This is a genomic window from Mycobacterium sp. E2497 (assembly GCF_001668695.1).
Classification (GTDB): domain Bacteria; phylum Actinomycetota; class Actinomycetes; order Mycobacteriales; family Mycobacteriaceae; genus Mycobacterium.
Window position 1 is genome coordinate 1 of record NZ_LZKD01000028.1, and the last position, 57,519, is coordinate 57,519.

The following is a 57,519-nucleotide window of genomic DNA, read 5'->3' on the forward strand; positions in this document are numbered from 1 at the left end:
CCAGCCGCCCGGATTGCCCGGGACACCGTCGCGGCCCCAGCTGCGAAGCGCCTCGGCGCAGGCCTCCTGGACGGCGTCCTCGGCGAGGGTGAGGTCGCCGGACCACCGCGCGAGCGCGGCGACGGCGGGCCCCCATTCCCGCCGGAAAACGCCGTCCAGGTCGGCCATCGCGGGAGCTTTAGAGTCCCGAGACCCCGGCCAGCTGCCGCACCTGCACGGTCGACGCGGGGATCATCGAGGCCAGCTTGACGGCCTCGTCCCGGTCGGTGGCGGCCAGGAAGTAGATCCCGGTGGCGATCTCGGCGCCTTCCGCGTACGGCCCGTCGGTGATGAGGGCCTCACCGTCGCGCACCCGCACGGTCGTGGCGGTGGAGCGGTCGTGCAGAGCGGCCCCGCCGATGATGTGATCGCCCGCGGCCGCGTGCAGATCGGCGTGCTTGGCCGCCACGGCCTCCCACTCGGGGGTGCCCGGGGTGTGCGCCGACGCGGGTGGTTCGAGCAGCAGCGCCAGCCAGTCGTTCCCGGTGAGCTTGCGGGACGGTTCGATCGAGTGCACCACCGGCCACACCTCCACCGCCCCGAACCCCGCGACCGGGATGTCGCGGGCCAGCGCCAGCGCCTCGTCCAGATTCTCCGCTTCGAACACGTAGTAGCCGCAGGCGATCTCGGCCGACTCGGCGAACGGGCCGTCGGTGGTGATCGGCGCGTCGGGGCCGCCGGTGATGACCGTTGCGGCGGGTGTCAGCGCGTCACCGGCCCGGATCGCCGCGCCGGCTTTGGCATGGAAGCTCTCGAACGCGGCCATCGCGGCGGCCGCATCGTCGGGCGTGCGGTCTTGCTCCTTGCTGATCAACAACGCGAAGTACTGCATCTGTCGTCACCTCCGGGTAGCGAGCGAAACCGGCTGTTTCACTCTCTACCTCTTTGACGAACGGCGCGCGAGGGATCCGACAACGCGGACCCGGTCAGGACCGAACTACTTGGCCGCTCCCGGCTTCAGGTAGGTCACCAGGCTGACGTCGAGCATCTCGTCGGTGAAGTAGTGCTCACAGCCGCGCAGATACTTCACGTAGCGGTTGTAGACCTCTTCGGAGGTGACCTCGATGGCCCTGTCTTTGTTGGCCTCCAGGTTGTCGCCCCAGATGTGCAGCGTCTTGATGTAGTGCGGACGTAGCGAAAGGGGTTCGGGCACAACGAAACCCGCCTTCTCGCCGTGGTCGACCATCATCTGGGTGGACGGCAGGCGGCCGCCCGGGAAGATCTCGGTGACGATGAACTTGATGAACCGGGCCGTCTCGAACGTCAGCTTCTTCCCGCGGGCCGCCATCTCCAAGGGGTGGTAGCTCACGCTGCTCTGGACGGTCATCCGGCCGTCGTCGGGCATGATGTCGAACGTCCGCTTGAAGAAGTCGTCGTAGTTCTCGTGCCCGAAGTGCTCGAAGGCCTCTATCGACACGATCCGGTCGACCGGTTCGCTGAAGTCCTCCCAGTTCTGCAACCGCACCTCACACGAGCGGTTGGTGTCGATCGAGGCCAACACCTGCTCGCAGCGGGCGTGCTGGTTCTTGGACAGCGTCAGGCCGATCACATTGACGTCGAACCGCTCGACGGCGCGCTTCATCGTGGTCCCCCAGCCGCAGCCGATGTCCAGCAGCGTCATGCCGGGCTGGAGGTCCAGTTTGTCGAGGTTCAGGTCGATCTTGGCGTATTGCGCCTCTTCCAGCGTCATATCCTCACGCTCGAAGTAGGCGCAGCTGTAGATCCGGGTGGGGTCCTGGAACAGGGCGAAAAAGTCGTCGGATACGTCGTAGTGCGCCTGGATGTCCTCGGGAGCCGTCCGGATCTTCGTCGGGCTAGCCGCTTGATCAGCCATTTTCGTCCTGTTCTGCTCCGATGGAGTTCGCTGCCGATTACCCACGCACTGCTCGGCGGGTTTGACGTGCAACGATACCCAACTTGTCCAGCCCGACCCGTATGAGGCGCGGTCACTATTTGGTGAGGGTGTACTGCGCCACGTTCGAGATGCCCTTGCGGAACAGGTCCGCGCAGCCGGTCAGGTAGCGCATGAAGCGGTCGTAGACCTCTTGGGACTGGACGGCGACGGCGCGTTCGCGATTGGCCTCCAGATTGGCCGCCCACATGTCGAGGGTGCGCGCGTAGTGCGGCTGCAGATATTGAATCTGCTCGACCGAGAAACCGCTGGCTTGCGCATTGTCGACGATGTCGGGTTCGCCGCACATCTGCCCGCCGGGAAAGATCTCCTTGCCGAGAAAGTGGAAGAAACGCAGATCCGACATGGTGATCTGGACGCCGCGGTTCTTCCACTCCGACTGCGGGTAGGTGAAGATGCTGTGCATCAGCATTCGGCTGTCATCGGGCAGGGTCTTGTAGGCCCAATCCCAGAACGCCGGCCAGCGTTCCTTCTTGAACGCGTCGAAGGCCTCGAAGCTCATGATCCGGTCGACCTGCTCGTCGAACTCCTCCCAGCCCTGCAACCGGGCCTCGACCCGGCGCTTCGTAGGGATCGCGGCCAACCGCTCCTTGGTGCGCGCGTAGTGGTTGCGGCTAAGCGTGATGCCGATGACGTTCACGTCGTATTGCTCGACCGCCCGGACCACCGCCCCGCCCCAGCCGCAGCCGACGTCCAGCACCGTCATTCCCGGCTCGAGATCGAGCTTGCCCAGCGCCAGATCGAGCTTGGCGAGCTGCGCCTCTTCCAGCGTCATGTCGTCGTTCTTGAAGTAGGCGCAGGTGTAAACCATGTTGGGGTCGAGGAACAGCGCGAAGAAGTCGTCTGAAATGTCGTAGGTTGCCTGCGACTCTTCGTAATACGGCTTCAGCTTGGCCATTGGTGGACCCACCTCCTTTGACAACCGTACAACCCTGCGAGCTGGACTGAGACCGCAGGGGAAGCGTTTCTTCCGAGTGTTTTTTGCTCAGTTCGCTTCGGCGAAGTTGCTCGTCAGCACACCGATCACCTGGTCCCACAACTGTTGTGGCAGATCATGTCCCATCCCGTCGAATAAAACCAATCGAGCGCCGTCGATGGCCCGGGCCACCGCGCGGCCGCCGAAGGGCCGCATCAGCTTGTCCGCCCGGCCGTGGATGACCACGGTGGGGGCGGCGGTCCGGCGGTTGTACCGACGCAGGCTGCCGCTGCCCAGCACGGCGCCGAAATGCCTCGCGACGCCCTGCGGGTAGTAGTTGCGGTCGTAGCCCTCCGCGGCCTCGGCGCGGGCCTGCTCTTCGGGCACCCGGTAGCGCGGGCTGCCGATGATGTTGCCGACACGCACCGCGTTGTCGATGATCACCTCGCGCGGCGAACCCGGCGGCGGGCCCTTCAGGAGCGCCAGCAACGCGCGCGGGGCCGGCGGCGGCAGGAAAGCCGAATTGTTGCTGGAGAAGATGACGGCCAGCGTTTTCGTCCGGTGGCGGAACCGTCCGGCGAAGATCTGGGCGATCATGCCGCCCATCGACGCGCCCACGATGTGCGCGTCCGCGATGCCGAGATGATCCAGCACGGCCGCGGCGTCGTCGGCCATGTCCTCGAGCGTGTACGCCGCTGGGCTGGGCAGACCCAGCCAGGAGCGCACCAACCGGGTCACCAGCGGCTGCCCCGAGCTGCGGTGCTGGGTCTTGCTCGACAGGCCGACGTCGCGGTTGTCGTAGCGGATGACGCGCAGCCCGTGGCCGACCAACTGTTCGCAGAACGCCGTGCGCCACAGCAGCAGCTGGGCGCCCAGCCCCATGATGAGCAGCACGGGCGGGTGATCGATGTCGCCCATGTCCTCGTAGTAGAGCTTGAGGTCGCCGGAGATGGCGTTGCCGGTGCGAACCTGCATCAGACCTCGATGTCGGATTCGTACTCGCGGCTGACCTCGACCATGAAGTTGGCGAAGTAGCCGGTCAGTTGCGGGTCGGACATCATCTGCCATTTGGGGGCGAGCAATTTCATGTACCGCTCGACGTAGAGGAACTGCTTGCCGATCAGCACCAGCTCGCGGGGCAGCTTGACGTCGTAGGCGTCGGCCAGGGCCGACAGCTGCCGCCCGATGTCGGCGTAGGACATGTCGCCCAGCGTCTGCATGGTCAGCGGCGTGGCGAAGCGCTCCAGGTCCTGGGCGGCCTGGGCCTCGGGCTTCACGGTGCCCACGGCGCCCATCAGCACCACGATCTTGCCCGCCGCGGCGTGGTCCTTCTTGACCAGCAGCGCGTACACCAGCTCGCGCAGCAGCCAGCGGGTGCGCGGGTCGATGCGGCCCATGATCCCGAAGTCGAAGAACACGATGCGGCCCTGATCGTCGACATAGAGGTTGCCGGCGTGCAGGTCGCCGTGGAAGAGCCCGTGCCGCAGCCCGCCCTCGAACAGCGAGAACAGCAGCGCCTTGACGAGCTCGGTGCCGTCGAAGCCGGCCTTGCGGATGGCGGCGACGTCGTCGATGCGGATGCCGTGCACCCGTTCCATCGTCAGCACCCGGTCGCTGGTGAAGTCCCAGAACACCTGCGGCACCCGGATGTTGCGGCCCAGTGGGGAGGCGTGCAGGTGCGACACCCAGGCCTCCATCGACTGCGCCTCGAGCCGGAAGTTCAGCTCCTCGGCCAGGTTGTCGGAGAAGTCCGCGACCACGTCCTGCGCCGAGAGCCGGCGACCCAGCTTGGCCAGCTCGACGGCCTGGGCGAAGCGCTTGAGGATCTGCAGGTCGGCGGCCACCCGGCGGCGGATGCCCGGGCGCTGAATCTTGACGACCACCTCTTCACCGGTGTGCAGGGTCGCGTAGTGCACCTGGGCGATGGACGCCGACGCGAACGGCTCCTCTTCCCACTTGGCGAACAGCTCGGCCGGGTCGCCGCCGAGCTCCTCGACGAAGAGCTTGTGCACCTCGTCGGTGTCGGCGGGTGGCACCCGGTCGAGCAGGCCGCGGAACTCGCGGGACAGCGATTCGCCGAACGCCCCGGGGCTCGAGGCGATGATCTGCCCGAATTTCACGTACGTCGGGCCGAGGTCGGCGAAGGTCTGCGGGAGCTGCTTGATCACCTTCTGCTGCCACGGGCCCCGGCCCGGCAGCTTGGTGACGACACGAGCGGCGGTGCGGGTGACCTGCCAACCGGTGACGGCCACCCGGGCCGCCTCGACCGGCAGCGGCACCCGGTCCAGCCGGGCCACCTCTCGATGCTTGGCGGAGCTCATCTAAAGCAGTCTGCCAAATCTGGGGTGTCAAGTCCCAACTCGCTGTGGCCGCGGTCACCGGCGACTGAAGACCGCCGAGTGTGCATCCACGGCGAAAAATCGGGCCGGATTTCGCCCTGAATGCACGTTGGGGGTCGGTTCGGCGGTCAGGATCTCGCCCCCGGGCTCCAGGGCTGCACCCAGCCCTCGATCGCCCAGCCCTCGAGCCCCGCGATCAGCTCGTACATGGTGGCGCCGTCGATGGTTTCGCGGATGATGTCGGCGTGCCCGGCGTGCCGGGCCAGCTCGTTGATGACGTGCAGGATCACCCAGCGCACCGACCAGGCCTCCTGATCCTTGGGAAACCAGGGGATGTCCTTCGGCACCGGCACCGCGGCGTCGAGGTCCGCGGTCTCGGCCAGCCGCAGCGTCGTCGCGTTCTGTTCGGCTAACGCCCGCAGCAGCCCGTCCAGCGTCTCGTCGGGCCGCATCACGTGCTGGTCCGCGAACTCCTTGGTGATCTGCTCGAACGGCCGGGGGTCCTTCGGCGGGGCGCCCGGCGCGGCCGCGACCCGCGCCATCCAGCTGCGCTGCATGCCGGTGGCGTGCTTGACCAGGCCGCCGATCGACAGGGCGCTGACCGACGGAGCGGACCGCGCCTGTTCGTCGGTGAGGCCGTAGCTGACGGCGAAGTAGGCACTCTGGTGAAACTGCAGGAATTCGCGCAGTGCGCTACGTTCGTCGGCCACGGGCCGGGCAAGAGCGGGCATTCTCGGATATTAGGTCCCCCGCGCCGTAAAGTGCGGGCATGCAGCTGGTTTCGGCGGACTCGACGCAGCTTTTCGTCGGGCCGCCGGACGCGCCGTTGCAGGTCGCCCGCGTCGTCGTCGCCGGAGCGTGCGAGCCGACGCCGGTCCGCGTCGAAGGGGACGGTCTGCGCGGGGAGGCGGTCGCCGGGTGCGGCGAGGACGTCGTCGAGGAGGTCGTCGAGATCCCCGTCCGGGTGGACCACCCGGTCGTCGGGCAGCGGCGCGCGGCGCGGGTGCTGGCCGCCGGCGCCGCCGAGCCGTTCGAGTTCGTCGTGGCCGAGCCTGGCTGGACCATGTTCATGGTCAGCCACTTCCACTACGACCCGGTCTGGTGGAACACCCAGGGCGCCTACACCAGCGAATGGACCGAGGACCCGCCGGGCCGCGCCCGGCAGACCAACGGGTTCGAGCTGGTGCACGCGCACCTGGAAATGGCGCGTCGCGAACCCGAGTACAAGTTCGTGCTGGCCGAGGTCGACTACCTCAAGCCCTACTGGGACACCCGCCCGGAGGACCGCGCCGACCTGCGCCGCTTCATCGCGCAGGGCCGCGTCGAGGTGATGGGCGGCACCTACAACGAACCCAACACCAACCTGACCAGCCCGGAAACGACGATTCGAAACCTGGTGCACGGCATGGGTTTCCAGCGTGACGTGCTGGGCGCCGACCCGGCCACCGCCTGGCAGCTGGACGTGTTCGGCCACGACCCGCAGTTCCCCGGGCTGGCCGCCGACGCCGGGCTGACGTCGAGCTCGTGGGCCCGCGGCCCGCACCACCAGTGGGGCCCGGCCCTGAGCGGGGACGTCGAGCGGATGCAGTTCAGCAGCGAGTTCGAGTGGATCTCGCCGTCGGGCCGCGGCCTGCTCACCCACTACATGCCCGCGCACTACTCGGCGGGCTGGTGGATGGACTCGTCCACCTCGCTGGCGGAGGCCGAGGACGCCACCCTCGCGCTGTTCGATCAGCTCAAGAAGGTCGCGCTGACGCGCAACGTGCTGCTGCCCGTCGGCACCGACTACACGCCGCCGAACAAGTGGGTCACCGCCATCCACCGCGACTGGGCCTCGCGCTACACCTGGCCGCGCTTCGTGTGCGCGCTGCCACGGGAGTTCTTCGCGGCCGTGCGCGCCGAACTGGCCGAGGGCGGCCGGACGCCGTCGCCGCAGACCCGCGACATGAACCCGATCTACACCGGCAAGGACGTGTCCTACATCGACACCAAACAGGCCAACCGGGCCGCGGAGAACGCGGTGCTTCAGGCCGAGCGGTTCGCCGTGTTCGCCGGGCTGCTGGCCGGCGCCGAGTACCCGCAGGCGGCGCTGGCCAAGGCGTGGGTGCAGCTGGCCTACGGCGCGCACCACGACGGGATCACCGGCTCGGAGTCCGACCAGGTCTACCTAGACCTGCTGACCGGCTGGCGCGACGCGTGGGAGCTGGGCCGCGCGACCCGCGACGCCGCACTGGCGCTGCTGTCCGGCGCGGTCGGCGGCGACGTCGTCGTGTGGAACCCGCTTGCGCAGCGGCGCACCGACATCGTCACCGCCCGGCTCGACCCGCCGCTGAGCGCGGGCGTCCGGGTGCTGGACGCGGACGGGACCCAGCTGCCCGCACACGTCGAGCACGGCGGCCGGTCGGTGACCTGGTTGGCGCGCGAGGTGCCGTCGTTGGGCTGGCGGGCCTACCGCCTGGTGCCCGGCGCCGAATTGGCCGGCTGGGAACCGCTGCCCGGCTCGGCGATCGCCAACGAGCATTACCGCGTCGAGGTCGACCCCCAGCGTGGCGGGGGAGTCGCGTCCCTGCTGCAGGACGGCCGCGAGCTGATCGCCGACGGCCGGGTGGGCAACGAGCTGGCCGTCTACGAGGAATACGCGGCGCACCCGACGCAGGCCGAGGGCCCGTGGCACCTGCTGCCCAAGGGGCCGGTGGTGTGCTCGTCGGCCTTCCCGGCCCGGGCGCGGGCCTACCACGGCCCGCTCGGGCAGCGGCTGGTCGTCACCGGGCGAATCGGCGCGCTGCTGCGCTACACCCAAACCCTGACCCTGTGGCGCGGCGTCCCACGGGTGGACTGCCGCACCACCATCGACGAATTCACCGGGGCTGACCGCCTCGTGCGGCTGCGGTGGCCGTGCCCGGTGCCGGGCGCCATGCCGGTCAGCGAGGTCGGCGACGCCGTCATCGGGCGGGGTTTCGCGCTGCTGCACCCGCCCGGCGGGGGGCCCGAGTCGGTGGACACCGCCCAGCATCCGTGGACGCTGGACAACCCGGCCTACGGCTGGTTCGGCCTCTCGTCGGCGGCGCGGGTCCGGGTGGGTTCGCCTGACGGCCAAGCCGTGCGGGCGGTCTCGGTGGCCGAGGTGGTGGCGCCGGACGAGGCGGTGTCGGCGCCGCTGGCCCGAGGGCTGATGGTCGCGCTGGTCCGGGCCGGGGTGACGGCGACATGCAGTGGCGCGGACAAGCCGCGCTACGGCCACCTCGAGGTCGATTCGAACCTGCCCGACGTGCGCATCGCGCTGGGCGGGCCCGCCCGAAACGCCTTCACCCGGGCCGTGCTGGCAGCCGCCGACGGGGCGTACGGCGAGGAACTCGACCGCCAATTGGCGGCGACCGGCCGGGCCAGGGTTTGGGTGCCGGCCGCGACCCCGTTGGCCGCGGTGTGGGTGCCCGGCGCGGACCTGCGCGCGGTGCGGGCCCTGCCGGTGCTGGTGATCGCCGGCCGCGACGACGACAGCCTGGCCGCCGCGATCGCGTCGGTGGCCGAGGACCTGGGTGACGCGGAGGTGGTCGTGACCCAGCGGCCGCCGGCGGGCGGCGACGAACACGAGGACCGCATCGTCGCGCTCCTCAACCGCGGGGTGCCCAGCTTCGCCGTCGACACCGAGGGCACCCTGCACACCGCGTTGCTGCGGTCCTGCACCGGTTGGCCGTCGGGCATCTGGATCGACGAACCGCGCCGCACGGCCCCGGACGGCTCGAACTTCCAGCTCCAGCACTGGACCCACGTTTTCGACTACGCGCTGATCGCGGGCGCGGGCGACTGGCGGCGCGCCGACGTCCCCGCCCGCAGCGCGCAGTTCTCCCACCCGCTGCTCGCGTGTGTGTGCGGGCGTGCGGCGGGCGCGTTGCCCCCGTCCGGGTCGCTGTTGCGCGTCGAGCCCGAAGGTGGTGTGCAGCTGGCGGCCCTCAAGGCGGCCGGCAACCCGCTCGCGGCGGGCAGCGCCCGTCCGGTCGACCCGCGCGCGGTGGCGCTGCGCCTGGTGGAAACGACGGGGGCCGGGGCCGACGTGGTGATCGGCTCCGACGTCGCCGAGGTCAGCGGATTCCGCGACGCCGATCTCCTCGAAACCCCGCGCGACGGCCGCCGCCCGCTCGACCTGCACGGCTATCGGGTGGCCACGGTGCTGGCGCGGTTCGAGGCGCCCCGGGCGGTGACGGCGGCCGGCGCGCCAGCCACGCACGCCGAAGCCGCCCAGCCGCTCTACGCGCGCTACTGGCTGCACAACCGGGGACCCGCGCCGCTCGGCGGGCTGCCGGCCGTCGCCCATCTGCACCCCACGCGGGCCGCCGCCGAACCGGGCGAGGAGGTCGCCCTGCGGCTCACCGCGGCCAGCGACTGCAGCGATGCCGCCCTGACCGCAACGGTGACGCTGGTGTGCCCGGACGGCTGGTCGGCGAAGCCCGACGAGCTGCCCGCCACGCTGCGCGGCGGCGACTACCGCGAGGCCGACGTGGCGGTGTCGGTGCCCGCAACCGCCCGGCCCGGCCTGTACCCGGTCCGCGCCCAGCTTCGCCTCGCCGGGGCGGAGGTCCCGGCCCCATGGCGGCAGGTGGTCGAGGACGTGTGCGTCATCGAGGTCGGCGCGCCCGCCGGCGCGGAGCCGTTCTATCTCCTCGAAGGCCCGGGCGACGTCGAGGTGACCGCCGGCGATACGGCGGCGCTGACCCTCCGGGTCGCCAGCCACGCCGGGGCGGACCTGGCGCTGGAAGCGCACCTGATCAGTCCGTGGGGGACGTGGGAATGGCTGGGTCCCGCCGCGGTGGGCGCGGTGCTGCCCGCCCACGGCGCCGCGGACCTCGGCTTCGACGTGCGCCCTCCGGCCTGGCTGGAGCCCGGCCAGTGGTGGGCGCTGATCCGGGTCGGCTGCGCCGGCCGGCTGCTCTACTCCCCGGCCGTGCGGGTGACCGTGACATGAGCGTGGTCGCGACGGTTGCCGGGGTCCCGGTCGGTGTCGACGAGGTCGACGCCGCCGAGGCGCGGCTGCGCGGCGGGCCCGGCGCGACCGCGTTGCCGCCCGGCGGCACCGGGGAGGGGCGTCAACTCCGGCGCTGGCTGACCCAACTGATCGTCACCGAGCGGGTGGTCGCCGCCGAGGCCGACGCGCGCGGCCTGACGGGGCGGGGCGCGCCCGGCGAGGCCGAACTGCTGCCCGACGCGACGGCCCGCCTGGAGCTGGGCAGCGTCGCCGCGGCGGTGCTGGCCGATCCCCGCGCGCGGGCGCTGTTTGCCGACGTGACCGCCGCGGTGTGCGTCACCGACGAGGAGGTGGCCGCCTATCACGCCCGCAACCCGCTGCGCTTCGCCGAGCCGCGCCGCGACCGGCACGGCTGGCGCGCCCCGGCGCCGGTCGGGCCGCCGCTGGACGACGTGCGGCCGGCGATCGCCGACCATCTGCGGGGCGCCGCGCGCCGACGTGCCTTCCGCGTCTGGCTGGACGCGCGGCGGGCCGAGCTGGTGTGCCTCGCCCCGGGCTACGAGCATCCCGGCGACCCCCGCCAACCCGACAACGTCCATCGCCACTGATGACCGCGCTCACCCTCTGCCTGGACATCGGCGGCACCAAGATCGCCGCCGGCCTCGCCGACCCCGACGGCGTGCTGGTGCACACCGTTGTCCGGCCCACGCCGAGCCGTGGTGCGGCCGAGCAGGTCTGGGCGGCGGTCGACGCGACGATCGCCGACGCGCTGCGGGCGGCCGACGGCGCGGTCGGCGCCGTCGGCATCGGCTCGGCCGGCCCCATCGACCTGCACGGCGGAACCGTCAGCCCCATCAACATCGGAGGGTGGCAGGGCTTCCCGCTGCGCGACCGGGTGGCGGCCGCGGTGCCGGGCGTGCCCGTGCGGCTGGCCGGCGACGGCCTGTGCATGGCGCTGGGGGAGCACTGGCGCGGTGCGGGTCGCGGCGCGGCCTTCCTGCTGGGCATGGTGGTGTCCACCGGGGTGGGCGGCGGGCTGGTGCTCGGCGGCGTCCCCTACACCGGCCGCACCGGCAACGCGGGCCACGTCGGGCACGTGGTGGTGGAGGACGGTGGTCCGCCCTGCGTGTGCGGCGGCCGCGGCTGCGTCGAGGCCATCGCGTCGGGACCGTCGATGGTGCGCTGGGCGCGGGCCAACGGTTGGGCGGCGCCGCCGCCCGGCGGCGCCCGTGACCTGGCCGCCGCCGCGGCAGGCGGGGAGCCGGTGGCGCAACGGGCGTTTCGCCGGGGGGCCACCGCGTTGGCGGCGATGATCGCCTCGGTCGGCGCCGTCTGCGACATCGACGTGGTCGTCATCGGGGGAGGCGTGGCCAACTCCGGGCGCCTGCTCTTCGACCCGTTGCGGGAGAAACTGGCCGAGTACGCCAGGCTGGACTTTCTGGCCGGTCTGCGGGTGCTGCCCGCCGAACTGGGCGGCGACGCGGGGCTGGTCGGCGCCGCCCGGCTGGCGAGCCTCGGCTGACCACCCCGACGCCCGCCGTTTTGGTCGAACGGGTCTAGCCGGGCTATCCTGGTGGCCGATCCACCGAAGACCGTCGGTCACCGAGAAATCGGTTGAAGGTCCGGGAGCATCCCGGCGGCCCACGCAGGAGGACGAGGCAGCAGCGCCGGCACGCGCCGGCGTCTTCTTCACGCCCCGGCCGTATCCTGCGCCGGGGCGTACTTCGTTTCCAGCCGTTCCTTCGGTGATCGCAGACGACACGTCGCATGGCTTTCACTTCAGGAGGTACGCATGGCCAGGGCTGACAAAGCCACCGCCGTTGCAGACATCGCCGAGCAGTTCAGGGAGGCGACCGCGACCCTGATCACCGAGTATCGCGGTCTGACCGTGGCCAACCTGGCCGAGCTGCGCCGGTCGCTCAGCGGGTCGGCCACCTACTCGGTGGCCAAGAACACGCTGATCAAGCGGGCGGCGTCCGAGGCGGGCGTGGAAGGCCTCGACGAGCTGTTCGCCGGGCCCACCGCCATCGCGTTCGTCACCGGGGAGCCGGTCGACGCCGCCAAGGCCATCAAGACCTTCGCCAAGGACAACAAGGCGCTGGTCATCAAGGGCGGCTACATGGACGGCCGCGCGCTGACGGTCGCCGAGGTCGAGCGCATCGCCGACCTGGAGTCGCGCGAGGTGCTGCTGGCCAAGCTGGCCGGCGCGATGAAGGGCAACCTCGCCAAGGCGGCCGGCCTGTTCAACGCCCCCGCCTCGCAGATCGCCCGCCTCGCCGCGGCCCTGCAGGAAAAGAAGGCCGCAGAAGGCCCCGCGGCCGCCGCGGAACCGGCAGCCGCGGCGGAGCCCGCCGCGGAAGCCGCCCCAGAACCAGCTTCGGAAACACCCACCGAGGCCCCGGAAACCCCGGCCGAAGCCGAATAACCCCCAACCGCCGAAATTAGGAAGGACCCACACACCATGGCGAAAATGTCCACCGACGACCTGCTCGACGCCTTCAAGGAAATGACCCTCTTGGAGCTCTCCGACTTCGTCAAGAAGTTCGAGGAGACCTTCGAGGTCACCGCGGCCGCTCCGGTCGCCGTCGCCGCGGCCGCCCCGGCCGCCGGTGGCGCGCCCGCCGAGGCCGCCGAGGAGCAGTCCGAGTTCGACGTCATCCTCGAGGCCGCCGGCGAAAAGAAGATCGGCGTCATCAAGGTCGTCCGCGAGATCGTGTCCGGCCTGGGCCTCAAGGAGGCCAAGGACCTGGTCGACGGCGCGCCCAAGCCGCTGCTGGAGAAGGTCGCCAAGGAGGCCGCCGAGGAGGCCAAGGCCAAGCTGGAGGCCGCCGGCGCCACCGTCACCGTCAAGTAGTTCATTTCGCGAAGACCCCCGGAACCGCCCAGGGCAGGTTCCGGGGGTCTTCGTGTGCTCAGCCCGCGTGCGCCGCCGAGCGCTGCGAGTGGGCAACCCGCTCGGGTGAATCCCCCAAAGCAACAAGAAATTTCGATTCCATCGAGCCGAGCACCTGTGCGACGGCAGCGCCGTCGTCGCCGTAGTGCCCGGCCAGTTCCAGCATCACGAACCCGTGCACCAGCGCCCAGAACTGGGCGGCCGTGGCCACCAGGGTCCGGTCGTCTGCGCCCGAGCACACGGTGATTCGTCCCGCCTGTACGGACCGCTGCACCGCGCGCACCACGTGCGCGAAGCTGGGGATGTGCTGCTCGATCTCGGCGACCGTCAGGGTCAAGATGTTGCCCGCGGGTGCGTTGATGCCGTGCGCGCTGGTGCTGCCGAACATCAGTCGGTACATGTGGGGGCGCTCGATGGCGTATCGCCGATAGGCCGCGGCGGTGGCGAACAGATCGGCCACCGGGTCGTCGGTCCGGGGGACCGACAGCGCGGCGTCGAACTGCCGCAGGCCCTCCTGGGCGACCTCGGCGATCAGGCCCCGCATCCCGCCGAAATGGGTGTACACCGCCATCGTCGAGGTCCCGGCCGCGCCGGCCACCCTTCGGGTCTGCAGCGCGTCGGGCCCCTGCTCGTCGAGCAGGCCGACGGCGGCGTGCACCATCTCGTCACGAACGCTGCGCTGAGTCTGCGAAGTCATCCTTGTCATCTTCTCATCGGGGGCGTAGGTTGCCAATAACACCGAAATAACAATGTTATAGGAGCTCAGCGATGACCTCTGCGCAGACCACCCGGTCCCGGAATCCGTATCTCGAGGGTTTCCTGGCGCCGGTGGGCGCCGAGGTGACCGCGACCGATCTGGAGGTCACCGGCCAGATCCCGCAGCACCTCGACGGGCGCTATCTGCGCAACGGCCCCAACCCCGTCGCGGAGGTCGATCCCGCCACCTATCACTGGTTCTCCGGCGACGGAATGGTGCACGGGGTGGCGCTGCGCGACGGGAAGGCCTGCTGGTACCGCAACCGCTGGGTGCGCACCGCGCGGGTATGCGATGTGCTGGGGGAGCCGGCACTCACCGGGCTGGACCCGCGGGCCGGAATGCTGTCGGTTGGCCCCAACACCAATGTGCTGATGCACGCCGGACAAACGCTGGCACTGGTCGAGGGGGGCGGCGCGAACTACCGGCTTACCGACGAGCTGGACACCCTCGGGACATGCGACTTCGATGGCACTCTGTTCGGTGGCTACACCGCCCATCCGCACGCCGATCCCCGCACCGGTGAATTGCACGCGGTGTCTTATGCGTTCACCCGCGGGCGGACGGTGCAGTACTCCGTGATCGACACCCACGGACGAGCGCGGCGAACCGTCGACATCGAGGTGAGCGGGTCGCCGATGATGCACGACTTCTCCCTGACCGACAAATACGTGGTGATCTACGACCTGCCGGTGACGTTTGACCCGATCCAGATCGCTCCGGTTAACGTGCCCCGCCCGCTCAGTGCGGCGGCGCGGCTGGTGGCGCAATCGGTGCTTGGCCGCGTCCGGATCCCCAGCCCGCTCGCGACGATGATGAACAGCAATCGGCAGCCGATCAACCGGATGCCCTACCGCTGGGATGCGAACTACCCGGCGCGCATCGGGGTCATGCCGCGCGAGGGCTGCGGGAGCAACGCGGGCAAAGATGCCATCCGCTGGTTCGATATCGAACCCTGCTACGTCTACCACCCGCTCAACGCCTATTCCGAGGTGCGTGGCGGGACCGAGGTTTTGGTGCTCGACGTGGTGCGCTATTCGCGGATGTTCGATCGGGACCTGCGCGGTCCCGGCGACAGCCGGCCAACGCTGGACCGCTGGACCGTCAACCTGGCGACCGGTGCGGTGAGCAGCGAGCGCCGCGACGATCGGCCGCAGGAGTTTCCCCGCATCAACGAGGCCCTGCTGGGTGGGCGGCACCGGTTCGGCTACGCCGTCGGCGTGGACGGTGGGTATCTCTCCGGTGGGGCATCCGAGATGTCGACCGCGCTGTACAAGCACGACTACGCCACCGGATCCAGCGCGGTCGCGCCGCTGGACCCCGACCTTTTGCTCGGCGAGATGTCTTTCGTGCCCAACCCCGGCTCCCAGAAAGGACGCGCCGAGGACGACGGCATCCTGATGGGCTACGGGTATCACCGCGGCCGCGACGAAGGCCAGCTGGTGTTGCTGGACGCCGCGACGCTCGAGTCGGTGGCTACCGTGCACCTGCCGCAGCGGGTGCCGATGGGCTTCCATGGGAACTGGGCGCCCGCTGGCTAACGCGCGTTGAATAGGACACCCGTCGCCGGCGGCGGCGGGATCTCAGGTCAGCCAATTTTTGCCGGCTGTGCCGCGCAACCCTGATGCCGCGTAGCAAGCGTGCGCTACAGTGACTCATGCCACATAAAAGGGCAGGTGGCGGGCTTGAGCGTCGACGGAAGGATCTCCCATGGGTGTCGCTATTGAGGTGAACGGCCTCACGAAGTCCTTCGGATCCTCCAGGATTTGGGAAGACGTGACGCTGGAGATCCCCGCCGGGGAGGTCAGCGTCCTGCTGGGGCCGTCGGGTACCGGCAAATCGGTGTTCCTGAAGTCCCTGATCGGCCTGCTGCGGCCGGAGCGCGGCTCGGTCGTCATCGACGGCACCGACATCCTGCAGTGCTCGGCCAAGGAGCTCTACGAGATCCGCACTCTGTTCGGCGTGATGTTCCAGGACGGCGCGCTGTTCGGTTCGATGAACCTTTTCGACAACGCCGCCTTCCCCCTGCGCGAGCACACCAAGAAGAAGGAAGGCGAGATCCGTGACATCGTCATGGAGAAGCTGACGATGGTCGGCCTGGGGGGCGACGAGAAGAAGTTCCCCGGCGAGATCTCCGGCGGTATGCGCAAGCGCGCCAGCCTGGCCCGCGCCCTGGTGATGGACCCGCAGATCATCCTCTGCGACGAGCCCGACTCGGGTCTGGACCCGGTTCGTACCGCCTACCTGAGCCAGCTCATCCTCGACATCAACGCCCAAATCGACGCCACCGTCCTGATCGTCACGCACAACATCAACATCGCCCGCACCGTGCCGGACAACATGGGCATGCTCTTCCGGCGCAAGCTGGTCATGTTCGGCCCGCGCGAGGTGCTGCTGACCAGTGACGAGCCGGTTGTGCGGCAGTTCCTCAACGGCCGCCGCATCGGGCCGATCGGCATGTCCGAGGAAAAGGACGAGTCGACCATGGCCGAAGAGCAGGCCGCCCTCGAAGCCGGCCAGCACGCCGGCGGTGTCGAGGAGATCGAAGGGGTGCCGCCGCAGATCGTCGCGTCGCCCGGGATGCCGGAGCGCAAGGCCGTCGCCCGCCGCCAGGCGCGAGTGCGCGAGATTCTGCACACCCTGCCGCAGAAGGCACAGGCCGCGATCATCGACGACATGGAGGGTACCCACAAGTACCGGGCGCACGAGGTCGGCGACTAGACGACCGGCCCGAGGTTTCGCGATAACTTCGCGTAACTCGGCGGCCCGCCCTCTTGACGACGGGCCGTAAACGGGCCAGTCTGTTGGGCAGCATGTATCCAGTGGAAAGTCGAGATGCCAGCCAGCGCCGATGTCCCTGGATTGCCTGTGCTGGGCAGTTGAGGAATGCGCCGTCCTACGCTATTGTTGGACGTTGCGCTGGCTACCTCCTGCCCACCTCACCCGCCACTTGACACTGTGGTCTAAGCCTGAGCCCCCTCTAGCGGCTTAGTTCTTTAGTTGTGCGCGTGAGAATCGGACAGATCGTTCGCCGGCCTAACCGACACAATTCGCGGCGAACAGACCGGGTCCCGGTTTTCGTGAGTCGCACGAGGTGCTGGAAGGATGCATCTTGGCTGATTCTCGCCAGAGCAAAACGGATCGCCCACAAAGTTCCTCTAATGGAAGTTCCTTAAACGGCTCCGTGCCCGGAGCGCCCAACCGAGTGTCGTTCGCCAAGCTCCGCGAACCGCTCGAGGTTCCCGGCCTGCTCGATGTGCAGATCGATTCGTTCGAGTGGTTGATCGGCTCGCCGCGTTGGCGTGCGGCCGCCGCCGAGCGCGGCGAGCCCACCCCGGTCGGCGGCCTCGAAGAGGTGCTGTACGAGCTCTCGCCGATCGAGGACTTCTCGGGCTCGATGTCGCTGTCGTTCTCCGACCCCCGCTTCGACGAGGTCAAGGCGCCGGTCGAGGAGTGCAAAGACAAGGACATGACGTACGCGGCCCCGTTGTTCGTCACGGCCGAGTTCATCAACAACAACACCGGCGAGATCAAGAGCCAGACGGTGTTCATGGGTGACTTCCCGATGATGACGGAGAAGGGCACCTTCATCATCAACGGCACCGAGCGTGTGGTCGTCAGCCAGCTGGTGCGCTCGCCCGGCGTGTACTTCGACGAGAGCATCGACAAGTCGACCGAGAAGCTGCTGCACAGCGTCAAGGTGATCCCCAGCCGCGGCGCGTGGCTGGAGTTCGACGTCGACAAGCGCGACACCGTCGGCGTGCGCATCGACCGCAAGCGCCGCCAGCCGGTCACCGTGCTGCTCAAGGCGCTCGGCTGGACCAACGAGCAGATCCACGAGCGGTTCGGCTTCTCCGAGATCATGATGGGGACGCTGGAGAAGGACAACACGGCCGGCACCGACGAGGCCCTGCTGGACATCTACCGCAAGCTGCGCCCGGGCGAACCGCCGACCAAGGAGTCCGCGCAGACGCTGCTGGAGAACCTGTTCTTCAAGGAGAAGCGCTACGACCTGGCCCGCGTGGGCCGGTACAAGGTCAACAAGAAGCTGGGCCTCAACGCAGGCGAGCCGATCACGTCGTCGACCTTGACCGAGGAAGACGTCGTCGCCACCATCGAGTACCTGGTGCGCCTGCACCACGCCCGTACGGATGGCCAGCCCGCTGTCATGACCGTCCCCGGCGGCGTCGAGGTGCCGGTGGAGACCGACGACATCGACCACTTCGGCAATCGCCGCCTGCGCACCGTCGGCGAGTTGATCCAGAACCAGATCCGGGTCGGCATGTCCCGGATGGAGCGGGTGGTCCGCGAGCGGATGACCACCCAGGACGTCGAGGCCATCACGCCGCAGACGCTGATCAACATCCGCCCGGTGGTCGCCGCGATCAAGGAGTTCTTCGGCACCAGCCAGCTCTCGCAGTTCATGGACCAGAACAACCCGCTGTCGGGTCTGACCCACAAGCGCCGCCTGTCGGCGCTGGGTCCCGGCGGTCTGTCCCGTGAGCGCGCGGGCCTGGAGGTCCGCGACGTGCACCCGTCGCACTACGGCCGGATGTGCCCGATCGAGACCCCCGAGGGTCCCAACATCGGTCTGATCGGCTCGCTGTCGGTGTACGCGCGGGTCAACCCGTTCGGGTTCATCGAGACGCCCTACCGCAAGGTGGTCGACGGTGTGGTCACCGACGAGATCCACTACCTGACCGCCGACGAGGAGGACCGCCACGTCGTGGCGCAGGCCAACTCGCCGATCGACGGGAACGGCCGGTTCGTCGAGCCGCGCGTCCTGGTCCGCCGCAAGGCGGGCGAGGTCGAGTACGTGCCGTCGTCGGAGGTGGACTACATGGACGTCTCGCCGCGCCAGATGGTGTCGGTGGCGACCGCGATGATCCCGTTCCTCGAGCACGACGACGCCAACCGTGCCCTGATGGGCGCCAACATGCAGCGTCAGGCGGTTCCGCTGGTGCGCAGCGAGGCGCCGCTGGTGGGCACCGGGATGGAGCTCCGCGCGGCGATCGACGCCGGCGACGTGGTGGTCGCCGACAAGGCCGGGGTGATCGAGGAGGTGTCCGCCGACTACATCACCGTGATGGCCGACGACGGCACCCGGCACACCTACCGGATGCGCAAGTTCGAGCGCTCCAACCACGGCACCTGCGCGAACCAGTCGCCGATCGTGGACGCCGGTGACCGGGTCGAGGCCGGCCAGGTGATCGCCGACGGTCCGTGCACCGAAAACGGTGAGATGGCCCTGGGCAAGAACCTGCTCGTGGCGATCATGCCGTGGGAGGGCCACAACTACGAGGACGCGATCATCCTCTCCAACCGCCTGGTTGAGGAGGACGTGCTCACCTCGATCCACATCGAGGAGCACGAGATCGACGCCCGCGACACCAAGCTGGGTGCCGAGGAGATCACGCGGGACATCCCGAACGTCTCCGACGAGGTGCTCGCCGACCTCGACGAGCGCGGCATCGTCCGCATCGGCGCCGAGGTCCGCGACGGCGACATCCTGGTCGGCAAGGTCACCCCGAAGGGTGAGACCGAGCTGACCCCGGAGGAGCGGCTGCTGCGGGCGATCTTCGGTGAGAAGGCCCGCGAGGTCCGCGACACCTCACTGAAGGTGCCGCACGGCGAGTCCGGCAAGGTCATCGGCATCCGGGTGTTCTCCCGCGAGGACGACGACGAGCTGCCGGCCGGTGTCAACGAGCTGGTCCGCGTGTACGTGGCCCAGAAGCGGAAGATCTCCGACGGCGACAAGCTCGCCGGCCGGCACGGGAACAAGGGTGTGATCGGCAAGATCCTGCCGGCCGAGGACATGCCGTTCCTGCCGGACGGGACCCCGGTGGACATCATCCTGAACACCCACGGTGTACCCCGACGGATGAACATCGGCCAGATCCTGGAGACGCACCTCGGTTGGGTCGCCAAGTCCGGCTGGAACATCGACGGTTCACCCGAGTGGGCGGCCAACCTGCCCGCGGATCTGCTGCACGCGCAGCCGAACCAGATCGTGTCGACGCCGGTGTTCGACGGCGCCAAGGAGGAGGAGCTGCAGGGCATGCTGTCGTGCACGCTGCCCAACCGCGACGGCGAGGTCATGGTCGACGGCGACGGCAAGGCGGTGCTCTTCGACGGCCGCAGCGGTGAACCGTTCCCGTATCCGGTGACGGTCGGCTACATGTACATCATGAAGCTGCACCACCTGGTGGACGACAAGATCCACGCCCGCTCCACCGGCCCGTACTCGATGATCACCCAGCAGCCGCTGGGTGGTAAGGCGCAGTTCGGTGGCCAGCGGTTCGGTGAGATGGAGTGCTGGGCCATGCAGGCCTACGGCGCCGCGTACACGCTGCAGGAGCTGTTGACCATCAAGTCCGACGACACGGTCGGCCGGGTCAAGGTGTACGAGGCGATCGTCAAGGGCGAGAACATCCCGGAGCCGGGCATCCCCGAGTCGTTCAAGGTGCTGCTCAAGGAGCTGCAGTCGCTGTGCCTGAACGTCGAGGTGCTCTCCTCGGACGGCGCAGCGATCGAGCTGCGCGAGGGCGAGGACGAGGACCTGGAGCGGGCCGCGGCCAACCTGGGAATCAACCTGTCCCGCAACGAATCCGCCTCCGTCGAGGATCTCGCTTAATTCAGTTAGTTACTAAACCCGCAAGGGGAAAGGAAGTTACGTGCTCGACGTCAACTTCTTCGATGAACTCCGTATCGGCCTGGCCACCGCGGAGGACATCAGGCAATGGTCTTACGGCGAGGTCAAGAAGCCGGAGACGATCAACTACCGCACGCTGAAGCCGGAGAAGGACGGCCTGTTCTGCGAGAAGATCTTCGGACCCACTCGCGACTGGGAGTGCTACTGCGGCAAGTACAAGCGCGTCCGCTTCAAGGGCATCATCTGTGAGCGCTGCGGCGTCGAGGTGACCCGCGCCAAGGTGCGCCGGGAGCGGATGGGCCACATCGAGCTCGCTGCGCCCGTCACGCACATCTGGTACTTCAAGGGTGTGCCGAGCCGGCTCGGTTACCTGCTCGACCTGGCCCCGAAGGATCTCGAGAAGATCATCTACTTCGCGGCGTACGTCATCACGTCGGTCGACGACGAGATGCGGCACAACGAGCTGTCCACGCTCGAGGCCGAGATGATGGTGGAGCGCAAGGCCGTCGAGGACCAGCGCGACGCCGATCTGGAGGCCCGCGCGCAGAAGCTGGAGGCCGATCTGGCCGAGATGGCGGCCGAGGGCGCCAAGGCCGACGCCCGCCGCAAGGTCCGCGACGGCGGCGAGCGGGAGATGCGCCAGCTCCGTGACCGGGCCCAGCGTGAGCTGGACCGGCTGGAGGACATCTGGAGCACCTTCACCAAGCTGGCCCCCAAGCAGCTGATCGTCGACGAGAACCTCTACCGCGAGCTCGTCGACCGCTATGGCGAGTACTTCACCGGCGCCATGGGCGCGGAGTCGATCCAGAAGCTCATCGAGAACTTCGACATCGACGCCGAGGCCGACTCGCTGCGTGACGTCATCCGAAACGGCAAGGGGCAGAAGAAGCTTCGCGCGCTGAAGCGGTTGAAGGTGGTCGCCGCCTTCCAGCAGTCGGGCAACTCGCCGATGGGCATGGTGCTCGACGCCGTCCCGGTGATCCCGCCGGAACTGCGTCCGATGGTGCAGCTCGACGGTGGCCGGTTCGCCACTTCCGACCTGAACGACCTGTACCGCCGGGTGATCAACCGCAACAACCGCCTCAAGAGGCTGATCGACCTCGGTGCGCCCGAGATCATCGTCAACAACGAGAAGCGGATGCTGCAGGAGTCCGTGGACGCGCTGTTCGACAACGGCCGCCGCGGCCGCCCGGTCACCGGGCCGGGTAACCGTCCGCTGAAGTCGCTGTCGGATCTGCTCAAGGGCAAGCAGGGCCGGTTCCGCCAGAACCTGCTCGGTAAGCGCGTCGACTACTCGGGCCGTTCGGTCATCGTGGTCGGCCCGCAGCTCAAGCTGCACCAGTGCGGCCTGCCCAAGCTGATGGCGCTCGAGCTGTTCAAGCCCTTCGTGATGAAGCGGCTCGTCGACCTCAACCACGCGCAGAACATCAAGAGCGCCAAGCGCATGGTGGAGCGGCAGCGCGCCCAGGTGTGGGACGTCCTCGAAGAGGTCATCGCCGAGCACCCGGTGCTGCTGAACCGCGCACCCACCCTGCACCGGCTGGGCATCCAGGCCTTCGAGCCGATGCTGGTGGAGGGCAAGGCGATTCAGCTGCACCCGCTGGTGTGTGAGGCGTTCAACGCCGACTTCGACGGTGACCAGATGGCCGTGCACCTGCCGCTCTCCGCGGAGGCGCAGGCCGAGGCCCGCATCCTGATGTTGTCTTCCAACAACATCCTGTCGCCCGCGTCCGGGCGTCCGCTGGCCATGCCGCGATTGGACATGGTGACGGGGCTGTACTTCCTGACCACCGAGGTCGCCGGCGACAAGGGCGAGTACGCGCCCGCCGCCAAGGACACCCCGGAGGTCGGCGTGTACTCCTCGCCGGCCGAGGCGATCATGGCCGCCGACCGCGGCGTGCTGTCGGTGCGGGCCAAGATCAAGGTGCGGCTGACGCAGCTGCGTCCGCCCGCCGAGATCGAGGCCGAGCTGTTCGGTGCCAACGGCTGGCAGCCCGGCGATGCCTGGATGGCCGACACCACCCTGGGCCGGGTGCTGTTCAACGAGTTGCTGCCGCACGGCTACCCGTTCGTGAACAAGCAGATGCACAAGAAGGTGCAGGCCGCCATCATCAACGACCTGGCCGAGCGCTACCCGATGATCGTGGTCGCGCAGACCGTCGACAAGCTCAAGGACGCCGGCTTCTACTGGGCCACCCGCAGCGGTGTCACCGTGTCGATGGCCGACGTCCTGGTCCCCCCGCGCAAGAAGGAGATCCTCGACCACTACGAGGAGCGGGCGGAAAAGGTCGAAAAGCAGTTCCAGCGCGGCGCTTTGAACCACGACGAGCGCAACGAGGCACTGGTGGAGATCTGGAAGGAGGCCACCGACGAGGTCGGTCAGGCGCTCCGCGAGCACTACCCGGCCGACAACCCGATCATCACGATCGTCGACTCGGGTGCCACGGGTAACTTCACTCAGACCCGAACGCTGGCCGGCATGAAGGGCCTGGTGACCAACCCGAAGGGTGAGTTCATCCCGCGCCCGGTCAAGTCATCGTTCCGCGAGGGCCTGACCGTGCTGGAGTACTTCATCAACACCCACGGCGCGCGAAAGGGCTTGGCGGACACCGCGTTGCGTACCGCCGACTCGGGTTACCTGACCCGTCGTCTGGTGGACGTGAGCCAGGACGTCATCGTCCGCGAGCACGACTGCGAGACCGAGCGTGGCATCCTCGTCGAGCTGGCCGAGCGTCAGCCCGACGGCACCCTGATCCGCGACCCGTACATCGAAACCTCGGCGTACGCGCGGACTTTGGGCGCCGACGCGGTCGACGAGGCCGGGAACGTCGTCGTCGCACGCGGCGAGGACCTCGGTGACCCGGAGATCGACGCGCTGCTGGCCGCGGGCATCACCCAGGTCAAGGTGCGCTCGGTGCTGACCTGCACGACGGGCACCGGCGTGTGCGCCACCTGCTACGGGCGGTCCATGGCCACCGGAAAGCTGGTCGACATCGGCGAGGCCGTCGGTATCGTCGCGGCCCAGTCCATCGGTGAGCCCGGCACGCAGCTGACCATGCGTACCTTCCACCAGGGTGGTGTCGGTGAGGACATCACCGGCGGTCTGCCCCGCGTGCAGGAGCTGTTCGAGGCCCGCGTCCCGCGCGGCAAGGCCCCGATCGCCGACCTCACCGGGCGGGTGCAGCTGGAGGAGGGCGAGCGCTTCTACAAGATCACCATCATTCCCGACGACGGGAGCGAGGAGGTCGTGTACGACAAGCTCTCCAAGCGGCAGCGTCTGCGGGTGTTCAAGCACGAGGACGGTTCCGAGCGGGTGCTGTCCGACGGCGACCACGTCGAGGTGGGCCAGCAGCTGATGGAGGGCTCGGCCGACCCGCACGAGGTGCTGCGCGTGCAGGGCCCCCGCGAGGTGCAGATCCACCTGGTCCGCGAGGTCCAGGAGGTCTACCGCGCCCAGGGTGTGTCGATCCACGACAAGCACATCGAGGTGATCGTCCGCCAGATGCTGCGCCGCGTCACCATCATCGACTCGGGCGCGACGGAGTTCCTGCCCGGTTCGCTGATCGACCGTGCGGAGTTCGAGGCGGAGAACCGTCGGGTGGTGGCCGAGGGCGGCGAGCCCGCCGCCGGCCGTCCGGTGCTGATGGGTATCACGAAGGCGTCGCTGGCCACCGATTCGTGGCTCTCGGCGGCGTCGTTCCAGGAGACCACGCGAGTCCTGACCGATGCGGCGATCAACTGCCGCAGCGACAAGCTCAACGGTCTGAAAGAGAACGTGATCATCGGAAAGCTGATCCCGGCTGGTACCGGCATCAACCGGTACCGCAACATCCAGGTGCAGCCGACCGAGGAGGCCCGGGCCGCCGCGTACACGATCCCGTCCTACGAGGATCAGTACTACAGCCCGGACTTCGGCCAGGCCACCGGCGCCGCGGTGCCGCTGGACGACTACGGCTACTCCGACTACCGGTAGTTCGACGACGATGCGGCGAGGGACTCGCCGCTGAGGAGTCGGACAATTGGACCTAGTTCGACGACGATGCGGCGAGGTAACTCGCCGCTGAGGAGTCGGACAATCGGCGGTAGTCCGCACGCTAGTTCGACAAGAAAAAGAGCCCCCGCCCAGTGCGGGGGCTCTTTTCTTGTTCGCTCGTCAGCGCAAGCGGCCAACGGCGATGAGTTCGGCCAGCAGCCCGGGTCTACCTGTCGACCGTCGAAGATCTCAGGAGGACCGCGTGGCCCAACTGCTCAGAGTCCAGAATTTCATGTTGTCGCGCGATGGGTTCGGCGCCGGGCTCAACCAGTGCTTCGAACGCCCATTCGGCGACGCCGACCAAGGCGCCATGTTCGCGTGGGTCGGCGCGACCGCGAGTTGGGTAGGCCGCAGCGAGCCCGGCGGAAGCCGCGGCCTCGACGACTACTTCACCCGCGACTTCACCAACAACATCGGCGCGGAGATCATGGGCCGCAACAAGTTCAGCCCATACCGCGGCCCTTGGCAGAACCACCCGGATTGGCAGGGGTGGTGGGGTGACGAGCCACCGTTCCATACCCCGGTGTTCGTCATGACGCACCATGCCCGCGCGCCGTTGACACTGTCGGACACCACGTTCCACTTCGTCTCCGGCGATCCGGCGGGCGTCCTGGATCAGGCGAAGGCGGCCGCCTTCGGCAAGGACGTCCGGCTCGGCGGTGGCGCGAGCACCGTGCGCCAATTTCTCGACGCTGGCCTCGTCGACGCTCTCCACGTCGCGGTCGCGGAGGTGGAGATCGGGGCTGGATCGCGCCTCTGGGAGTCCCCGGAAGAGCTCGAGGACCGGTTCCACCACGAGGTCGTACCCAGCGCCAGCGGGGTCACCCATCACTTGTTCTGGCGGCGATGACGGCCGCACTCCAACTACACTGGCCGCGTGCTCATCGGTTCACACGTCAGCAATGACGACCCGCTGGCCGCCGCGGAGGCGGACGGCGCCGACGTCGTGCAGTTCTTCCTCGGCAACCCGCAGAGCTGGAAGAAGCCGAAGCCCCGCGAAGACGCCGAGGCGCTCAAGGCGTCGAGCGTGCCGCTCTATGTCCACGCGCCCTACCTCATCAACGTGGCGTCGGCGAACAACCGCATCCGGATCCCGTCGCGCAAGATCCTGCAGGACACCTGCGACGCCGCGGCGGAGATCGACGCGACGGCGGTGATCGTGCACGGCGGCCACGCCGACGACGACGACATGGAGGCCGGCTTCGAGCGGTGGGTCAAAGCGCTGGACTACCTGGAAACCGACGTGCCGGTGTACCTGGAGAACACCGCGGGCGGCGACCACGCGATGGCCCGCTACTTCGACACCATCGGCAGGCTCTGGGATCACATCGGCGACAAGGGAATCGGGTTCTGCCTGGACACCTGCCATGCGTGGGCGGCGGGTGAGCAATTGATCGACGCGGTGGACCGGATCAAGGCGCTGACCGGGCGCATCGACCTGGTGCACTGCAACGACTCGAGGGACGCGGCGGGCTCGGGTGCCGACCGGCACGCGAACTTCGGCACCGGCCAGATCGACCCCGAGCTGCTGGCCGCGGTCGTCAAGGCGGCCGACGCGCCGGTCATCTGCGAGACCGCCGACGAGGGCCGCAAGGACGACATCGCGTTCCTGCGGGAAAAGACAAGCGGCTGAGTCACGGCCGTGCTCGGTCGGCTCGCCACCCTCCTCGGGGTCGTCTTGCTCGTCGCGGGCTGTGCGCCGACACTGCCGTCGGGCTTCGTGACCGGCACCAGTTTGCACCACCTCGAGGTCGGCGGACACGATCGCAGCTATCGGCTCTACAAGCCGGTGGCAACACCGGATTCGGTGCCGCTTGTCGTCGTGCTGCACGGCTATTCCGGTAGCGCCAGGCAGGTCGAAAGGGATTACGGCTGGGACGAACTGGCCGATGCGGGCAGGTTCGTCGTCGCCTACCCCGACGGGCTCGACCGGGCCTGGAACGTCGACGGGGAATCGTGCTGCGGCCGGCCCGGACGGGAAAACGTCGACGACGTCGCCTTCATCGCCGCGGCGGTGGCCGACGTCGCCAAGAACGTCCGCACGGATCCCGCCAGGGTCTACGTCACCGGAATGAGCAACGGCGGCATCATGTCCTACACGCTGGCGTGCACCACCGACATCTTCGCCGCCATCGGCCCGGTGGCCGGCACGCAACTGAACGGGTGCCCGGACCCGCGCCCGATATCGGTCATGCACATCCATGGCACGGCGGACCGGTTGGTGCCCTACGGTGGCGGGCAGGGTTTCAGCGTCATCAACGGCCCGCCGGTTCCCAGCGTGAATGCGTTCTGGCGCAACGTGGACCGGTGTGCGAACCCGGCCAGCACGACCGACGGTCCGGTCACCACGTCGACGGCGGAATGCGCCGGCAACCGTGGCGTCACGCTGATCACGATCGACCAGGGCGGCCACGAATGGCCGCCGTTCGCCAGCCAGGCGCTGTGGGCGTTCTTCCGAGCGCACGCCCGCTGACGCACCAGCATTACACGTCTTGTGCGACTGTCGGAAAAATGTAACATGAGGGGCATGTCGGATACGCATGTCGTCACCAACCAGGTCCCCCCGCTGGAAAACCACAACCCCGCGACATCCGCGGTGCTCGTGGAGGCCCTGATCCGCGAGGGCGGGCAGTGGGGCGTGGAAGAGGTGAACGAGGTCGGCGCGATCGCGGGCGGCCGCGAGGCCCTGCGGTGGGGTGAACTCGCCGACCGCAACCGGCCGATCCTGCACACGCACGACAAGTACGGCCACCGCATCGACGAGGTCGAGTACGACCCGGCCTACCACGAGTTGATGCGCACGGCGATCGCCAACGGCATTCACGCCGCCCCGTGGGCGGACGACCGCCCGGGCGCGCATGTGGTGCGCGCCGCGAAGATGTCGGTCTGGAACGTCGAGCCCGGCCACACCTGCCCGATCTCGATGACCTACGCCGTCGTCCCCGCGCTGCGCTACCAGCCCGAACTGGCGGCGGTCTACGAGCCCCTGCTCACCAGCCGCGAATACGATCCCGAACTCAAGCTCGCCACCACCAAGCGCGGTATCACCGCCGGCATGTCGATGACCGAGAAGCAGGGCGGGTCCGACGTGCGCGCCGGCACCACGCAGGCGACCCCGAACGGGGACGGCAGCTACCGCCTGACCGGACACAAGTGGTTCACCTCGGCGCCGATGTGCGACATCTTCCTGGTCCTCGCCCAAGCGCCGGGTGGACTGTCCTGCTTCCTGCTGCCGCGGATACTGCCCGACGGCACCCGCAACCGGATGTTCCTGCAGCGGCTCAAGGACAAGCTCGGCAACCACGCCAACGCGTCCAGTGAAGTCGAATACGACGGCGCCGTCGCGTGGCTGGTGGGCGAGGAGGGCCGCGGCGTGCCCACCATCATCGAGATGGTCAACCTCACCCGGCTGGACTGCACCCTGGGCAGCGCCACCAGCATGCGCACCGGACTGACCCGGGCCATCCACCACGCCCAGCACCGAAAGGCGTTCGGCGCCTACCTGATCGACCAGCCGCTGATGCGCAACGTGCTGGCGGACCTGGCCGTCGAGGCCGAGGCCGCCACCATCGTCGCGATGCGGATGGCCGGCGCCACCGACAGGGCGCTGCGCGGCGACGACCGGGAGGCCCTGTTGCGCCGCATCGGTTTGGCCGCCAGCAAGTACTGGGTGTGCAAGCGGGCCACCCCGCACGCCGCCGAGGCGCTGGAATGCCTGGGCGGCAACGGCTACGTCGAGGACTCGGGCATGCCGCGGCTGTTCCGTGAGGCGCCGCTGATGGGCATCTGGGAGGGCTCGGGCAACGTCAGCGCGCTGGACACGTTGCGCGCCATGGCAACTCGGCCCGAATGCGTCGAGGTGCTGTTCGACGAGCTGGCCGAAGGCGCGGGCGCCGACCCGCGACTGGGCGCGCACGTCGAACGCCTGCGCCGCGACCTGACCGACCTGGACACCATCGCGCTGCGGGCCCGCAAGGTCGCCGAGGACATCTGCCTGGCGCTGCAGGGATCGCTCTTGGTGCGCCACGGCCACCCTGCCGTCGCCGAGGCCTTCTTGACCACCCGGCTCGACGGGCAGTGGGGCGGCGCCTACGGGACCATGCCCGTCGGCCTGGATCTGGCCCCGATCCTCGAGCGGGCGCTGGTCAAGGGCTGAGCCGCAAGATGACCCACGCGATCAGGCCGGTCGACTTCGACAACCTGAAGACGATGACCTATGAGGTCACCGATCGGGTTGCCCGGATCACCTTCAACCGACCGGAGAAGGGCAACGCGATCGTCGCGGACACCCCGCTGGAGCTCTCGGCGCTGGTGGAGCGCGCCGACCTGGACCCCGATGTGCACGTGATCCTGGTCTCGGGCCGCGGCGAGGGGTTCTGTGCGGGCTTCGACCTGTCCGCCTACGCCGACCGCACCGGTTCGGCCGGCGGTACGGGTGCCTATCGGGGCACCGTCCTGGACGGAAAAGCCCAGGCGGTCAACCACTTACCGAATCAGCCCTGGGATCCGATGATCGACTACCAGATGATGAGCCGGTTCGTACGCGGTTTCTCCAGCCTGATGCACGCCGACAAACCGACGGTGGTCAAGATCCACGGCTACTGCGTGGCCGGCGGCACCGACATCGCGCTGCACGCCGACCAGGAGGTGGTCGCCGCCGACGCCAAGATCGGCTACCCGCCCACGCGGGTGTGGGGCGTCCCCGCGGCCGGGTTGTGGGCGCACCGGCTCGGCGACCAGCGCGCCAAGCGCCTGCTGTTCACCGGCGACTGCATCACCGGCGCCCAGGCCGCCGAATGGGGTCTGGCGGTCGAGGCGCCGGACCCGGCCGACCTCGACGAGCGCACCGAGCGGCTGGTGGAACGGATCGCCGCCGTGCCCGTCAACCAGCTGATCATGGTCAAGCTCGCGCTCAATTCGGCTCTGCTGCAACAGGGCGTGGCCACCAGCAGGATGGTCAGCACCGTGTTCGACGGGGTCGCCCGGCACACGCCGGAAGGCCACGCCTTCGTCGCCGACGCCACCGAGCACGGCTTCCGCGACGCGGTCCGGCATCGCGACGAGCCCTTCGGTGACTACGGCCGCCGGGCGTCGCAGGTATAGCCATGCCCACCATGACGGCCCGGTCGGTGGTGCTCAGCGTGCTGCTGGGGGCCCACCCGGCGTGCGCCAGCGCGAGTGAATTGGTCAGGCTCACTTCCGACTTCGGCATCAAGGAGACCGCGCTGCGGGTGGCGCTGACGCGCATGGCCGGGGCCGGCGACCTGATCCGCTCCGCCGACGGCTACCGGCTCTCGGACCGCCTGCTGGCCCGCCAGCGGCGGCAGGACGACGCCATCGACCCCCGGGTCCGACCCTGGCGCGGGGAGTGGGTCACGCTCATCGTGACCAGCGTGGGCAACGACGCGCGTACCCGGGCCGCGCTGCGGAACACTCTGCACGGCGAGCGTTTCGGTGAGTTGCGCGAAGGTGTCTGGATGCGCCCCGACAACCTGGAGCTCGACCTTCACCCCGAGATCGACGCGCGGGTCCGGGTCCTGCGGGCCCGCGACGACGACCCGACGGGGCTGGCCGCCCAGCTGTGGGACCTGCCCGCCTGGGCGCGGGCCGGTCAGGAGTTGCTCGACGAGATGGCCGCCGCGCCGGACATTCCGGGCCGTTTCGTGGTGGCGGCGGCCACGGTGCGACACCTGCTCACCGACCCGGTCCTGCCCGACGAACTGCTGCCCGTTGACTGGCCCGGGGCCCGGCTGCGTGCGGCGTACCACGACTTCGCCACCGAGCTGCTCGAGCGGCGCGAACCACTATTTGCGGAGGCACAATGAGCGATCCCGTGCGTATCGAGCGCAACGGCCCGGTGACGACGGTCATCTTGAACCGGCCGGCGGCGCGCAACGCGGTCAATGGTCCCACCGCGGCCGCGCTGTACGCGGCGTTCGACGAATTCGACCGCGACGACACCGCGTCGGTCGCGGTGTTGTGGGGCGACGGTGGAACCTTCTGCGCCGGAGCCGATTTGAAGGCCTTCAGCACCCCCGAGGCCAACGCCGTGCACCGGACGGGCCCGGGCCCGATGGGGCCGACCCGGATGGTGTTGTCCAAACCCGTGATCGCCGCGGTGAGCGGCTACGCCGTCGCCGGGGGCCTGGAGCTGGCCATCTGGTGCGACCTGCGGGTGGCCGAGGAGGATGCGGTGTTCGGGGTGTTCTGCCGGCGGTGGGGGGTGCCGCTGATCGACGGCGGCACCGTGCGGTTGCCGCGGTTGATCGGGCACAGCCGCGCGATGGACATGATCCTCACCGGCCGCGGTGTCAAGGCCGACGAAGCGCTCGCGATGGGGTTGGCCAACCGCGTGGTGCCCACCGGCCGGGCGCGGCAGGCGGCCGAGGAGCTGGCCGCGCAGCTGGCCGCGCTGCCGCAGCAGTGCCTGCGATCGGACCGGCTCTCGGCGCTACACCAGTGGGGCGCAACGGAATCCGAGGCGATCGACTTCGAATTCGCCAGCATCTCCCGCGTCGCCGCCGAGGCCAACGAGGGTGCGGGGCGGTTCGCCGCGGGTGCCGGCCGGCACGGCGCGCCCGCCGGTTAGGCAACCCGTCCGCTCCCGACGTTACGGCGCGAGCCGCACCCTGCCGGGCGGCATGGGGGGCGGCTCCGGACCGGCGCCACCACCGCCGGGAGGGATCCCCGGCTGGGGGGCACCGGGCTCCTGTTGCGGTCCCGGTGGCGCCTGCTGGGCCGGCAGCGGTTGCTGCGGTGGAGACGGGGTCGTGGCGGGCCGGGGTGGCGTCATGATCTGGGCCGTCGGCGGCGGCGGTGGCGGAAGCTGCGGTGGGTCCGGCTGGCCGGTTTCTCCCGACGGGAACGGTCCCGACACCAGGCCGATCGGGTGGAATGCGGCGGTGTGCGCGCCCGCATCGCTCCCCTGCGGCGGTTCGCTCGAGCCGGGCAAGGGATTCGCCATGGACTGCAGGGAAGCAATCTTCGGTTGATTGTTCGGACAGTAGGCCTCGACCGAGGCGGAGATGAATCGGGCGACGGTGCGCATGACGCGGTCGGGAGGGTATGGGCCGCCGGCCGAGTTGGCATTGAACGCCCGTTGCTTCATGTCATCGACCACGCCGCTGGCCGGCATTCCGCCATCGAGTTGGCGGCAAATCCGATGGGCCGTGGCGATGAGGCTCGGCACGTTCTCGAGAGCAGGGATGCCCTTCTGGTCGAGCAGCGCCACAAACTGGTCGTCGGGATTGGGGTCGGCCGCCGCCGCGGGAAGCGTCACGGCGCCGGTCAGTACCACGAAGGCCGTAACCAGCGCGCCGGTGCGGTTGGTGGTACTGGGGAACATGGCTGGAGTCCGTTCTGCTGGGACGATCATATGCCCCGGATACTCCCGCAGCACCCCGGCGAAAACCGATGCCGGCGAACGACTACCGCTCAGCTGCCCTTGGTGATGGTGTTGCCGGAGCCCAGGTTGTCGACCTTGGGCTCACCGTCTTTGTAGGTGATGGTGTTGTTCAGCCCCACCACGCTGATGCGGGTGTCGACCTTGTCCAGGGTGATCTTGTTGTTCGTGCCGCCGACGGTCACCGTCGTGCAGTCTCCGGTGACGGTCAGCGTGTTGTCCGAACCGCCCACGTTCAGCGACTTGCCGCTGGCGCAGTCGAGCGTCGTGGTGGTGCCCATCGACCCGTAGTTGAGCGTGTTGCCGATCTCCACCGACGCGGTGGTGCTCGCCCCGCTCGACCCCGTCGTCGGCGCCGCCCCGGCGCTCGTTGTCGTCGTACTGCTCTTCGTCGTCGTGGTGGAACTCGTGGGCGGGTTGGCCGTCGAACTGCAGCCGGCCAGCAATACCGCCGCGACGGCCGGGGCGATGGCGAACGCGGTCAGCCCCGAGGGGCGGTCAAAGACGTGGGCAGACAATGTTCCTCGATTCCCCTCGGTCGAATGGTGGTGCGGTGTCGGGCTCAGCCGGGTACCTGCTGAAGCCGGTTGGTCATCCCGAGCTCGCGGCCGCGGTCCCAGAGGAACGGCGAGCCGCCGTGGTAGAACACCGTCTGGTCGTAGCCGTAGACGGTGATGTCGTGCGAGACCGAGTCGGCGACGACGGTGTTGGACGAGCCCATCACCGTCACCGCGTAGCAGTTGCCCAGCGCCGTCACGTTGTTGCGGGTGCCGTTGACCAGCAGGGTGGCGTCATTGCAGTCCAGCGTCTGCTCGATGCCCTCCCCGATGACGTGGGTGTCGCCGTTCTTGGCGTGCGCGGCGGGGGCGGGGATTGCGGCGACGGTGATGATGCAGGTTGCCAACGACCCGGCGGCGGTTGTCCAGTTCACTGCGGGCCCCCTTTGTCACGGGTGGATCTGCTCGATGAGATTACGTCCATCCGGCCATGGCTGAAACAGTTTCGCGCCCGGCGTCAACTAGAGTCATTAGTTAAGCACCCCGATGAACGCAAGCGAAGGGCCCCGCCATGGCAGCTCAGCCGGAAACGTCCGGGGCCGGGCGTCCGCGCGGGGGGAGAACGGGCTCGCGCCCTGCCAAGCTGAGCCGCGAAGGCATCATCGACGGCGCGCTCACCTTCCTGGACCGGGAGGGCTGGGACGCCCTCACCATCAACGCGCTGGCGACGCAACTCGGCACCAAGGGGCCGTCGCTGTACAACCACGTGGACAGCCTGCAGGACCTGCGCCGCGCGGTGCGGATCCGCGTCATCGACGACATCATCACGATGCTGAACAGGGTCGGCGAGGGTCGCGCCCGCGACGACGCCGTGCTGGTCATGGCGGGCGCCTACCGCAGCTACGCCCATCACCACCCCGGCCGGTACTCGGCGTTCACCCGGATGCCGTTCGGCGGTGAGGATCCCGAGTACACGGCGGTGACCAGGGGCGCGGCCGCGCCGGTGATCTCGGTGCTGTCCTCCTACGGTCTCGACGGCGAGGAGGCCTTCCACGCTTCGCTGGAGTTCTGGTCCGCGCTGCACGGCTTCGTGCTGCTGGAGATGACCGGTGTGATGGACGACATCGACACCGACGCGCTGTTCTCGGACATGGTGCTGCGGCTGGCGGCGGGCATGGAGCGGCGCGTCGCGCACAACCCCGCAAGAGGTTAGGTCCGATGGTGGCGGCCCGCTGCGCCCGGCTCGCATCGACTGTGGCGGCCCGCTGCGCCCGGCTTCGCCGCGCTTGCGACCACCACGGCCGCGCTTGCGACCACCACGGCCGCGCTTGCGATCGCCACGAACCGCCGCTTTGACCTGCGAGACCGGCGGCGGGTATTGTGGAGGCTCGTGCCTGGCGGCTTACGGCGCCTAACCGTAAGGAAGTGGATGCCGGGCAAATTCGCATGTCCACGATGCATCGGATCTTCTCCGGTGCGCAGCGCGTGCGACACACCCGGCCGCGGGGTAGTGCGGCAGGGCAAAACTGCAGTACGAAGACTTGAGAACAGCCGACAGGCACCGAACACGAACACAGAAAGCCGGTAGATGCCAACGATTCAGCAGCTGGTCCGCAAGGGTCGCCGCGACAAGATCGCCAAGGTCAAGACCGCGGCCCTGAAGGGCAGCCCGCAGCGCCGTGGCGTATGCACTCGCGTGTACACCACCACTCCGAAGAAGCCGAACTCGGCGCTTCGGAAGGTCGCGCGCGTCAAGCTGACCAGCCAGGTCGAGGTCACCGCCTACATCCCGGGTGAGGGCCACAACCTGCAGGAGCACTCGATGGTGCTGGTCCGTGGTGGCCGAGTCAAGGACCTGCCCGGTGTGCGGTACAAGATCATTCGCGGTTCGCTCGACACCCAGGGGGTCAAGAACCGCAAGCAGGCTCGCAGCCGTTATGGCGCCAAGAAGGAGAAGAGCTGATGCCGCGCAAGGGGCCCGCGCCGAAGCGTCCGTTGGTCAACGACCCGGTCTACGGGTCGCAGCTGGTCACCCAGCTGGTGAACAAAGTCCTCCTGCAGGGGAAGAAATCGCTGGCCGAGCGCATTGTTTATGGAGCGCTCGAGAATGCCCGGGACAAGACGGGCACCGATCCTGTGATCACGCTCAAGCGCGCCCTCGACAACGTCAAGCCCGCGCTGGAGGTGCGCAGCCGCCGCGTCGGCGGTGCGACCTACCAGGTGCCGGTCGAGGTCCGTCCGGACCGGTCCACCACGCTGGCGCTGCGCTGGCTTGTCAGCTTCTCGCGGCAGCGCCGGGAGAAGACGATGGTCGAGCGGCTGGCGAACGAGATCCTGGACGCCAGCAACGGCCTGGGAGCCTCCGTCAAGCGGCGTGAGGACACCCACAAGATGGCCGAGGCCAACCGCGCCTTCGCGCACTATCGCTGGTAAAGGCGGCGTCCGGCGCCGAACTGGCAGAGTGGCCGGGCGCAACCAAGACAGCAACCAAGCAATCGAAAGAGTGGGAAGACTTCTGTGGCACAGAAGGACGTGCTGACCGACCTGACCAAGGTCCGCAACATCGGCATCATGGCGCACATCGACGCCGGCAAGACGACGACGACGGAGCGCATCCTCTACTACACCGGTATCAGCTACAAGATCGGTGAGGTCCACGATGGCGCCGCCACCATGGACTGGATGGAGCAGGAGCAGGAGCGCGGAATCACCATCACCTCCGCCGCCACCACCTGCTTCTGGAACGACAACCAGATCAACATCATCGACACCCCCGGGCACGTCGACTTCACCGTCGAGGTGGAGCGCAGCCTGCGCGTGCTCGACGGTGCCGTGGCCGTCTTCGACGGCAAGGAGGGTGTCGAGCCGCAGTCCGAGCAGGTGTGGCGCCAGGCCGACAAGTACGACGTCCCGCGGATCTGCTTCGTCAACAAGATGGACAAGATCGGCGCCGACTTCTACTTCTCGGTGCGCACGATGGAAGAGCGCCTGGGCGCCAACGTCATCCCGATCCAGCTGCCGGTCGGCTCCGAAGGCGACTTCGAGGGCGTCGTCGACCTGGTCGAGATGAAGGCCAAGGTGTGGAGCGCGGAGGCCAAGCTCGGTGAGAAGTACGACGTCGTCGACATCCCCGCCGACCTGCGGGAGAAGGCCGACGAGTACCGCACCAAGCTGCTCGAGGCCGTCGCCGAGACCGACGAGTCGCTGCTGGAGAAGTACCTGGGCGGCGAGGAACTCACCGTCGAGGAGATCAAGGGCGCACTCCGCAAGCTGACCATCAGCTCGGAGGCCTACCCGGTGCTGTGCGGCAGCGCGTTCAAGAACAAGGGCGTGCAGCCGATGCTGGATGCGGTCATCGACTACCTGCCCTCGCCGCTGGACGTGCCGCCGGCCGTCGGCCACGCGCCCGGCAAGGAGGACGTCGAGGTCATCCGCAAGCCGTCCACCGACGAGCCGTTCTCGGCGCTGGCGTTCAAGGTCGCCACGCACCCGTTCTTCGGCAAGCTCACCTACGTCCGGGTGTACTCGGGCAAGGTCGACTCCGGCAGCCAGGTCATCAACTCCACCAAGGGCAAGAAGGAGCGGCTGGGCAAGCTGTTCCAGATGCACTCCAACAAGGAGAACCCGGTGGAGACCGCGTCGGCGGGTCACATCTACGCGGTGATCGGCCTGAAGGACACCACCACCGGCGACACCCTGAGCGACCCGAACGACCAGGTCGTACTGGAGTCGATGACCTTCCCGGACCCGGTCATCGAGGTGGCCATCGAGCCCAAGACCAAGAGCGACCAGGAGAAGCTGAGCCTCTCGATCCAGAAGCTCGCCGAAGAGGACCCGACGTTCAAGGTGCACCTGGACCAGGAGACCGGCCAGACCGTGATCGGCGGGATGGGCGAGCTGCACCTGGACATCCTGGTGGACCGCATGCGCCGCGAATTCAAGGTCGAGGCCAACGTCGGTAAGCCACAGGTGGCCTACAAGGAGACCATCAAGCGGGCCGCGAACAACGTCGAGTTCACCCACAAGAAGCAGACGGGTGGCTCCGGCCAGTTCGCGAAGGTGATCATCAACCTCGAGCCGTTCACCGGCGAGGACGGCGCCACCTACGAGTTCGAGAACAAGGTCACCGGTGGCCGCATCCCCCGGGAGTACATCCCGTCGGTGGACGCGGGCGCGCAGGACGCGATGCAGTACGGCGTGCTGGCCGGTTACCCGCTGGTGAACCTCAAGGTCACGCTGCTCGACGGCGCCTTCCACGAGGTCGACTCCTCGGAGATGGCGTTCAAGATCGCCGGTTCGCAGGTGCTGAAAAAGGCTGCCGCGCAAGCACAGCCGGTGATCCTGGAACCCATCATGGCCGTCGAGGTCACCACGCCCGAGGACTACATGGGCGACGTGATCGGCGACCTGAACTCTCGCCGTGGCCAGATCCAGGCCATGGAGGAGCGAAGCGGTGCACGCGTCGTCAGGGCGCACGTGCCGCTGTCGGAGATGTTCGGCTACGTCGGCGACCTGAGGTCCAAGACCCAAGGCCGGGCGAACTACTCCATGGTGTTCGACTCCTACGCCGAAGTGCCGGCGAACGTGTCGAAGGAGATCATCGCGAAGGCGACGGGTCAGTAAACATCTGCTCGGAGTAATCTTGCCGGGTCATTGCAAAGCCTTGGGCGCGGCACAACTGAAAACACCAACACTGCTTTAACAAGCACCAACAAGTCCAGGAGGACAACGAAGTGGCGAAGGCGAAGTTCGAGCGGACGAAGCCGCACGTCAACATTGGGACCATCGGTCACGTTGACCACGGCAAGACGACGCTGACCGCGGCTATCACCAAGGTTCTGCACGACAAGTACCCGGACTTGAACGAGTCCCGCGCGTTCGACCAGATCGACAACGCGCCCGAGGAGCGTCAGCGCGGTATCACCATCAACATCTCCCACGTGGAGTACCAGACCGACAAGCGGCACTACGCCCACGTCGACGCCCCCGGCCACGCCGACTACATCAAGAACATGATCACCGGCGCCGCCCAGATGGACGGCGCGATCCTGGTGGTCGCCGCCACCGACGGCCCGATGCCGCAGACCCGCGAGCACGTGCTGCTGGCGCGTCAGGTGGGCGTGCCCTACATCCTGGTGGCGCTGAACAAGGCCGACATGGTCGACGACGAGGAGCTGCTGGAGCTCGTCGAGATGGAGGTCCGCGAGTTGCTGGCCGCCCAGGAGTTCGACGAGGACGCCCCGGTCGTTCGGGTGTCGGCGCTCAAGGCGCTCGAGGGCGACGCGAAGTGGGTCGAGTCCGTCGAGCAGCTGATGGACGCGGTCGACGAGTCGATCCCGGACCCGGTCCGCGAGACCGAGAAGCCGTTCCTGATGCCGGTGGAGGACGTGTTCACGATCACCGGTCGTGGCACTGTGGTCACCGGTCGTGTCGAGCGCGGCGTGATCAACGTGAACGAGGAAGTCGAGATCGTCGGCATCCGGCCGACCAGCACCAAGACCACGGTCACCGGTGTGGAGATGTTCCGCAAGCTGCTCGACCAGGGGCAGGCCGGTGACAACGTCGGTCTGCTGCTGCGCGGTATCAAGCGCGAGGACGTCGAGCGCGGTCAGGTCGTCACGAAGCCCGGCACCACCACGCCGCACACCGAGTTCGAGGGCTCGGTCTACATCCTGTCCAAGGATGAGGGCGGCCGGCACACGCCGTTCTTCAACAACTACCGTCCGCAGTTCTACTTCCGCACCACCGACGTGACCGGTGTGGTGACACTGCCGGAAGGCACCGAGATGGTGATGCCCGGTGACAACACCAACATCTCGGTCAAGCTGATCCAGCCCGTCGCCATGGACGAGGGTCTGCGGTTCGCGATCCGCGAGGGTGGCCGCACCGTCGGCGCCGGCCGGGTCGTCAAGATCATCAAGTAGTCCGTCCGCGCTAAAGCCCGGATTGCCGATTGCGGCAATCCGGGCTTTATGCGTTTTACCGGGCCGAACGCGGCCGGCTCCGCTACGATTCCTCGGTAAGGGAGTCGGGGGCGGAAGATGACCGGGAGGTTCGGATGTCCTTCGTATTCGCGACGCCTGAATACGTGGAGGCAGCGGCGTCGGATCTAGCCAGGATCGGCTGGACGATCACGTCGGCGAACTCGATGGCGATGGGCCCGACGTCGACCGTGCTGGCCCCGGGCGCCGACGAGGTGTCCGCGGGCATCGCGGCGCTGTTCGGCGCGCACTCTCAGGTATATCAGGCGCTCAGCGCGCAGGCCGCGGCGTTTCACAACCAGTTCGTGCAACTGATGAATGGCGGCGCGGCGCAATACCTGGCCACCGAGGCCGCTAACACCACGCCGTTGCAGGCCGCGGGGGCACCCGCGTCGATGGCCGCGCAGCTGCCGGCGGCGGCGGCCGCGGGCGGTTCGGCGCCGGGCGTACCGGCGGCCCCCCTGATGTCGGCGATCGCGCCGGCTTCGGCGATCGCGGGCAATCCGGCAGCGGCCGGCCCGACGGTGGTCGCCGGCGCCGCGGGGCCGGCCGGGCTGGCCCCGGCCGCCACGCCCGCGACGCCGGTGAATATGGTGACGCCCGCCTACGCCCCGGCCGCCTCGCAGCCGGTAGCGACCCCTCCGACGACGGTCAACCCGCTCGTCTCGACGCCCGCCCAGGTTGAGACACCGCAGGCCGCCGCGGCCCCGGCGATGCCGGTATCGACCGGCACACCGGTGAAAATGGTGTCGGCCCATTCGCCCACCCCGGGGACTTCGGCGGGGTCGTCGGCGCGTCCCGCGCCGCCGCTGATACCCAGGGTGGACTGACACTCCGGCCGTTCGCGCGTATGCGAGTCGTGCTGAGACCGCGACAGCTAATCTGACACGGAAATTCGGCCAGTGTAAGGAGACACTCGTGTTGGCGCGCTACCTGAAGGCACAGTTGGTGGTTTTACTGTGCGGCGGCCTGGTCGGGCCGATTTTCCTGATCGTCTATTTCACCCTCGGGCTCGGCAGCCTGTTGCAGTGGATGTTCTATGTCGGTCTCCTCGTCACCGTGGCCGACGTGCTGATCGCGCTCGCACTGGCCAACTACGGCGCGAAGTCCTCGGCCAAGACCGCGGCGCTCGAACAAAGCGGGGTGCTGGCCCTCGCCCAGATCACCGGCGTCACCGAGACCGGGACGTGGATCAACAACCAGCAGGTGGTCAAGGTGCACCTGCACATCGCCGGGCCCGGGTTCCTACCGTTCGACAGCGAGGACCGGGTGATCGCCAGCGTGACCCGGCTGGGCAACCTCAACGCACGCAAATTGGTGGTGCTGGTCAATCCCACCACCAATGAATACCTAATCGACTGGGAGCGAAGCGCTTTGGTCAACGGCCTGGTGCCCGCCCAGTTCACGGTGTCCGAAGACAACCAGACCTACGACCTGAGCGGGCAGGCCGGCCCGTTGATGGAGATCCTGCAGATCCTCAAGGCCAACAACGTCCCGCTGAACCGGATGGTGGACATCCGGTCGAATCCGGTGCTGCGCCAGCAGATTCAGGCGGTGGTGCGCCGGGCGGCCGAACAACAGGCGCCGGCCGCCCAGCCGGCCCCCCAACCGGCGACTGCCGGCGGGCCCGCACCGGTGGTCACGCCCCCGCAACCATCGATCGCTCAACGGCTGCAGGAACTCGAGACGCTGCGCGCCAGCGGCGCGCTGACCGACCAGGAGTACAGCAGCCGGCGGGCCCAGATCATCTCCGAAATCTGATCGCCGGCCGAGTTAGAACAGGTTTCAGTTCCGCTGCTAGCCTGACTCCGTGACTGGATCACTGCAGGGGCGGGTCGCGTTCATCACCGGCGCCGCCCGCGCCCAGGGCCGTTCGCACGCGGTGCGGCTGGCCCGCGAGGGTGCCGACATCATCGCGCTCGACATCTGTGCGCCGGCGTCGAAGTGCCTCACCTACACGCCCGCCACGCCGGAGGACCTCGCCGAGACGGTCCGCCTGGTGGAAGCCGAGGGGCGCAAGGTGTTGGCGCGCGAAGTGGACATCCGGGACGACGCCGCCCTGCGCCAGCTCGTGGCCGACGGCGTCGAACAATTCGGCCGGCTCGACATCGTGGTGGCCAACGCCGGAGTCCTGAGCTGGGGCCGGGTTTGGGAGCTCACCGACGAGCAGTGGGACACGGTGATCGGGGTCAACCTGACCGGCACCTGGCGCACCCTGCGGGCCACCGTGCCCGCGATGATCGAGGCCGGCAACGGGGGGTCGATCGTGGTGGTCAGCTCGTCGGCGGGGCTGAAAGCCACGCCCGGCAACGGGCATTACTCGGCCAGCAAACACGGTCTCACCGCGCTGACCAACACGCTGGCCATCGAGCTCGGCGAATACAACATCCGCGTCAACTCCATCCATCCGTATTCGGTCGACACCCCGATGATCGAGCCGGAGGCGATGATGGAGATATTTGCCCGCCATCCCAGCTTCGTGCACAGCTTTCCCCCGATGCCCTTGCAGCCCAACGGCTTCATGACCCCCGATGAGGTGGCCGATGTTGTGGCGTGGCTAGCTGGCGACGGCGCGGGCACCCTCACCGGCACGCAGGTGCCCGTGGACAAGGGCGCCTTGAAGTACTGACCGGCCAGCGTGGTATGAACTCCACGTGACCGCTAGCAAAGGAATCGTGATCGTCGGTGGCGGTCTGGCCGCCGCCCGGACCGCCGAGCAGCTTCGCCGGTCGGGTTACGCGGGCCGCGTCACGATCGTCAGCGACGAGGTGCACCTGCCCTACGATCGCCCGCCGCTGTCAAAAGAGGTGCTGCGCAAAGAAGTCGACGACGTGGCCCTCAAACCCCGCGAGTGGTACGACGAGAACGACATCACCCTGCGGCTCGGCGCCGCGGCCACCGGCCTGGACACCGCGGCGCAGACGGTGACGCTGGCCGACGGGTCCGTGATCGGCTACGACGAACTCGTCATCGCGACCGGCCTGGTGCCGCGGCGCATCCCGACGCTGCCTGATCTGGAGGGCATCCGGATGCTGCGCACGTTCGACGAGAGCCTGGCGCTGCGCGAACACGCGTCCGCCGCGCGGCGCGCCGTGATCGTCGGCGCCGGCTTCATCGGCTGCGAGGTGGCGGCCAGCCTGCGCAGCCTCGGGGTGGACGTGGTGCTGGTCGAGCCCCAGCCGACGCCCCTGGCGTCGGTGCTCGGCGAGCAGATCGGTGGGCTGGTCGCGCGGCTGCACCGCGAGGAAGGGGTCGACGTCCGCCTCGGCGTCGGGGTGGCCGACGTGCGCGGCGACGGCCGGGTGGACACCGTGGTGCTGTCCGACGGCTCCGAGCTGGCGGCCGACCTGGTGGTGATCGGCATCGGGTCGCACCCGGCGACCGGCTGGCTCGAGGGCAGCGGCGTCGAGGTGGACAACGGCGTGCTCTGCGACCAGGCCGGACGGACCAGCGCGCCCAACGTGTGGGCGCTCGGTGACGTCGCCTCCTGGCGCGATGCGACGGGACATCAAGCGCGCGTGGAACATTGGAGCAATGTCGCCGACCAGACCCGCGTCGTGGTGCCCGCGATGCTGGGCCAGGACGTGTCGTCGGCCGCGGTCGTCGTCCCGTACTTCTGGAGCGACCAGTACGACGTGAAGATCCAGTGCCTGGGAGAACCGGAGGCCACCGACACCGTCCACCTCGTCGAGGACGACGGCCGCAAGTTCCTGGCCTACTACGAGCGCGACGGGGTGTTGGTCGGCGTCGTCGGTGGCGGGATGCCGGGCAAGGTCATGAAGGTCCGCGGCAAGATCGCAGCCGGCGCACCCATTTCCGACGTGCTGGGCTGACCGGCTACCGCCAGTGCACCGGCGGACCGTGCGGGTGGCATTCGCCGAGAACCTCCAGCTCGCCCCCGGGCCACCGGCGCGCCCGCACCAGGAACCGGATCGGTGAGTCGGGGCCGCCGCGCGCCGGCTCCAGCGTGAGGTGCACGAACGGCGACCGCGCGTCCGCCTGTGCGCCCACCGCGCGGACCCGGGCGCGCACCGTCTCGCGCTCCTCCTCGGACAGGTACTGCCAGGTGATCGAGTGCCACAGCACCGTCAGCGCGCCCTCGGCAGGCGCCAGGCCGGCGACCGCGTCGGCCGCGGTCTGGCGCGCCAGCCGTGCCGGCACCTGCCGGGCGACCTCGATGGCGCCGCGCAGCCGTTCGAGCCGGGCCGTCTGGTCGGGCCAGACGTAGCTCAACACGGTGAGCTCGCCGTCGGCTGCGGTGACGTCGACGGGTGCGATGTCGTAGCCGTGCCGCTCGACGATGCGCAGCCCGCCGCCGGGCGGCAGAGCGCCGCGCCACGCGTCGGTGATGGTCACCGGCGAATCGCTGGGTCCCCACTCTCCTCCGGCGAAGCGGTACCGGTAGCGGTCCGCGCGCAGGTTGAGTCCCGCGCTGGTGCCGATCTCGAAAAGCCTTATCGGCAGGTCTGATTCACCGTTGATGCGCAACAGGGCGCCGATGAGTGCCGCGGAGCGCCCCACCTCGTTGGTCTGGGGCGGTTGCCGCAACGCCGCCCGCAGCGTTTCGGTGTGGCCGGCCACGACGTCCACGATCTCGGGCCACGCCCGTTCGGCGTCCCAGCTGCCGCCCGTGCTGGGATACCACCGGCGCAGCTGCTCAGCCCGGCCGTCGAGCACCAACCGGTGCAGGCCGCCGAGCAGCCGCAGCGGCACCGCGAGGCGGGAGGGGGCGTCCTCGTGCCCGGACAAGACGGCCGCGAAGACCCCGCCGGCGGCGACGTCGCGGGCCACCAGCTCGAAAAGCTCGCCGTACATCGGCGAGCCGGAGCCCGCGCAGAACCGCCCCTGCGCGCGCAGGGTGTGCAGCAGGTGGTCGGCGGTCATCGATCCAGCCCGTGCAACCCGGTGGCCACCACGTCGAACGCCTGGCCCAGCGCGGTCGGCAGCGGCACGGACTCGTCGCCGAGCCAGTGCTCGTAGGCCGACAGCGCCACCCCCAGCATGGTCCAGGCGACTGTCCGGGGCAGCAGGTCGGTCGTCTTGCGGTCCGATCGGCGGGCCACGAAACCGGCGATCACCTCGCGCCAGCCGGCGTACATGGTCATCGAGTAGGCCTGCAGCTCGGCCGTTTGCAGTATCACCCGCATGCGCTGGCGGTGTCGCGCGGTCTCGGACTCGTCAAAGGTGTTGAACGCCAACAGTGCATCGCGCAACGCCTGACCCAACGGCACCCGCGGATCGACGTCGTCGAACAGGTCGCTCAGGTGCGCGAGGTGGGTGTCGAAGTCGCCCCACGGGATGGCGTTCTTGGAGGCGTAGTAGCGGAACAGGGTCCGCCTCGAGATGCCGGCGGCGTGCGCGACGTCGTCGACGCTGACGTCGGCGAAACCGCGGGCGCTGAACAGCTCGATGGCGACGTCGGTGATGTGGTGGGGCGTGGTCGAGCGGCGACGGCCCACCCGCGGCTGCGGCCCCATGAGACCCCGCCCTTCCATTTCGGCACTCGATGCCATATTCTGACGAAGCTTGTGACCCAAGTCCCATCGTTGTCAAGACCCGGCGAAAGGCAAAGACCCATGGACCACGAGACCGAGACCGAGACCCAGCTCGTCGCCGAGACGCTGGTCGAAGAGGTGTCCATCGACGGCATGTGCGGGGTCTACTGACCGCGTGTTCGACCCCGACCGCGGCTGGCGGCTGCACCCGCAGGTGGCGGTTCGACCCGAACCGTTCGGGGCGCTGCTCTATCACTTCGGCACCCGCAAGCTGTCGTTTCTGAAGAACCGCACCATCCTGACGGTGGTGCGGTCCCTGGCCGACCATCCCGACGTGCGCTCCGCCTGCCGCGCGGCGGGCGTGGACGACTCGGGTGAGGCGCCGTACCTGCAGGCGCTGGGCGTGTTGGCCGATTCGTCGATGTTGGTTCCTCAGGAGGCCCCATGACCGCCGGACTGGCCAGAGTGCCGCGGCTCATCGAGCAGTTCGAGAGCGGGCTGGATGCGCCCATCTGCCTGACGTGGGAGTTGACCTACGCCTGCAATCTGGCGTGCGTGCACTGCCTTTCGTCGTCGGGTAAGCGGGATCCGCGGGAGCTGTCCACCCGGCAGTGCATGGACATCATCGACGAGCTGGAACGCATGCAGGTGTTCTACGTCAACATCGGCGGCGGGGAGCCGACCGTGCGGCCGGACTTCTGGGAGCTGGTCGACTACGCCACCGCGCACCACGTCGGGGTGAAGTTCTCCACCAACGGCGTCCGCATCACCGAAGAGGTGGCCACCCGGCTGGCAGCCAGCGACTACGTCGACGTCCAGATCTCGCTCGACGGCGCCACCGCGGAGGTCAACGACGCGGTCCGGGGACCCGGCTCCTTCGACATGGCGGTGCGTGCGCTGGAGAACCTGGCGGCGGCGGGCTTCGCGGACGCCAAGATCTCGGTGGTGGTCACCCGGCACAACGTCGACCAGCTCGACGAATTCGCCGCGCTGGCACGCCGTTACGGTGCGACCCTGCGGATCACCCGCCTGCGTCCGTCGGGGCGGGGCGCGGACGTCTGGGAGGACCTGCACCCCACCGCTGCCCAGCAGGTCCAGCTGTATGACTGGCTGGTGGCCAAGGGGGAGCGGGTGCTCACCGGTGATTCCTTCTTCCACCTGTCCCCGCTGGGCTCGGCCGGCGCGCTGGCCGGCCTGAACATGTGCGGTGCCGGCCGGGTGGTGTGCCTGATCGACCCGGTGGGCGATGTCTACGCCTGCCCGTTCGCCATCCACGACCGCTTCCTGGCCGGAAACGTGTTGAGCGACGGTGGATTCGACAACGTCTGGAAGAACGCACCGCTGTTCCGCGAGTTGCGCGAACCGCAGTCCGCGGGCGCCTGCGGCAGCTGCGGGCACTACGACGCCTGCCGGGGCGGGTGCATGGCGGCCAAGTTCTTCACCGGGCTGCCGATGGACGGGCCGGATCCCGAATGCGTCCAGGGGCACAGCGCGTCGGCGCTGGCCCGGCAGCGGGAGACGCCGCGTCCCCGCGCCGACCATTCCCACGGGCGCCGGGTCCGGCAGCCGGTGCCGCTGACGCTGTCGGTGCGACCGCCGGACGCGCCGCCCGCCCGCCTGTGCAACGAAAGCCCGGTCTAGCCATGGCCGACCAGTGGTTCGAGACCGTCGCCATCGCGCAGCAACGCGCGAAACGGCGGCTCCCGAAATCCGTGTATTCCGCGCTGGTTGCGGGCAGCGAAAAGGGAATCACCGTCGCAGGCAACGTCGAGGCCTTCAGCGAACTCGGGTTCGCCCCCCACGTCGTGGGCGCGCCGGAAAAGCGCGACCTGTCGACCACCGTTATGGGACAGGATATTTCGCTGCCGGTGCTGATCTCGCCCACCGGCGTGCAGGCCGTCGACCCCGACGGCGAGGTTGCCGTCGCGCGGGCCGCGGCGGCGCGCGGCACGGCGATGGGACTGTCCTCGTTCGCGAGCAAACCGATCGAGGACGTCATCGCCGCCAACCCCAAGGTCTTCTTCCAGGTCTACTGGCTGGGCGGGCGCGACGCGATCGCCGAGCGGGTGGAGCGGGCCCGGCAGGCCGGTGCGGTCGGCTTGATCGCCACCACCGACTGGTCGTTCTCCCACGGCCGCGACTGGGGCAGCCCGAAGATCCCCGAGGAGATGAACCTGCGGACCATCCTGCGCCAGTCGCCGGAGGCCGTCTTCAAGCCCCGCTGGCTGTGGAAGTACGGCAAGACGCTGCGCCCGCCGGACCTGCGCGTGCCCAACCAGGCGCGCCGCGGCGAACCCGGCCCGCCGTTCTTCGCGGCCTACGGGGAGTGGATGGGCACGCCGCCCCCGACGTGGGAGGACATCGCCTGGCTCCGCGAGCTGTGGGGCGGGCCGTTCATGCTCAAGGGCGTGATACGCGTCGATGACGCGAAAAGGGCCGTGGACGCTGGAGTTTCGGCGATTTCGGTGTCGAACCACGGCGGCAACAACCTGGACGGAACGCCGGCGTCGATCCGCGCCCTGCCCGCGGTGGCCGCCGCGGTGGGCGATCAGGTCGAGGTGCTGCTCGACGGCGGCATCCGCCGCGGCAGTGACGTCGTGAAGGCGGTGGCGCTCGGGGCCCGCGCGGTGATGATCGGCCGCGCGTACCTGTGGGGCCTGGCCGCGGCCGGGCAGGCGGGCGTGGAGAACGTGCTCGACATCCTGCGCGGCGGCATCGACTCGGCGCTGATGGGTCTGGGGCGTGGCAGCGTCCACGACCTTGGCCCGGACGACATCCTCGTGCCGCCCGGCTTCACCAGGGCGCTCGGCGTCCCGGACGGCGGCGGCGCGTAGGCGCCAATCACCGATATCCCGGGCAGATTTCCCGAGAATGATGGCCCGCCCACACCGTGGTACAAGCGTGGTGTCCGTGACGGACGAGCATTGATTTCGAACGCCGCATGAACCAGCCAGAAAAAAATCATTTTCAACGGACAACAATCGGTGCACGCCAGGTGAATTCGTCCTACCATCACCGAGTGCCCGTACTCGGCGAATTGGCAATGGCGACGTCAAGCCAGCTGTCGGGCACCTCGCCGTCGGTATTGGTCCCGCTGGGGTCGACCGAACAGCACGGTCCGCACCTGCCGTTGGATACCGACACCCGGATCGCAACCGCGGTCGCCCGCGGGGCCAGGGCGCGCCTCGGGCGCGACTGGCTGGTGGCGCCGGCCATCGCCTACGGCGCCAGCGGCGAGCACCAGAGCTTCGCCGGAACCATCTCGATCGGGACCGAAGCCCTGACGACGCTGCTGGTGGAGTACGGCCGGTCGGCCGCTGGCTGGGCCGGGCGCCTGGTCTTCGTCAACGGCCATGGCGGCAACACCGCCGCGCTGAGCGTCGCGGTGGCCCGGCTGCGCGCCGAGGGTCGCGACGCCGGCTGGTGCCCATGCCTGGCCGCCGGCGGCGACGCCCACGCCGGCCACACCGAAACCTCGCTGTTGCTGCACATCTCGCCGGGCGACGTGCTGACCGATCGGTGGCTCACCGGCAACCGGGCGCCGCTCGCCGAACTGCTGCCGTCGATGCGCCGCGGAGGAGTGGCTGCGGTCAGCCCCGTGGGCGTGCTTGGAGACCCGACCACCGCGACCGCCGCCGAGGGGGAGCGCATCCTCGCCGAGATGGTCGACGGGTGTGTCCGCCGGGTAGACCGTTGGTCACCCGGGCGCGACGGGATGCTGACGTGACCGCGCCCGCGCCCCGGCTGCCGGACGGCTTCGCCGTCCAGGTCGATCGCCGCGTGCGGGTGCTCGGCGACGGCTCCGCGCTGCTCGGCGGTTCGCCGACCCGGCTGCTCAAGCTCGCGCCGGCCGCCCAGGACATGCTGTGCGACGGCCGGCTGAAGGTCCGCGACGACGTCAGCGCGCAGCTGGCCCGCACGCTGCTGGACGCCACGGTCGCGCATCCGCGGCCGGCGGGTGGTCCGTCGCACCACGACGTCACTGTGGTAATCCCGGTGCGAGACAACCTGTCCGGAGTGCGACGCCTGGTGAGCTCGCTGCGCGGCCTGCGGGTCATCGTGGTGGACGATGGCTCGTTCCCGCCCATCGAACCGGACGATTTCGTCGGCGCCCACTGCGACGTGGAGGTGCTGCGGCACTCGCGCAGCCGGGGTCCGGCCGCCGCCCGCAACACCGGGCTGGCCGCCTGCACCACCGACTACGTCGCCTTCCTGGATTCCGATGTCGCGCCCCGGCGCGGGTGGCTGGAGGCGCTGCTCGGGCATTTCTGTGATCCGACCGTCGCGCTGGCCGCGCCGCGCATCGTCGGTTTGTCGCACAGTGAGAATGTGGTGGCGCGTTATGAGGCGGTGCACTCCTCGCTCGACCTCGGCGAGCGCGAAGCCCCGGTACTGCCCCACAGCACCGTGTCCTACGTGCCCAGCGCGGCGATCATCTGTCGGTGTTCCGCCCTGCGCGCGGTCGGTGGGTTCGACGAGACGCTGCAGTCCGGCGAGGACGTCGACCTGTGTTGGCGGCTCATCGAAGCCGGCGCCCGGCTGCGCTACGAGCCCATCGCGCTGGTCGCCCACGACCACCGCACCGAACTGAGGGATTGGCTGGCGCGCAAGGCCTTCTACGGCGGCTCGGCGGCCCCGCTCTCGGTCCGCCACCCGGACAAGACGGCGCCGGTGGTGATCTCCGGCTGGGCGCTGATGACCTGGATCCTGGTGGCGTTCGGGACCAGCCTGTCGCAGCTGGCCTCCGTGGTCTTCGCCGTCTTGACGGGTCGCCGGATCGCCAGGGCGATGCGCGGTGCCGACACCTCGATCACCGACGTCGTGGTGATCGCGGCCCGCGGCCTGTGGTCGGCGGCGCTGCAGCTGGCGTCAGCCCTGTGCCGCCATTACTGGCCGCTGGCACTGATCGCCGCCACGGTGTCGCGACATTTCCGGCGTGTCGTGCTGGTCGCGGCGATCATGGACGGCGTGGTGGACTGGCTGCGCCGCCGCGACGCCATCGGGGACGACGCGGAGCCGATCGGCCTGCTGACGTATCTGTTGCTCAAGCGCGTCGACGACCTGGCGTACGGTCTCGGGTTGTGGTGGGGTGTGCTGCGGGAGCGCAACCTGCGCGCGCTGAAACCGCAGATTCGGAGCTAGCCGCCACCTTGACCCGTCCTTGATGAACGCCGCCCCGCACAGCGACGTGCTGATCGTCGGTGCCGGCAGTGCTGGATCGGTTGTTGCCGAGCGCCTTTCGGTCGATCCCAGCCGCGTGGTGACCGTCCTCGAGGCGGGCCCGGCCCTCGACGATCCGGGACTGCTCGCCCAAACCGCCAACGGCTTCCAGCTGCCGATAGGGGTCGGCAGCCCACTGGTCCGGCGCTATCAGACCAGCCTGACCGATCGGCCGGTGCGCCGGCATCCACTCGTGCGCGGGGCGACGGTCGGCGGTTCCGGCGCGGTCAACGGTGGCTATTTCTGCCGCGGGTTGCCGCGCGACTTCGACCGCCTCGCCCTGCCGGGCTGGGCCTGGTCCGACGTCCTCGACAGCTTCCGCGCCATCGAGACCGACCTCGATTTCACGGGCCCCGCCCACGGGGACAGCGGCCCGATCAGGGTGCGTCGCACCCGGGAGATGACCGGCACCACGGAGCGTTTCATCGCCGCCGCAGAGCGCTCCGGATTCGGCTGGATCAGTGATCTCAACGACGTTGGCACCGAACCGGTTTCGGGCATAGGGGCGGTCCCGCTCAACATCGTCGACGGTGTGCGTACCGGATCCGGTGCCGGATTCCTGCTGCCGGCCCTGGGCCGGCCCAATCTGACGTTGCACGCGCAGACCCGCGCGGCGCGGTTGCGGTTCGCCGGCGCCGCCGCGATCGGTGTCGACGCGATCAGCCCGCACGGCCGCATGACCCTGACCGCTGATCGGATCGTGCTGTGCGCCGGTGCCATTCAAACCGCGCAACTGCTGATGCTTTCCGGCATCGGGTCGGAGGACGGTTTGCGGGCCGTCGGCGTACCCACGCTGGCGCCGCTGCCGGTCGGCGCCGCGTTCAGCGATCACCCCGAATGGGTGTTGCCGACCGAGTGGACGGTGGCCCCCGGCCGGCCGGTGCTCGAGGTCGTGCTCAGCACCGACGAGGATCTCGAGATCAGGCCCTACACCGGAGGATTCGTCGCGATGACGGGCGACGGCACCGCCGGGCATGCCGACTGGCCGCACATCGGCGTGGCGCTCATGCAGCCGCGGGCGCGCGGGCGCGTCACGCTGGTCTCCGCGGACCCCGACGTCCCGCCCCTCATCGAACACCGTTACGACAGCCGGCCCGGCGACGTCGCGGCGCTACGCCGGGGGGCCGAGCTTGCCCGCGAACTGGCCGGTACCGCAACCCCTGTCGGCGCTCCCACCGTATGGTCCACTTCGCAACATCTGTGCGGCACCGCGCCGATGGGTGCCGACACCGACCCGCGGGCCGTCGTCGATCATCGCTGCCGGGTGCGCGGCATCGACAACCTTTGGGTGATCGACGGCTCGATCCTGCCCGCCATCACCAGCCGGGGGCCGCACGCGACCATCGTGATGCTCGGGCATCGGGCCGCCGAGTTCGTGCGGTGATTGCGCACGCGTGTGGGGGCGGGCCCCACCATGATGATGCGTGGGGGCCCGCCCCGACGAGCGGCTAATGTTCGCGCGGTCCACGCAGATGGCCACGACAAGTGGCGGTGCGCGCGCAGGTGTGCGTCGCGCGGACACTGCGTCGCAATATTCGTGGACGGCACGGCCGCCGGCTCGCTTTACACGTGCTCTTGATTACCCCGGTGACTCACCTCCTTCCCGCGTACCCGAAATACGTTGACGGTCAAGCCCGCAGCGGAGGTGACCGCTGCCGCGCCAACACCACATCGCACCTCGCCTCGCGGAGATGACCTGTATCTATCGATATCTATTTCAGATACCAGAAGCGGCAGGCCGTTTCAAGGATTCCCGGCCGCGTGCACGCTGAAGCTGCTGTCGGACAACGGCATTGGCCGTCGCGCTCAGTGACGGCCTCGGGATGCGATCCGGCGTATCGGTCGCAGCTGCCGCCCGTCGCGGCCCGGCGCCCAGAGCCCGATCAGCACCGCGGCGACCGCGACGATCACGGCCATCGCGACCGTGGACGCATGCAGGGCCGCCAAGAACGCGGTCTTGCTGAGGTCCGCCAGCTGGCGGCCCTGGGGTCCCAGCCTGCCCGCGACCTCGACGGCTTTGGCCAGCGAATCCGTGGCCGGCCCGCGGACCGGTGCCGGGAAGTCAACCAGCTTCGGGGCCAACTCGTGTGAATACCGGCCGGCCAGAATGGAACCGGCCACCGCGATCCCCAACGCGCCGCCCATCTCGCGGGACGTGTCGTTCACCGCGGAGGCGACGCCCTGCTTCTCGTCGGGAACCGCGCCCATGATCGCCGACGTCGTCGGCGCCGTGCAGATTCCGATACCCGTGGCCAACACGAGAGTGGGCCAGGCGAATTGGAGGTAGGACGAATGCAGGTCCAGCCGGTACATGCAGGCGAACCCGACCGCCATCAGCAGCGTGCCCACGAACAACACCAGCCGCAGACCCAGCTTGGGCACGTACCAGAACGACAGCGCCGAGAAGATGCCCAGCGGCACCATGAACGGGCCGAAGGAGATCGCCGTCTCCAGGGCCGAGTAGCCCATGATCTGTTGCACGTATTGCATGCCGATGTAGAAGAAGCCGAACGTCGCGCCGAACAGGATGACGATCGCGGCGACACCGGTGGCGAAATTCGCGTCCGCGAACAACCGCACGTCCAGCAGCGGTTGCCCGTCGCGCCGGGTGAGCCGGAGCTCGGCGACACCGAAGGCGGCGGCGAGCACCGCGCCCGCGGCGAGTCCGCCCCAGACCAGCGGGTCGCTCCACCCGCGGGTGGGGGCTTCGAGGATCGCGGCCACGGCGATCGCCACGGCGGCGCCGATCAGGACCGCGCCCAGCGAATCGATGCGCGGAGCGCCGCTGTCGCGGGACGAGGCGACGGTGCACGCCAGCGCGAAGATCACCAGCCCGCCGGCGCCCAGGGACCAGAAGATCGCGGGCCAGTCCCAGAAGCGAAGCAGCAGGCCGGAGCCGAGCATGCCCAGCACCCCGCCGGATCCGGCCGTGCCGGCCCAGATCCCGACCGCCTTGGTGCGTTCGTCCTTCGGATGGGCCACCGTCAGCAGCGACAGCGTCGCCGGCATCACGAAGGCGGCGCCGATCCCGGCGACCGCGCGTCCGGCGATGATCTGAGCCGGGCTGTGCAGCATCGCCGGCGCCACCGACCCGACGGAGAAGACCACCATGCCGATCAGCAGGGCGCCGCGCCTTCCGTAGCGGTCGCCGATCGCGCCTGCGGGCAGCAGCAGGCACGCCAGGGCCACGGTGTACCCGTCGACGACCCAGTTGAGCTGCGACTGGGTGGCCGAGGTGGCCACCGCGAGGTCTCCCAGCGCGGTGTTCAGCGCCGTCATCGACGCGACCACCAGCGCGACGCCCATGCAGGCGACGGCCAGCGTCCAGTTCCGCGCTCGGGGGCTTCCGCCGATGCTGACCGCATCAGTACGCTGGTCGGGCCGGACCAGGGTTTCGACCATGTGCTACGCCTCCTCACGGTGGCGTCGAAGAGAGAGTTTCGAGACCGACAGTCTTGTAGATAGACCGATAGTCTTGTTCCCAAACGTGGGAGGTGGGTCACAATTACCGGCGGTAACACCGATCCACGCCCGGCGCGCTCGCGAGCCCGCCTGCTCGAGGCCGCCGCGGCGCTGCTGAGTTCCGGTGGGCCCAGCGCGGTGACCGTCGACGCGGTCACCCGTACCGCCAACGTAGCGAGGGCCACGTTGTATCGCCACTTCCCCAGCGGAAACGATTTGCTCGCAGCGGCTTTCAACAGCCTCATCCCGCCGGCGCCCTCGCCGCCCGCCGAGGGGTCGCTGCGGGATCGCCTGGTGGCGGTGGTGCTGGCCCAGGCCGAGTCCGTGGCGCAGGCGCCCGCCCTGATGGCTGCCATGTCGTGGCTGTCCATGGGCCGGGACCTCGAGGAGCTGCCGGAACCCCGCGGCACCCACTCCGCCGACAGCCCGGCGATCACCACGCTGCGCGAGCGCATCGCCCAGCAGTACGCGGCGCCGTTCGACGCCATCTTCGACAGCCCGGAGGCCGCCGAGCTGGGTGAGGTGGACCGGTCCCGCGCCATCGCGCTGCTCATCGGCCCCCTGGTGCTGGGGCGGCTGTCCACGCTCCCCGGCTTCGACTACCGCGAGTGCGCGCTCGCGGCCGTCGACGGTTTCCTCTATGTTCAGCGCGCACACAATCGGGCCGGCGCGGCGAGCGTCGAATCGGCGGGTGCCTGAGGGGCCAAAAGGGCAGGTCGGCGGCCCTGGGTCCAGATTTGGCCAAACACACGATCTAGGGCATACTGTTCAGGTTGCCTTGGGCCGGGTTTGCGCCTGGTCGGGCATACGACCAGCGCCCAAAACGGGCGCGTCCGGTCTCATCCTTGGAGCGCGACAGATTCGTCGGGGTCCAGGCTGCGTGAGGGTGACACACCCGACCGCGGGGGCCGGTGGACCACGACAGGTAAACAGCGGCGCAGTATCCGGCGCGACGCTCGATCGGCCCGGCTCCGGGCCCGGTCAGCGCGCTGGGAGCACCAGGTCCGGACACGGATTTTTGTAAGTGGAGTGAGGGTAGGAGAAGCGTGGCGGGACAAAAGATCCGCATCAGGCTCAAGGCCTACGACCATGAGGCCATCGACGCATCGGCGCGCAAAATCGTCGAGACCGTCGTCCGCACGGGTGCCAGCGTCGTAGGTCCGGTGCCGCTGCCGACTGAGAAGAACGTGTATTGCGTCATCCGCTCTCCGCATAAGTACAAGGACTCGCGGGAGCACTTCGAGATGCGTACTCACAAGCGGTTGATCGACATCCTCGACCCGACGCCGAAGACCGTCGACGCGCTGATGCGCATCGACCTTCCGGCCAGTGTCGACGTCAACATCCAGTAGGGGCTTGGTGAACTCATGGCAAGAAAAGGCATTCTGGGTACCAAGCTGGGCATGACGCAGGTGTTCGACGAGAACAACCGGGTCGTCCCGGTGACGGTGGTCAAGGCGGGGCCCAACGTGGTCACCCGCATCCGTACACCCGAGCGTGACGGTTACAGCGCCGTTCAGCTGGCCTACGGCGAAATCAGCCCCCGCAAGGTCAACAAGCCGGTGACCGGTCAGTACAGCGCCGCGGGCGTGAACCCGCGCCGCCACCTGGCCGAGTTGCGGCTCGACGACGAGGCCGCCGCCAGCGAATACCAGGTCGGCCAGGAGCTGACGGCGGAGATCTTCGCCGACGGCGCCTATGTCGACGTGACCGGAACCTCCAAGGGCAAGGGCTTCGCCGGCACCATGAAGCGGCACGGCTTCCGCGGCCAGGGCGCCAGTCACGGCGCGCAGGCGGTGCACCGCCGGCCGGGTTCCATCGGTGGCTGCGCCACCCCCGCCCGGGTCTTCAAGGGCACCCGGATGGCGGGCCGCATGGGTAATGACCGGGTGACGGTCCAGAACCTGGTGGTGCACAAGGTCGATACCGAGAACGGCGTGCTGTTGATCAAGGGTGCGGTCCCCGGCCGCACCGGTGGGCTCGTGGTGGTCCGCAGCGCGATCAAACGAGGTGAGAAGTAATGGCGCTCAAGATTGACGTGAAGACGCCGGACGGCAAGGTCGAGGGCTCCGTGGAGCTGCCGGCCGAATTGTTCGACGCCCCGGCCAATATCGCGCTGATGCACCAGGTGGTCACCGCGCAGCGGGCGGCGGCGCGCCAGGGCACGCACTCGACGAAGACTCGCGGCGAGGTCAGCGGCGGCGGGCGGAAGCCGTACCGGCAGAAGGGAACCGGTCGTGCCCGTCAGGGTTCGACGCGGGCCCCGCAATTCACCGGCGGCGGCGTCGTGCACGGCCCCAAGCCACGCGACTACGCCCAGCGCACCCCGAAGAAGATGATCGTCGCGGCATTGCGCGGCGCATTGTCGGACCGGGCGCGCAACGGCCGCATCCACGCGGTCACCGAGCTGGTGTCTGGTCAGACACCGTCGACCAAGAACGCCAGGGCGTTTCTGGGCACGCTGACCGACCGCAAGAACGTGCTGATCGTGATCGGCCGCAGCGACGAGGCCGGCGCCAAGAGCGTGCGCAACCTGCCGGGTGTGCACATCCTGACGCCCGACCAGCTCAACACTTACGACGTGTTGCGCTCCGACGACGTGGTGTTCAGCGTCGAGGCGCTCAACGCCTACATCGGGGGCAACGCTGCTAGCACCGAGGAGGTTTCGGCGTAGATGGCGACCATCACCGACCCCCGCGACATCATCCTGGCCCCGGTCATCTCGGAGAAGTCCTACGGGCTGCTGGATGAGAACGTGTACACCTTTGTGGTGCACCCCGATTCGAACAAGACGCAGATCAAGATCGCCATCGAGAAGATCTTTGCCGTCAAGGTCGCGTCGGTGAACACCGCGAACCGCCAGGGCAAGCGCAAGCGCACCAGGACCGGGTACGGCAAGCGCAAGAGCACCAAACGGGCCATCGTCACGCTGGCGCCGGGTAGCAAGCCGATCGACCTGTTCGGGGCCCCGGCCTAGCCGCGCGCGAGAGAAAGACCTGATTAGACATGGCAATTCGTAAGTACAAGCCGACGAGCCCCGGCCGCCGCGGCTCCAGCGTGTCCGACTTCGCCGAGGTCACCCGGTCGGAGCCGGAGAAGTCGCTGGTGCGCCCGCTGCACGGCCATGGCGGCCGTAACGCACACGGCCGCATCACCACCCGCCACAAGGGTGGCGGCCACAAGCGCGCCTACCGGGTGATCGACTTCCGCCGCAACGACAAGGACGGCGTCAACGCCAAGGTCGCGCACATCGAGTACGACCCGAACCGGACCGCCAACATCGCACTGCTGCACTACCTCGACGGCGAGAAGCGATACATCATCGCGCCGCAGGGCCTTTCGCAGGGCGACGTGGTGGAGTCGGGCGCGAACGCCGATATCAAGCCGGGCAACAACCTGCCGCTGCGCAACATCCCGGCCGGTACCGTGATCCACGCCGTGGAGCTGCGGCCGGGCGGTGGCGCCAAGCTGGCGCGGTCCGCCGGCTCGAGCATCCAGCTGCTCGGCAAGGAGGGCTCCTACGCGTCGCTGCGCATGCCCAGCGGTGAGATCCGCCGCGTCGACGTGCGCTGCCGCGCCACGGTCGGCGAGGTGGGCAACGCCGAGCAGGCAAACATCAACTGGGGCAAGGCCGGCCGCATGCGGTGGAAGGGCAAGCGCCCTTCGGTCCGTGGTGTGGTCATGAACCCGGTGGACCACCCGCACGGTGGTGGTGAGGGTAAGACGTCCGGTGGTCGGCACCCGGTGAGCCCCTGGGGCAAGCCGGAGGGTCGCACCCGCCACCCGAACAAGGCCAGCAACAAACTCATCGTCCGGCGCCGGCGCACCGGCAAGAAGCACGGTCGCTAGGAACTCGAGGAGTAGCACATGCCACGCAGCCTGAAGAAGGGCCCGTTCGTCGACGACCACCTGCTCAAGAAGGTGGACGTCCAGAACGAGAAGAACACCAAGCAGGTCATCAAGACCTGGTCGCGACGTTCGACGATCATCCCGGACTTCATCGGCCACACCTTCGCCGTCCACGACGGACGCAAGCACGTCCCGGTGTTCGTCACCGAGGCGATGGTCGGTCACAAGCTTGGTGAATTCGCGCCGACGCGCACCTTCAAGGGACACATCAAGGACGACCGGAAGGCCAAACGGCGATGACCACAACCGAATTCCCGTCCGCGGTCGCCAAGGCGCGGTTCGTGCGGGTTTCGCCGACCAAGGCGCGCCGGGTGATCGACCTGGTGCGCGGCCGGTCGGTGGCCGACGCGCTGGACATCCTGCGCTGGGCGCCCCAGGCCGCCAGTGAGCCGGTTGCCAAGGTGATCGCCAGCGCAGCGGCGAACGCGCAGAACAACAACGGGCTGGACCCGTCGACCCTGGTGGTCGCGACCGTCTACGCCGACGAGGGCCCGACCGCCAAGCGCATCCGCCCTCGCGCGCAGGGTCGCGCGTTCCGGATCCGCAAGCGCACCAGCCACATCACGGTCGTGGTGGAGAGCCGGCCCGCCAAGGACCAGCGTTCGGCGAAGTCGACGAGGGCCCGCCGCGCCGAGGCCAGCAAGGCCGCCGCGAAGAAGGCCCCATCCAAGGCGCCCGCCAAGAAGGCACCGGCGAAGAAGGCTCCGGCGAAAACCGCCGAGGCGAAGACTTCTAAGGCAACTGCTGAGACCTCGGAAGCGAAGGGAGGCTCAGACTAGTGGGCCAGAAGATCAATCCGCACGGCTTCCGGCTGGGCATCACCACGGACTGGAAGTCGCGTTGGTACGCCGATAAGCAGTACGCGGACTACGTCAAGGAAGACGTCGCCATCCGGCGGCTGCTGTCCACCGGACTCGAGCGCGCCGGCATCGCCGACGTGGAGATCGAGCGCACCCGTGACCGGGTGCGGGTGGACATCCACACCGCGCGTCCGGGCATCGTCATCGGGCGCCGCGGCACCGAGGCCGACCGCATCCGTGCGGACCTGGAGAAGC

Annotated in this window: 54 protein-coding genes and 1 pseudogene (1 of these 55 only partly in view); 41 read left to right on the plus strand and 14 right to left on the minus strand. The window is 68.9% G+C overall.

The window, feature by feature from the left end; translation table 11 throughout:
• From A5713_RS28035 to A5713_RS02165, 7 genes and pseudogenes are all read right to left on the minus strand, one after another.
• Positions 1–168 (minus strand): annotated as a pseudogene (locus A5713_RS28035) (sigma factor); the annotation flags it as partial.
• 10 nt (positions 169–178) lie between these two features.
• Complete coding sequence (locus A5713_RS02140; RefSeq protein ID WP_067923621.1) at positions 179–871, minus strand: YciI family protein; 693 nt, start codon at positions 869–871, stop codon at positions 179–181.
• Positions 872–976: 105 nt separating this feature from the next.
• Positions 977–1,873, minus strand: coding sequence for a hydroxymycolate synthase MmaA4 (gene mmaA4 / locus A5713_RS02145; RefSeq protein ID WP_068092066.1), 897 nt, complete (start codon positions 1,871–1,873; stop codon positions 977–979).
• A 115-nt stretch (positions 1,874–1,988) separates the two neighbouring features.
• A complete protein-coding gene (locus tag A5713_RS02150) occupies positions 1,989–2,849 on the minus strand; it encodes a cyclopropane mycolic acid synthase family methyltransferase (RefSeq protein WP_068092076.1) in 861 nt (286 codons plus the stop codon).
• Positions 2,850–2,936: 87 nt separating this feature from the next.
• Positions 2,937–3,842, minus strand: a complete 906-nt coding sequence (locus tag A5713_RS02155) for an alpha/beta fold hydrolase (RefSeq protein WP_067923612.1) — start codon at positions 3,840–3,842, stop codon at positions 2,937–2,939.
• Positions 3,842–5,188, minus strand: a complete 1,347-nt coding sequence (locus A5713_RS02160) for an AarF/ABC1/UbiB kinase family protein (protein WP_068092079.1) — start codon at positions 5,186–5,188, stop codon at positions 3,842–3,844. Before A5713_RS02160 ends, A5713_RS02155 begins: the two co-directional genes overlap by 1 nt.
• A 146-nt stretch (positions 5,189–5,334) precedes the next feature.
• On the minus strand, positions 5,335–5,916 hold the full coding sequence (locus tag A5713_RS02165; RefSeq protein WP_068092082.1) for a DinB family protein: 582 nt from the start codon (positions 5,914–5,916) through the stop codon (positions 5,335–5,337).
• 59 nt (positions 5,917–5,975) lie between these two features.
• Here A5713_RS02165 and A5713_RS02170 point away from each other — a divergent pair, with 59 nt between their 5' ends.
• From A5713_RS02170 to rplL, 5 genes are all read left to right on the plus strand, one after another.
• A complete protein-coding gene (locus A5713_RS02170) occupies positions 5,976–10,166 on the plus strand; it encodes an NEW3 domain-containing protein (protein ID WP_068092085.1) in 4,191 nt (1,396 codons plus the stop codon).
• Entirely contained in the window at positions 10,163–10,774 is a 612-nt protein-coding gene (locus A5713_RS02175) for a malonyl CoA-ACP transacylase (RefSeq protein ID WP_067923601.1), read from the plus strand. The genes A5713_RS02170 and A5713_RS02175 overlap by 4 nt, the downstream gene beginning before the upstream one ends.
• Positions 10,774–11,688 (plus strand): ROK family protein, encoded by a 915-nt coding sequence (locus A5713_RS02180; RefSeq protein ID WP_068092088.1) that lies wholly within the window; start codon positions 10,774–10,776, stop codon positions 11,686–11,688. The genes A5713_RS02175 and A5713_RS02180 overlap by 1 nt, the downstream gene beginning before the upstream one ends.
• A 270-nt stretch (positions 11,689–11,958) precedes the next feature.
• Entirely contained in the window at positions 11,959–12,591 is a 633-nt protein-coding gene (rplJ, locus tag A5713_RS02185; protein ID WP_067923595.1) for a 50S ribosomal protein L10, read from the plus strand.
• Between the two features lie 36 nt (positions 12,592–12,627).
• Positions 12,628–13,020 carry a 50S ribosomal protein L7/L12 gene (rplL, locus tag A5713_RS02190; RefSeq protein ID WP_068092089.1) on the plus strand — a complete coding sequence of 131 codons (393 nt, stop codon included), beginning with the start codon at positions 12,628–12,630 and terminating at the stop codon, positions 13,018–13,020.
• Positions 13,021–13,078: 58 nt separating this feature from the next.
• On the opposite strand, the gene A5713_RS02195 is transcribed toward rplL, so the two are convergent.
• Positions 13,079–13,756 carry a TetR/AcrR family transcriptional regulator gene (locus A5713_RS02195; RefSeq protein ID WP_068092090.1) on the minus strand — a complete coding sequence of 226 codons (678 nt, stop codon included), beginning with the start codon at positions 13,754–13,756 and terminating at the stop codon, positions 13,079–13,081.
• Positions 13,757–13,827: 71 nt separating this feature from the next.
• Between A5713_RS02195 and A5713_RS02200 the strand changes: the two genes are divergently transcribed.
• The 11 genes from A5713_RS02200 to A5713_RS02250 all read left to right on the plus strand — a co-directional run bounded on the left by A5713_RS02200 (position 13,828) and on the right by A5713_RS02250 (position 31,087).
• Positions 13,828–15,354 (plus strand): carotenoid oxygenase family protein, encoded by a 1,527-nt coding sequence (locus A5713_RS02200; RefSeq protein ID WP_068092093.1) that lies wholly within the window; start codon positions 13,828–13,830, stop codon positions 15,352–15,354.
• 169 nt (positions 15,355–15,523) lie between these two features.
• Entirely contained in the window at positions 15,524–16,534 is a 1,011-nt protein-coding gene (locus A5713_RS02205; protein WP_007167801.1) for an ABC transporter ATP-binding protein, read from the plus strand.
• 391 nt (positions 16,535–16,925) lie between these two features.
• Positions 16,926–20,447, plus strand: a complete 3,522-nt coding sequence (locus tag A5713_RS02210) for a DNA-directed RNA polymerase subunit beta (protein ID WP_156751711.1) — start codon at positions 16,926–16,928, stop codon at positions 20,445–20,447.
• 40 nt (positions 20,448–20,487) lie between these two features.
• Complete coding sequence (locus A5713_RS02215; protein ID WP_068092097.1) at positions 20,488–24,438, plus strand: DNA-directed RNA polymerase subunit beta'; 3,951 nt, start codon at positions 20,488–20,490, stop codon at positions 24,436–24,438.
• Between the two features lie 262 nt (positions 24,439–24,700).
• Positions 24,701–25,348 carry a dihydrofolate reductase family protein gene (locus tag A5713_RS02220; RefSeq protein ID WP_067916649.1) on the plus strand — a complete coding sequence of 216 codons (648 nt, stop codon included), beginning with the start codon at positions 24,701–24,703 and terminating at the stop codon, positions 25,346–25,348.
• A gap of 27 nt (positions 25,349–25,375) precedes the next feature.
• Positions 25,376–26,131, plus strand: a complete 756-nt coding sequence (locus A5713_RS02225; RefSeq protein WP_067916647.1) for a deoxyribonuclease IV — start codon at positions 25,376–25,378, stop codon at positions 26,129–26,131.
• A gap of 9 nt (positions 26,132–26,140) precedes the next feature.
• Complete coding sequence (locus tag A5713_RS02230; protein ID WP_067916645.1) at positions 26,141–26,971, plus strand: PHB depolymerase family esterase; 831 nt, start codon at positions 26,141–26,143, stop codon at positions 26,969–26,971.
• Between the two features lie 54 nt (positions 26,972–27,025).
• A complete protein-coding gene (locus A5713_RS02235) occupies positions 27,026–28,654 on the plus strand; it encodes an acyl-CoA dehydrogenase family protein (protein WP_068092109.1) in 1,629 nt (542 codons plus the stop codon).
• Positions 28,655–28,662: 8 nt separating this feature from the next.
• A complete protein-coding gene (locus A5713_RS02240) occupies positions 28,663–29,601 on the plus strand; it encodes a crotonase/enoyl-CoA hydratase family protein (RefSeq protein WP_068092111.1) in 939 nt (312 codons plus the stop codon).
• Positions 29,602–29,603: 2 nt separating this feature from the next.
• Positions 29,604–30,323, plus strand: a complete 720-nt coding sequence (locus tag A5713_RS02245) for a PaaX family transcriptional regulator C-terminal domain-containing protein (RefSeq protein ID WP_068092114.1) — start codon at positions 29,604–29,606, stop codon at positions 30,321–30,323.
• Positions 30,320–31,087, plus strand: a complete 768-nt coding sequence (locus A5713_RS02250; RefSeq protein WP_068092116.1) for a crotonase/enoyl-CoA hydratase family protein — start codon at positions 30,320–30,322, stop codon at positions 31,085–31,087. Before A5713_RS02245 ends, A5713_RS02250 begins: the two co-directional genes overlap by 4 nt.
• 21 nt (positions 31,088–31,108) lie before the next feature.
• On the opposite strand, the gene A5713_RS29490 is transcribed toward A5713_RS02250, so the two are convergent.
• The 3 genes from A5713_RS29490 to A5713_RS02265 all read right to left on the minus strand — a co-directional run bounded on the left by A5713_RS29490 (position 31,109) and on the right by A5713_RS02265 (position 32,831).
• Entirely contained in the window at positions 31,109–31,843 is a 735-nt protein-coding gene (locus A5713_RS29490; RefSeq protein WP_068092118.1) for a DUF732 domain-containing protein, read from the minus strand.
• A gap of 89 nt (positions 31,844–31,932) precedes the next feature.
• On the minus strand, positions 31,933–32,385 hold the full coding sequence (locus tag A5713_RS02260) for a DUF3060 domain-containing protein (RefSeq protein WP_156751713.1): 453 nt from the start codon (positions 32,383–32,385) through the stop codon (positions 31,933–31,935).
• 77 nt (positions 32,386–32,462) lie between these two features.
• Entirely contained in the window at positions 32,463–32,831 is a 369-nt protein-coding gene (locus A5713_RS02265) for a DUF3060 domain-containing protein (RefSeq protein ID WP_067916632.1), read from the minus strand.
• Positions 32,832–32,968: 137 nt separating this feature from the next.
• On the opposite strand from A5713_RS02265, the gene A5713_RS02270 reads away from it, so the two are divergent.
• The 9 genes from A5713_RS02270 (at position 32,969) to A5713_RS02310 (ending at position 42,211) form a co-directional block, all read left to right on the plus strand.
• The gene (locus A5713_RS02270) at positions 32,969–33,610 is read left to right on the plus strand and encodes a TetR/AcrR family transcriptional regulator (RefSeq protein WP_068092121.1); all 642 of its coding nucleotides are present in this window, start codon (positions 32,969–32,971) and stop codon (positions 33,608–33,610) included.
• Positions 33,611–33,985: 375 nt separating this feature from the next.
• On the plus strand, positions 33,986–34,360 hold the full coding sequence (rpsL, locus tag A5713_RS02275) for a 30S ribosomal protein S12 (RefSeq protein WP_007167812.1): 375 nt from the start codon (positions 33,986–33,988) through the stop codon (positions 34,358–34,360).
• Positions 34,360–34,830, plus strand: a complete 471-nt coding sequence (gene rpsG / locus A5713_RS02280; protein ID WP_007167813.1) for a 30S ribosomal protein S7 — start codon at positions 34,360–34,362, stop codon at positions 34,828–34,830. Before rpsL ends, rpsG begins: the two co-directional genes overlap by 1 nt.
• An 84-nt stretch (positions 34,831–34,914) precedes the next feature.
• Positions 34,915–37,020 (plus strand): elongation factor G, encoded by a 2,106-nt coding sequence (gene fusA / locus A5713_RS02285; protein ID WP_082972724.1) that lies wholly within the window; start codon positions 34,915–34,917, stop codon positions 37,018–37,020.
• A gap of 110 nt (positions 37,021–37,130) precedes the next feature.
• Entirely contained in the window at positions 37,131–38,321 is a 1,191-nt protein-coding gene (tuf, locus tag A5713_RS02290) for an elongation factor Tu (protein ID WP_067921884.1), read from the plus strand.
• A gap of 134 nt (positions 38,322–38,455) precedes the next feature.
• On the plus strand, positions 38,456–39,208 hold the full coding sequence (locus A5713_RS27185; protein WP_082972725.1) for a PE family protein: 753 nt from the start codon (positions 38,456–38,458) through the stop codon (positions 39,206–39,208).
• Between the two features lie 88 nt (positions 39,209–39,296).
• Positions 39,297–40,139 (plus strand): SHOCT domain-containing protein, encoded by an 843-nt coding sequence (locus A5713_RS02300; RefSeq protein WP_067921880.1) that lies wholly within the window; start codon positions 39,297–39,299, stop codon positions 40,137–40,139.
• 49 nt (positions 40,140–40,188) lie between these two features.
• Positions 40,189–41,007: a mycofactocin-coupled SDR family oxidoreductase gene (locus A5713_RS02305; RefSeq protein WP_067921877.1), complete on the plus strand. Its 819-nt coding sequence runs from the start codon at positions 40,189–40,191 to the stop codon at positions 41,005–41,007.
• A gap of 25 nt (positions 41,008–41,032) precedes the next feature.
• Entirely contained in the window at positions 41,033–42,211 is a 1,179-nt protein-coding gene (locus A5713_RS02310) for an NAD(P)/FAD-dependent oxidoreductase (protein ID WP_068092127.1), read from the plus strand.
• 4 nt (positions 42,212–42,215) lie between these two features.
• Here A5713_RS02310 and A5713_RS02315 read toward each other — a convergent pair whose 3' ends face one another.
• A complete protein-coding gene (locus A5713_RS02315) occupies positions 42,216–43,262 on the minus strand; it encodes a DUF2332 domain-containing protein (RefSeq protein ID WP_068092130.1) in 1,047 nt (348 codons plus the stop codon).
• Positions 43,259–43,855 carry a mycofactocin system transcriptional regulator gene (gene mftR / locus A5713_RS02320; protein ID WP_068092134.1) on the minus strand — a complete coding sequence of 199 codons (597 nt, stop codon included), beginning with the start codon at positions 43,853–43,855 and terminating at the stop codon, positions 43,259–43,261. The genes A5713_RS02315 and mftR overlap by 4 nt, the downstream gene beginning before the upstream one ends.
• A 99-nt stretch (positions 43,856–43,954) precedes the next feature.
• On the opposite strand from mftR, the gene mftA reads away from it, so the two are divergent.
• The 7 genes from mftA (at position 43,955) to mftG (ending at position 50,477) form a co-directional block, all read left to right on the plus strand.
• Positions 43,955–44,044 (plus strand): mycofactocin precursor MftA, encoded by a 90-nt coding sequence (gene mftA / locus A5713_RS02325; protein WP_040621348.1) that lies wholly within the window; start codon positions 43,955–43,957, stop codon positions 44,042–44,044.
• 4 nt (positions 44,045–44,048) lie between these two features.
• A complete protein-coding gene (gene mftB, locus A5713_RS02330; RefSeq protein ID WP_068092137.1) occupies positions 44,049–44,321 on the plus strand; it encodes a mycofactocin biosynthesis chaperone MftB in 273 nt (90 codons plus the stop codon).
• A complete protein-coding gene (gene mftC / locus A5713_RS02335) occupies positions 44,318–45,514 on the plus strand; it encodes a mycofactocin radical SAM maturase (RefSeq protein WP_068092139.1) in 1,197 nt (398 codons plus the stop codon). The genes mftB and mftC overlap by 4 nt, the downstream gene beginning before the upstream one ends.
• 2 nt (positions 45,515–45,516) lie before the next feature.
• Positions 45,517–46,707 (plus strand): pre-mycofactocin synthase MftD, encoded by a 1,191-nt coding sequence (gene mftD, locus A5713_RS02340; RefSeq protein WP_067921860.1) that lies wholly within the window; start codon positions 45,517–45,519, stop codon positions 46,705–46,707.
• 161 nt (positions 46,708–46,868) lie between these two features.
• Positions 46,869–47,600, plus strand: a complete 732-nt coding sequence (mftE, locus tag A5713_RS02345; RefSeq protein WP_068092142.1) for a mycofactocin biosynthesis peptidyl-dipeptidase MftE — start codon at positions 46,869–46,871, stop codon at positions 47,598–47,600.
• Positions 47,597–49,015 carry a mycofactocin biosynthesis glycosyltransferase MftF gene (mftF, locus tag A5713_RS02350; RefSeq protein WP_067921852.1) on the plus strand — a complete coding sequence of 473 codons (1,419 nt, stop codon included), beginning with the start codon at positions 47,597–47,599 and terminating at the stop codon, positions 49,013–49,015. The genes mftE and mftF overlap by 4 nt, the downstream gene beginning before the upstream one ends.
• A 22-nt stretch (positions 49,016–49,037) precedes the next feature.
• Positions 49,038–50,477: a mycofactocin system GMC family oxidoreductase MftG gene (mftG, locus tag A5713_RS02355; RefSeq protein WP_068092144.1), complete on the plus strand. Its 1,440-nt coding sequence runs from the start codon at positions 49,038–49,040 to the stop codon at positions 50,475–50,477.
• A gap of 422 nt (positions 50,478–50,899) precedes the next feature.
• Here mftG and A5713_RS02360 read toward each other — a convergent pair whose 3' ends face one another.
• Positions 50,900–52,495 (minus strand): MFS transporter, encoded by a 1,596-nt coding sequence (locus tag A5713_RS02360; protein ID WP_068092146.1) that lies wholly within the window; start codon positions 52,493–52,495, stop codon positions 50,900–50,902.
• Positions 52,496–52,645: 150 nt separating this feature from the next.
• Between A5713_RS02360 and A5713_RS02365 the strand changes: the two genes are divergently transcribed.
• The 9 genes from A5713_RS02365 to rpsC form a co-directional block, all read left to right on the plus strand.
• Positions 52,646–53,254: a TetR/AcrR family transcriptional regulator gene (locus A5713_RS02365; protein WP_255398332.1), complete on the plus strand. Its 609-nt coding sequence runs from the start codon at positions 52,646–52,648 to the stop codon at positions 53,252–53,254.
• Positions 53,255–53,601: 347 nt separating this feature from the next.
• Complete coding sequence (gene rpsJ / locus A5713_RS02370) at positions 53,602–53,907, plus strand: 30S ribosomal protein S10 (RefSeq protein ID WP_003873519.1); 306 nt, start codon at positions 53,602–53,604, stop codon at positions 53,905–53,907.
• 15 nt (positions 53,908–53,922) lie between these two features.
• Entirely contained in the window at positions 53,923–54,576 is a 654-nt protein-coding gene (gene rplC / locus A5713_RS02375; protein ID WP_067924227.1) for a 50S ribosomal protein L3, read from the plus strand.
• The gene (rplD, locus tag A5713_RS02380) at positions 54,576–55,229 is read left to right on the plus strand and encodes a 50S ribosomal protein L4 (protein ID WP_068061950.1); all 654 of its coding nucleotides are present in this window, start codon (positions 54,576–54,578) and stop codon (positions 55,227–55,229) included. The genes rplC and rplD overlap by 1 nt, the downstream gene beginning before the upstream one ends.
• Positions 55,230–55,532: a 50S ribosomal protein L23 gene (rplW, locus tag A5713_RS02385; protein WP_067924225.1), complete on the plus strand. Its 303-nt coding sequence runs from the start codon at positions 55,230–55,232 to the stop codon at positions 55,530–55,532.
• A gap of 29 nt (positions 55,533–55,561) precedes the next feature.
• On the plus strand, positions 55,562–56,404 hold the full coding sequence (gene rplB, locus A5713_RS02390) for a 50S ribosomal protein L2 (protein WP_067924224.1): 843 nt from the start codon (positions 55,562–55,564) through the stop codon (positions 56,402–56,404).
• Positions 56,405–56,422: 18 nt separating this feature from the next.
• Positions 56,423–56,704, plus strand: a complete 282-nt coding sequence (rpsS, locus tag A5713_RS02395; RefSeq protein ID WP_010908582.1) for a 30S ribosomal protein S19 — start codon at positions 56,423–56,425, stop codon at positions 56,702–56,704.
• Positions 56,701–57,243, plus strand: coding sequence for a 50S ribosomal protein L22 (rplV, locus tag A5713_RS02400; protein ID WP_068092153.1), 543 nt, complete (start codon positions 56,701–56,703; stop codon positions 57,241–57,243). The genes rpsS and rplV overlap by 4 nt, the downstream gene beginning before the upstream one ends.
• Positions 57,243–57,519 carry the start of a 30S ribosomal protein S3 gene (gene rpsC, locus A5713_RS02405; RefSeq protein WP_067924222.1) on the plus strand. The gene runs 563 nt beyond the window's last position, so only the first 277 of its 840 coding nucleotides appear in the window; its start codon is at positions 57,243–57,245; the stop codon falls past the right edge of the window. The genes rplV and rpsC overlap by 1 nt, the downstream gene beginning before the upstream one ends.

Bases quoted from the DNA above. Each gene is read 5' to 3' on its own strand.
- A5713_RS02140 (WP_067923621.1), bottom strand. From the start codon at position 871: ATGCAGTACTTCGCGTTGTTGATCAGCAAGGAGCAAGACCGCACGCCC.
- mmaA4 (WP_068092066.1), bottom strand. From the start codon at position 1,873: ATGGCTGATCAAGCGGCTAGCCCGACGAAGATCCGGACGGCTCCCGAG.
- A5713_RS02150 (WP_068092076.1), bottom strand. From the start codon at position 2,849: ATGGCCAAGCTGAAGCCGTATTACGAAGAGTCGCAGGCAACCTACGAC.
- A5713_RS02155 (WP_067923612.1), bottom strand. From the start codon at position 3,842: ATGCAGGTTCGCACCGGCAACGCCATCTCCGGCGACCTCAAGCTCTAC.
- A5713_RS02160 (WP_068092079.1), bottom strand. From the start codon at position 5,188: ATGAGCTCCGCCAAGCATCGAGAGGTGGCCCGGCTGGACCGGGTGCCG.
- A5713_RS02170 (WP_068092085.1), top strand. From the start codon at position 5,976: ATGCAGCTGGTTTCGGCGGACTCGACGCAGCTTTTCGTCGGGCCGCCG.
- A5713_RS02175 (WP_067923601.1), top strand. From the start codon at position 10,163: ATGAGCGTGGTCGCGACGGTTGCCGGGGTCCCGGTCGGTGTCGACGAG.
- A5713_RS02180 (WP_068092088.1), top strand. From the start codon at position 10,774: ATGACCGCGCTCACCCTCTGCCTGGACATCGGCGGCACCAAGATCGCC.
- rplJ (WP_067923595.1), top strand. From the start codon at position 11,959: ATGGCCAGGGCTGACAAAGCCACCGCCGTTGCAGACATCGCCGAGCAG.
- rplL (WP_068092089.1), top strand. From the start codon at position 12,628: ATGGCGAAAATGTCCACCGACGACCTGCTCGACGCCTTCAAGGAAATG.
- A5713_RS02195 (WP_068092090.1), bottom strand. From the start codon at position 13,756: ATGACTTCGCAGACTCAGCGCAGCGTTCGTGACGAGATGGTGCACGCC.
- A5713_RS02200 (WP_068092093.1), top strand. From the start codon at position 13,828: ATGACCTCTGCGCAGACCACCCGGTCCCGGAATCCGTATCTCGAGGGT.
- A5713_RS02205 (WP_007167801.1), top strand. From the start codon at position 15,524: ATGGGTGTCGCTATTGAGGTGAACGGCCTCACGAAGTCCTTCGGATCC.
- A5713_RS02235 (WP_068092109.1), top strand. From the start codon at position 27,026: ATGTCGGATACGCATGTCGTCACCAACCAGGTCCCCCCGCTGGAAAAC.
- A5713_RS02240 (WP_068092111.1), top strand. From the start codon at position 28,663: ATGACCCACGCGATCAGGCCGGTCGACTTCGACAACCTGAAGACGATG.
- A5713_RS02245 (WP_068092114.1), top strand. From the start codon at position 29,604: ATGCCCACCATGACGGCCCGGTCGGTGGTGCTCAGCGTGCTGCTGGGG.
- A5713_RS02250 (WP_068092116.1), top strand. From the start codon at position 30,320: ATGAGCGATCCCGTGCGTATCGAGCGCAACGGCCCGGTGACGACGGTC.
- A5713_RS29490 (WP_068092118.1), bottom strand. From the start codon at position 31,843: ATGTTCCCCAGTACCACCAACCGCACCGGCGCGCTGGTTACGGCCTTC.
- A5713_RS02270 (WP_068092121.1), top strand. From the start codon at position 32,969: ATGGCAGCTCAGCCGGAAACGTCCGGGGCCGGGCGTCCGCGCGGGGGG.
- rpsL (WP_007167812.1), top strand. From the start codon at position 33,986: ATGCCAACGATTCAGCAGCTGGTCCGCAAGGGTCGCCGCGACAAGATC.
- rpsG (WP_007167813.1), top strand. From the start codon at position 34,360: ATGCCGCGCAAGGGGCCCGCGCCGAAGCGTCCGTTGGTCAACGACCCG.
- A5713_RS27185 (WP_082972725.1), top strand. From the start codon at position 38,456: ATGTCCTTCGTATTCGCGACGCCTGAATACGTGGAGGCAGCGGCGTCG.
- A5713_RS02315 (WP_068092130.1), bottom strand. From the start codon at position 43,262: ATGACCGCCGACCACCTGCTGCACACCCTGCGCGCGCAGGGGCGGTTC.
- mftR (WP_068092134.1), bottom strand. From the start codon at position 43,855: ATGGGGCCGCAGCCGCGGGTGGGCCGTCGCCGCTCGACCACGCCCCAC.
- mftA (WP_040621348.1), top strand. From the start codon at position 43,955: ATGGACCACGAGACCGAGACCGAGACCCAGCTCGTCGCCGAGACGCTG.
- mftC (WP_068092139.1), top strand. From the start codon at position 44,318: ATGACCGCCGGACTGGCCAGAGTGCCGCGGCTCATCGAGCAGTTCGAG.
- mftD (WP_067921860.1), top strand. From the start codon at position 45,517: ATGGCCGACCAGTGGTTCGAGACCGTCGCCATCGCGCAGCAACGCGCG.
- mftG (WP_068092144.1), top strand. From the start codon at position 49,038: ATGAACGCCGCCCCGCACAGCGACGTGCTGATCGTCGGTGCCGGCAGT.
- A5713_RS02360 (WP_068092146.1), bottom strand. From the start codon at position 52,495: ATGGTCGAAACCCTGGTCCGGCCCGACCAGCGTACTGATGCGGTCAGC.
- rplC (WP_067924227.1), top strand. From the start codon at position 53,923: ATGGCAAGAAAAGGCATTCTGGGTACCAAGCTGGGCATGACGCAGGTG.
- rplD (WP_068061950.1), top strand. From the start codon at position 54,576: ATGGCGCTCAAGATTGACGTGAAGACGCCGGACGGCAAGGTCGAGGGC.
- rplW (WP_067924225.1), top strand. From the start codon at position 55,230: ATGGCGACCATCACCGACCCCCGCGACATCATCCTGGCCCCGGTCATC.
- rplB (WP_067924224.1), top strand. From the start codon at position 55,562: ATGGCAATTCGTAAGTACAAGCCGACGAGCCCCGGCCGCCGCGGCTCC.
- rpsS (WP_010908582.1), top strand. From the start codon at position 56,423: ATGCCACGCAGCCTGAAGAAGGGCCCGTTCGTCGACGACCACCTGCTC.
- rplV (WP_068092153.1), top strand. From the start codon at position 56,701: ATGACCACAACCGAATTCCCGTCCGCGGTCGCCAAGGCGCGGTTCGTG.